The 56,968-nt window shown below is 72.9% G+C and carries 51 protein-coding genes (1 of these 51 only partly in view); 30 read left to right on the top strand and 21 right to left on the bottom strand.

The window, feature by feature from the left end; genetic code table 11:
* From ACTHM3_RS15095 to ACTHM3_RS15065, 7 genes are all read left to right on the top strand, one after another.
* Positions 1–6, top strand: the final stretch of a protein-coding gene (locus ACTHM3_RS15095; protein WP_440407187.1) for an FHA domain-containing protein. 1,209 nt of this gene lie to the left of the window's left edge; the window shows 6 of its 1,215 coding nt (coding positions 1,210–1,215); the start codon falls outside the window, past its left edge; the stop codon is at positions 4–6.
* Entirely contained in the window at positions 3–1,658 is a 1,656-nt protein-coding gene (locus ACTHM3_RS15090) for a serine/threonine-protein kinase (protein WP_440407185.1), read from the top strand. Before ACTHM3_RS15095 ends, ACTHM3_RS15090 begins: the two co-directional genes overlap by 4 nt.
* Positions 1,655–2,380, top strand: coding sequence for a hypothetical protein (locus ACTHM3_RS15085; protein ID WP_440407183.1), 726 nt, complete (start codon positions 1,655–1,657; stop codon positions 2,378–2,380). Before ACTHM3_RS15090 ends, ACTHM3_RS15085 begins: the two co-directional genes overlap by 4 nt.
* Before the next feature lie 107 nt (positions 2,381–2,487).
* Positions 2,488–8,049 (top strand): Ig-like domain-containing protein, encoded by a 5,562-nt coding sequence (locus ACTHM3_RS15080; RefSeq protein WP_440407181.1) that lies wholly within the window; start codon positions 2,488–2,490, stop codon positions 8,047–8,049.
* 39 nt (positions 8,050–8,088) lie between these two features.
* Positions 8,089–9,057, top strand: a complete 969-nt coding sequence (locus ACTHM3_RS15075; protein ID WP_440407180.1) for an AAA family ATPase — start codon at positions 8,089–8,091, stop codon at positions 9,055–9,057.
* Positions 9,054–10,367 carry a DUF58 domain-containing protein gene (locus tag ACTHM3_RS15070; protein ID WP_440407178.1) on the top strand — a complete coding sequence of 438 codons (1,314 nt, stop codon included), beginning with the start codon at positions 9,054–9,056 and terminating at the stop codon, positions 10,365–10,367. The genes ACTHM3_RS15075 and ACTHM3_RS15070 overlap by 4 nt, the downstream gene beginning before the upstream one ends.
* Entirely contained in the window at positions 10,364–12,880 is a 2,517-nt protein-coding gene (locus tag ACTHM3_RS15065) for a transglutaminase family protein (protein ID WP_440407176.1), read from the top strand. Before ACTHM3_RS15070 ends, ACTHM3_RS15065 begins: the two co-directional genes overlap by 4 nt.
* A gap of 9 nt (positions 12,881–12,889) precedes the next feature.
* Here ACTHM3_RS15065 and ACTHM3_RS15060 read toward each other — a convergent pair whose 3' ends face one another.
* The 7 genes from ACTHM3_RS15060 to ACTHM3_RS15030 all read right to left on the bottom strand — a co-directional run bounded on the left by ACTHM3_RS15060 (position 12,890) and on the right by ACTHM3_RS15030 (position 21,690).
* On the bottom strand, positions 12,890–13,690 hold the full coding sequence (locus tag ACTHM3_RS15060; RefSeq protein WP_440407175.1) for a hypothetical protein: 801 nt from the start codon (positions 13,688–13,690) through the stop codon (positions 12,890–12,892).
* Positions 13,691–13,751: 61 nt separating this feature from the next.
* Positions 13,752–14,384: a hypothetical protein gene (locus tag ACTHM3_RS15055; protein WP_440407173.1), complete on the bottom strand. Its 633-nt coding sequence runs from the start codon at positions 14,382–14,384 to the stop codon at positions 13,752–13,754.
* Entirely contained in the window at positions 14,384–14,986 is a 603-nt protein-coding gene (locus ACTHM3_RS15050) for a hypothetical protein (protein ID WP_440407171.1), read from the bottom strand. Before ACTHM3_RS15050 ends, ACTHM3_RS15055 begins: the two co-directional genes overlap by 1 nt.
* Before the next feature lie 17 nt (positions 14,987–15,003).
* The gene (locus ACTHM3_RS15045; protein ID WP_440407169.1) at positions 15,004–16,392 is read right to left on the bottom strand and encodes a putative T7SS-secreted protein; all 1,389 of its coding nucleotides are present in this window, start codon (positions 16,390–16,392) and stop codon (positions 15,004–15,006) included.
* A gap of 8 nt (positions 16,393–16,400) precedes the next feature.
* Entirely contained in the window at positions 16,401–16,712 is a 312-nt protein-coding gene (locus ACTHM3_RS15040) for a hypothetical protein (protein ID WP_440407167.1), read from the bottom strand.
* An 80-nt stretch (positions 16,713–16,792) separates the two neighbouring features.
* The gene (locus tag ACTHM3_RS15035) at positions 16,793–17,089 is read right to left on the bottom strand and encodes a WXG100 family type VII secretion target (protein ID WP_440407165.1); all 297 of its coding nucleotides are present in this window, start codon (positions 17,087–17,089) and stop codon (positions 16,793–16,795) included.
* Between the two features lie 128 nt (positions 17,090–17,217).
* On the bottom strand, positions 17,218–21,690 hold the full coding sequence (locus ACTHM3_RS15030) for an FtsK/SpoIIIE domain-containing protein (RefSeq protein ID WP_440407163.1): 4,473 nt from the start codon (positions 21,688–21,690) through the stop codon (positions 17,218–17,220).
* A 148-nt stretch (positions 21,691–21,838) separates the two neighbouring features.
* Between ACTHM3_RS15030 and ACTHM3_RS15025 the strand changes: the two genes are divergently transcribed.
* The 7 genes from ACTHM3_RS15025 (at position 21,839) to ACTHM3_RS14995 (ending at position 29,034) form a co-directional block, all read left to right on the top strand.
* Entirely contained in the window at positions 21,839–22,396 is a 558-nt protein-coding gene (locus ACTHM3_RS15025; RefSeq protein WP_440407161.1) for an FHA domain-containing protein, read from the top strand.
* 156 nt (positions 22,397–22,552) lie between these two features.
* Positions 22,553–23,980, top strand: coding sequence for a 3-isopropylmalate dehydratase large subunit (gene leuC, locus ACTHM3_RS15020; RefSeq protein WP_440407159.1), 1,428 nt, complete (start codon positions 22,553–22,555; stop codon positions 23,978–23,980).
* Entirely contained in the window at positions 23,980–24,588 is a 609-nt protein-coding gene (gene leuD / locus ACTHM3_RS15015; protein ID WP_440407157.1) for a 3-isopropylmalate dehydratase small subunit, read from the top strand. The genes leuC and leuD overlap by 1 nt, the downstream gene beginning before the upstream one ends.
* 128 nt (positions 24,589–24,716) lie before the next feature.
* Positions 24,717–26,033 carry a UDP-N-acetylglucosamine 1-carboxyvinyltransferase gene (murA, locus tag ACTHM3_RS15010; protein ID WP_440407204.1) on the top strand — a complete coding sequence of 439 codons (1,317 nt, stop codon included), beginning with the start codon at positions 24,717–24,719 and terminating at the stop codon, positions 26,031–26,033.
* 3 nt (positions 26,034–26,036) lie between these two features.
* Complete coding sequence (locus ACTHM3_RS15005; protein ID WP_440407155.1) at positions 26,037–26,780, top strand: lysophospholipid acyltransferase family protein; 744 nt, start codon at positions 26,037–26,039, stop codon at positions 26,778–26,780.
* 120 nt (positions 26,781–26,900) lie between these two features.
* A complete protein-coding gene (locus tag ACTHM3_RS15000) occupies positions 26,901–27,932 on the top strand; it encodes an NAD(P)H-dependent glycerol-3-phosphate dehydrogenase (RefSeq protein ID WP_440407203.1) in 1,032 nt (343 codons plus the stop codon).
* A 13-nt stretch (positions 27,933–27,945) separates the two neighbouring features.
* Positions 27,946–29,034 carry a D-alanine--D-alanine ligase family protein gene (locus ACTHM3_RS14995; protein ID WP_440407153.1) on the top strand — a complete coding sequence of 363 codons (1,089 nt, stop codon included), beginning with the start codon at positions 27,946–27,948 and terminating at the stop codon, positions 29,032–29,034.
* Between the two features lie 11 nt (positions 29,035–29,045).
* Here the strand turns inward: ACTHM3_RS14995 and ACTHM3_RS14990 are convergent, their stop codons facing one another.
* Positions 29,046–29,600, bottom strand: coding sequence for a DUF3515 family protein (locus ACTHM3_RS14990; protein WP_440407151.1), 555 nt, complete (start codon positions 29,598–29,600; stop codon positions 29,046–29,048).
* 27 nt (positions 29,601–29,627) lie between these two features.
* Between ACTHM3_RS14990 and ACTHM3_RS14985 the strand changes: the two genes are divergently transcribed.
* Together ACTHM3_RS14985 and thiL are read left to right on the top strand one after the other, a co-directional pair.
* Complete coding sequence (locus tag ACTHM3_RS14985) at positions 29,628–29,852, top strand: hypothetical protein (protein ID WP_440407149.1); 225 nt, start codon at positions 29,628–29,630, stop codon at positions 29,850–29,852.
* Positions 29,852–30,847 carry a thiamine-phosphate kinase gene (gene thiL / locus ACTHM3_RS14980; RefSeq protein WP_440407148.1) on the top strand — a complete coding sequence of 332 codons (996 nt, stop codon included), beginning with the start codon at positions 29,852–29,854 and terminating at the stop codon, positions 30,845–30,847. The genes ACTHM3_RS14985 and thiL overlap by 1 nt, the downstream gene beginning before the upstream one ends.
* Positions 30,848–30,862: 15 nt before the next feature.
* On the opposite strand, the gene rsmD is transcribed toward thiL, so the two are convergent.
* A complete protein-coding gene (gene rsmD / locus ACTHM3_RS14975) occupies positions 30,863–31,441 on the bottom strand; it encodes a 16S rRNA (guanine(966)-N(2))-methyltransferase RsmD (RefSeq protein WP_440407146.1) in 579 nt (192 codons plus the stop codon).
* Between the two features lie 41 nt (positions 31,442–31,482).
* On the opposite strand from rsmD, the gene ACTHM3_RS14970 reads away from it, so the two are divergent.
* Genes ACTHM3_RS14970 through ACTHM3_RS14950 form a run of 5 tightly spaced genes read left to right on the top strand, consistent with a single transcriptional unit; the run spans position 31,483 to position 36,480 of the window.
* Complete coding sequence (locus ACTHM3_RS14970) at positions 31,483–32,553, top strand: magnesium and cobalt transport protein CorA (RefSeq protein WP_440407144.1); 1,071 nt, start codon at positions 31,483–31,485, stop codon at positions 32,551–32,553.
* On the top strand, positions 32,544–34,733 hold the full coding sequence (locus tag ACTHM3_RS14965) for an ATP-dependent DNA helicase RecG (RefSeq protein WP_440407142.1): 2,190 nt from the start codon (positions 32,544–32,546) through the stop codon (positions 34,731–34,733). The genes ACTHM3_RS14970 and ACTHM3_RS14965 overlap by 10 nt, the downstream gene beginning before the upstream one ends.
* 51 nt (positions 34,734–34,784) lie before the next feature.
* Positions 34,785–35,273 carry a pantetheine-phosphate adenylyltransferase gene (gene coaD, locus ACTHM3_RS14960; RefSeq protein WP_440407140.1) on the top strand — a complete coding sequence of 163 codons (489 nt, stop codon included), beginning with the start codon at positions 34,785–34,787 and terminating at the stop codon, positions 35,271–35,273.
* Between the two features lie 5 nt (positions 35,274–35,278).
* Positions 35,279–35,485 carry a hypothetical protein gene (locus tag ACTHM3_RS14955; protein WP_440407138.1) on the top strand — a complete coding sequence of 69 codons (207 nt, stop codon included), beginning with the start codon at positions 35,279–35,281 and terminating at the stop codon, positions 35,483–35,485.
* Positions 35,482–36,480, top strand: a complete 999-nt coding sequence (locus ACTHM3_RS14950) for a TIGR03557 family F420-dependent LLM class oxidoreductase (protein WP_440407136.1) — start codon at positions 35,482–35,484, stop codon at positions 36,478–36,480. The genes ACTHM3_RS14955 and ACTHM3_RS14950 overlap by 4 nt, the downstream gene beginning before the upstream one ends.
* Before the next feature lie 71 nt (positions 36,481–36,551).
* Here ACTHM3_RS14950 and ACTHM3_RS14945 read toward each other — a convergent pair whose 3' ends face one another.
* Entirely contained in the window at positions 36,552–38,180 is a 1,629-nt protein-coding gene (locus ACTHM3_RS14945) for an ABC-F family ATP-binding cassette domain-containing protein (protein WP_440407134.1), read from the bottom strand.
* Between the two features lie 120 nt (positions 38,181–38,300).
* Between ACTHM3_RS14945 and cofE the strand changes: the two genes are divergently transcribed.
* Positions 38,301–39,074, top strand: a complete 774-nt coding sequence (gene cofE / locus ACTHM3_RS14940) for a coenzyme F420-0:L-glutamate ligase (RefSeq protein WP_440407132.1) — start codon at positions 38,301–38,303, stop codon at positions 39,072–39,074.
* A gap of 19 nt (positions 39,075–39,093) precedes the next feature.
* Here the strand turns inward: cofE and ACTHM3_RS14935 are convergent, their stop codons facing one another.
* Together ACTHM3_RS14935 and ACTHM3_RS14930 are read right to left on the bottom strand one after the other, a co-directional pair.
* Positions 39,094–40,536, bottom strand: a complete 1,443-nt coding sequence (locus ACTHM3_RS14935; protein WP_440407130.1) for an MATE family efflux transporter — start codon at positions 40,534–40,536, stop codon at positions 39,094–39,096.
* Positions 40,533–40,985: a MarR family winged helix-turn-helix transcriptional regulator gene (locus ACTHM3_RS14930; RefSeq protein WP_440407128.1), complete on the bottom strand. Its 453-nt coding sequence runs from the start codon at positions 40,983–40,985 to the stop codon at positions 40,533–40,535. Before ACTHM3_RS14930 ends, ACTHM3_RS14935 begins: the two co-directional genes overlap by 4 nt.
* A 218-nt stretch (positions 40,986–41,203) precedes the next feature.
* Between ACTHM3_RS14930 and ACTHM3_RS14925 the strand changes: the two genes are divergently transcribed.
* From ACTHM3_RS14925 to ACTHM3_RS14915, 3 genes are read left to right on the top strand one after another with little or no spacing between them, the layout of a single operon-like run.
* Positions 41,204–42,154: an AAA family ATPase gene (locus tag ACTHM3_RS14925; protein WP_440407201.1), complete on the top strand. Its 951-nt coding sequence runs from the start codon at positions 41,204–41,206 to the stop codon at positions 42,152–42,154.
* On the top strand, positions 42,154–43,467 hold the full coding sequence (locus tag ACTHM3_RS14920; protein ID WP_440407127.1) for a DUF58 domain-containing protein: 1,314 nt from the start codon (positions 42,154–42,156) through the stop codon (positions 43,465–43,467). Before ACTHM3_RS14925 ends, ACTHM3_RS14920 begins: the two co-directional genes overlap by 1 nt.
* Positions 43,454–45,715: a transglutaminase TgpA family protein gene (locus tag ACTHM3_RS14915; protein WP_440407126.1), complete on the top strand. Its 2,262-nt coding sequence runs from the start codon at positions 43,454–43,456 to the stop codon at positions 45,713–45,715. Before ACTHM3_RS14920 ends, ACTHM3_RS14915 begins: the two co-directional genes overlap by 14 nt.
* Before the next feature lie 13 nt (positions 45,716–45,728).
* Here ACTHM3_RS14915 and ACTHM3_RS14910 read toward each other — a convergent pair whose 3' ends face one another.
* Genes ACTHM3_RS14910 through ACTHM3_RS14900 form a run of 3 tightly spaced genes read right to left on the bottom strand, consistent with a single transcriptional unit; the run spans position 45,729 to position 48,501 of the window.
* Entirely contained in the window at positions 45,729–46,523 is a 795-nt protein-coding gene (locus ACTHM3_RS14910; protein WP_440407125.1) for an ABC transporter ATP-binding protein, read from the bottom strand.
* Positions 46,520–47,527: a putative F420-0 ABC transporter permease subunit gene (locus tag ACTHM3_RS14905; protein ID WP_440407123.1), complete on the bottom strand. Its 1,008-nt coding sequence runs from the start codon at positions 47,525–47,527 to the stop codon at positions 46,520–46,522. The genes ACTHM3_RS14910 and ACTHM3_RS14905 overlap by 4 nt, the downstream gene beginning before the upstream one ends.
* Positions 47,524–48,501, bottom strand: coding sequence for a putative F420-0 ABC transporter substrate-binding protein (locus ACTHM3_RS14900; RefSeq protein ID WP_440407121.1), 978 nt, complete (start codon positions 48,499–48,501; stop codon positions 47,524–47,526). The genes ACTHM3_RS14905 and ACTHM3_RS14900 overlap by 4 nt, the downstream gene beginning before the upstream one ends.
* Positions 48,502–48,651: 150 nt before the next feature.
* Between ACTHM3_RS14900 and cofC the strand changes: the two genes are divergently transcribed.
* Positions 48,652–49,230 carry a 2-phospho-L-lactate guanylyltransferase gene (gene cofC, locus ACTHM3_RS14895; protein WP_440407119.1) on the top strand — a complete coding sequence of 193 codons (579 nt, stop codon included), beginning with the start codon at positions 48,652–48,654 and terminating at the stop codon, positions 49,228–49,230.
* A gap of 17 nt (positions 49,231–49,247) precedes the next feature.
* On the opposite strand, the gene ACTHM3_RS14890 is transcribed toward cofC, so the two are convergent.
* Entirely contained in the window at positions 49,248–49,823 is a 576-nt protein-coding gene (locus tag ACTHM3_RS14890) for a GNAT family N-acetyltransferase (protein WP_440407118.1), read from the bottom strand.
* A complete protein-coding gene (gene cofD / locus ACTHM3_RS14885) occupies positions 49,820–50,806 on the bottom strand; it encodes a 2-phospho-L-lactate transferase (protein WP_440407116.1) in 987 nt (328 codons plus the stop codon). The genes ACTHM3_RS14890 and cofD overlap by 4 nt, the downstream gene beginning before the upstream one ends.
* Positions 50,807–50,825: 19 nt before the next feature.
* Between cofD and ACTHM3_RS14880 the strand changes: the two genes are divergently transcribed.
* The 4 genes from ACTHM3_RS14880 to mutM are packed head-to-tail and all read left to right on the top strand — an operon-like array spanning position 50,826 to position 53,232.
* Positions 50,826–51,347 carry a YceD family protein gene (locus tag ACTHM3_RS14880; RefSeq protein WP_440407114.1) on the top strand — a complete coding sequence of 174 codons (522 nt, stop codon included), beginning with the start codon at positions 50,826–50,828 and terminating at the stop codon, positions 51,345–51,347.
* Between the two features lie 54 nt (positions 51,348–51,401).
* Positions 51,402–51,605 carry a 50S ribosomal protein L32 gene (gene rpmF, locus ACTHM3_RS14875; RefSeq protein WP_440407113.1) on the top strand — a complete coding sequence of 68 codons (204 nt, stop codon included), beginning with the start codon at positions 51,402–51,404 and terminating at the stop codon, positions 51,603–51,605.
* A 46-nt stretch (positions 51,606–51,651) separates the two neighbouring features.
* Entirely contained in the window at positions 51,652–52,329 is a 678-nt protein-coding gene (gene rnc, locus ACTHM3_RS14870; RefSeq protein WP_440407199.1) for a ribonuclease III, read from the top strand.
* A gap of 6 nt (positions 52,330–52,335) precedes the next feature.
* Entirely contained in the window at positions 52,336–53,232 is an 897-nt protein-coding gene (gene mutM / locus ACTHM3_RS14865) for a bifunctional DNA-formamidopyrimidine glycosylase/DNA-(apurinic or apyrimidinic site) lyase (RefSeq protein WP_440407111.1), read from the top strand.
* A 6-nt stretch (positions 53,233–53,238) separates the two neighbouring features.
* On the opposite strand, the gene ACTHM3_RS14860 is transcribed toward mutM, so the two are convergent.
* From ACTHM3_RS14860 to ACTHM3_RS14845, 4 genes are read right to left on the bottom strand one after another with little or no spacing between them, the layout of a single operon-like run.
* Positions 53,239–54,078, bottom strand: a complete 840-nt coding sequence (locus tag ACTHM3_RS14860; protein WP_440407109.1) for a class I SAM-dependent methyltransferase — start codon at positions 54,076–54,078, stop codon at positions 53,239–53,241.
* Positions 54,075–55,139: a GNAT family N-acetyltransferase gene (locus ACTHM3_RS14855; RefSeq protein WP_440407107.1), complete on the bottom strand. Its 1,065-nt coding sequence runs from the start codon at positions 55,137–55,139 to the stop codon at positions 54,075–54,077. The genes ACTHM3_RS14860 and ACTHM3_RS14855 overlap by 4 nt, the downstream gene beginning before the upstream one ends.
* A 60-nt stretch (positions 55,140–55,199) precedes the next feature.
* Positions 55,200–55,820, bottom strand: coding sequence for a response regulator (locus ACTHM3_RS14850; protein WP_440407105.1), 621 nt, complete (start codon positions 55,818–55,820; stop codon positions 55,200–55,202).
* A complete protein-coding gene (locus ACTHM3_RS14845) occupies positions 55,817–56,935 on the bottom strand; it encodes a sensor histidine kinase (protein WP_440407104.1) in 1,119 nt (372 codons plus the stop codon). The genes ACTHM3_RS14850 and ACTHM3_RS14845 overlap by 4 nt, the downstream gene beginning before the upstream one ends.
* Positions 56,936–56,968: the final 33 nt, after the last annotated feature.

Here is a 56,968-nt window from a genome sequence, read left to right as displayed (position 1 = left end):
GCATGAGGCGGGTCGCCTCGCCGCCGCCGGAGCTGCCCGGCTACGAGTACCAGCGGCTGCTCGGCGCGGGCGGGTTCTCGGATGTCTTCCTCTACCGTCAGCATCTGCCGCGCCGCCAGGTCGCCGTCAAGGTGCTGCTGGCCGACGAGCTCACCCCGGCCGCGCGCCGCGCCTTCGTCGACGAGGCGAACCTCATGGCGCAGCTGTCGGCGCATCCGTTCATCGTCACGATCCACTCCGCCGACATCACGCCCGACGAGCGGCCCTACTTCGTCATGGAGTACTGCGCGGGCCCCAGCCTCAGCGAGCAGTACAAGAGGCAGCGCTTCTCGGTCGTCGACGCGCTCCGCACCGGGGTCCGGCTCTCGAGCGCGGTCGCGACGGCGCACGCGGCGGGGATCCTGCACCGCGACATCAAGCCGGCGAACGTGCTCACCAACGAGTACGGCTGGCCCGCACTCACCGATTTCGGGATCTCGTCCGCCGTCGACGAGCTGCCCGTGCACACGACCACGTCGGGCATGCTGCGCGGGGAGGAGACCGGCGCGACCGGTCAGTCGGTCGGCATGAGCGTGCCGTGGTCGCCGCCCGAGATGTTCGAGGACGATCCGGATCCCGACGTCCGCTCCGACGTGTTCTCGCTCGCCGCGACGATCTGGACGCTCCTCGCCGCTCGGACGCCGTTCGAGGTCCCGGGCCGGCCGAACGGCACGCTCGACCTCATCGGGCGCATCGAACGCGGCGCCATCACCCCGATGGATCGCGACGACGTGCCGGCCTCGCTCATCGCCGTGCTCACGCGCGGGATGGCCGTGCGCCGCGCCGACCGCTACCAGTCGGCGGTCGACTTCGCGCGAGCGCTCCAGCGGGTCGAGCTGGAGCTCGGCTACGCGCCGACCGGGATCGAGCTGCCCTCGGCGGGCGGCTCCGACGACGACGAGCCGGCGCCGCCGAGCGACGACGCGCCCGAGACGCGGCTCGGCGGGGTCAGCGTCATCGCGGCGCAGCCGATCGCCCCGCAGCCCGTCATCGTGCCGCCGGTCGCCGTGCCTCCCGCTGCGGGCGTCGCCGCCGACCTGCCGGAGACGCGCGTCCGCGGGGTGGCGACCGTCGCCGCCCAGCCCCCGGCCGCGTCGAGCGCGTCGGCCCCCGTCCTCGAGCAGACCGTGCTCCACCCACGACGCTCCGAGCCCGCCCCGTCATCCGCTCCCGCGGAGCCCGCCGCCGAGCCCGCGATGGATCCGGGATCACCGCGCCGCCGCCCGCGCCCGGCCGCCCTCATCGCCGTTGGTGGGCTCGTGGTCGTCGCGGTCGCCGTGGCCGTGTCGATCGGCGTGACCGCCGGCCGGCCGCAGCCGCAGCCGAGCCCCACCGGATCCGGGTCGAGCGCCGTCATCGGAGGCGCCCCGCAGGCGCCGAAGTTCCTCAGCGCCCAACCGAGCGCCGACGGCACCTCCGTGACCTTCACGTTCGCGCCGGTGCCCAACGCGGCCGGCTACCAGTGGGCGCCGGCCGAGGACCCGGAATCGCGCACCGGGGTGAAGGATCCGGTTGTTGTCCGCACGGGCGTCACCCCCGGTCAGCGCGTCTGCGTGCGCCTCAACACGATCGCGCCCGACGGGCGCACGTCCGAGCCGACGACGGGATGCTCCGCATGACCGACGCCCCCGCCCTCGGCACGCTCACCGTCGACTTCGTCGGCGAGGAGTACGTCGTCCAGCCGGGCGAGGAGTTCACGGTCGGGCGCGAGGCCGACCTCAGCATCGACGACAACCCCTACCTGCACCGGCACTTCCTCGCGCTGCGGGTCGAGTACGAGATGTGGTGGCTCGCCAACGTCGGCAGTCTCCTGTCCGCCACGGTCAGCGACGGGACCGGCCAGGTGCAGGCCTGGCTCGCGCCGGGGGCGAAGCTGCCCATCGTGTTCCCGACGATGCACGTCATGTTCAGCGCCGGCTCCACGACCTACGACTTCACGATCCGCACCGAGGCGGACTTCTTCAACACCAGTACCTCGGCGACCCCCCACTCCAGCGCGACGACGATCATGCCCGTGACCCTCACCCGCTCGCAACGGCAGCTCGTGCTCGCTCTCGCGGAGGGCGTGCTCACCCAATCGGTACCGGGCCGCGGCGCCATCCCCGCCTCCGCCGACGCGGCGAAGCGGCTCGGCTGGTCGATGACGACCTTCAACCGCAAGCTCGACAACGTCTGCGAGAAGCTCGACAAGCTCGGCGTGCCGGGACTCCGCGGCGGACCGGGCCGGATCGCGACCGGACGTCGGGCGCGGCTCGTCGAGTACGCCGTCGCCAGCCACCTCGTCTCGGTCGCCGACCTGCCGCTCCTCGACGAGGCAGCCCGGGAGACTGCTGAGGACTGACGCGATGGGGAGTCCTCCCCATTCGAGCACGGAGAGGCCCCGTGTTACCGTCGAGCGTCGTTCGACATGCGACGAATCCGACGTCTGATCCGCTGCGGGGGTGCCGAATGCTGCGCTGGCTGCGCGGATGGTCGCGCGGCCGCAAGACGGTCGCCTCGGGCACCGTCATCGCGGTCGCGGCGGGCGTTCCGCTGACCGTCGCGGCGCTCTACCACGGCTTCCCGGTCACCGACGTCGACCTCACCCAGCGCGACGTCTGGGTCACGAACTCGCACCTCGAGCTCGGCGGCCGACTCAACCGGCAGATCGACGAGCTCGACGCCTCCGTGCAGGCGACGACGGCGTCGATGGACGTCGTGCAGCAGGGCAAGGACGTCTTCCTGATCAACCGCACGGCGAACACGATCGAGCGGATCGATCCCGCGTTCACCACGCTCGAGCAGCGCGCCGACCTGCCGAAGGGCGCGGAGGTGACGCTCGGGGGATCCACCCTCGCCATCGTCGACCCCGCGAACGGCCGCCTCTGGTCGGTCGACGTCACCAATCAGCTGAGCTTCGACCCGCACACCCGCCACCCCGACATCACGCTCGGCGCGGGCGCTCACGCGACGGTCACACCGGACGGGGTCGTCATCGCGACGGCGCCGAAGACCGGGCGGATCGTGCAGATCGACCGGCCGGGATCGCGGCCCACCTCGACGGGGGCCGACATCCCGCGCGACAACGAGATCACGTCGGTGGGGGACACGGCGGTCGTCCTCGAACCGGGGTCGAAGAAGCTCACGGTGGTCGGCGGTCCGACCGTCAACCTGCCGGCCCCGGGGCTGAAGCTGCAGCAGGCGGGGGCCCGGAACGGCTACGTCGTCGTGGCCGGGCGCGCGGAGCTCATGGAGGTGCCGCTCGGCGGCGGATCCGTCACCCGGATCGCGGCGGACATCCCGGACTCCGCCTCCGGCAACGGCGCCATCGCGCCGGTCTGGGTCGACGGGTGCGCGCACGGCGCGTGGGGCTCCTCCCAGCGGTACGTCCTCGCGTGCGACGGCAAGAAGCCGATCCGGGAGACGATCGAGCAGAACACCTCGGGCGACGAGCTCGCCTTCCGCGTCAACGGGCACGTGGTGGCCCTCAACAACCTCGACACCGGCAACGTCTGGGTCATGGCCGACTCGCTCCACCTCGTCGACAACTGGTCCGAGGTCACGCCGCCCAAGGAGCAGCAGAACGACCAGGTCGACAAGACCAAGTCGAGCGTGGAGTCGTTCGAGGACACCCTGGCGAAGCGGACCGCGGTCAACCACCCGCCGACCGCCAACCCCGACACCTTCGGCGTCCGGGCCGGCCGCACCACCATCCTCCCGGTGCTCGACAACGACACCGACCCCGACGGCGACGTGCTCGTCATCACCGACTTCACCGCCATTCCGGAGTCGCTCGGCCACCTCGACCCGATCGACGGCGGCCGTGCTCTGCAGTTCACGCCCGCGGCCGATGCGGCCGGCAGCGCCTCCTTCCGCTACACGATCAGCGACGGCCGGCCGAACGGCACGGCCGAGACGACGGTCGACGTGCACGTCGTCCCGCCGGACCAGAACTCCGCACCCGTGTCGCACCGCAAGGCCGCGGTGAGCGTCGAGGACGGGCAGACCATCACGTACAACGTGCTGCGCGACTTCCAGGATCCGGACGGCGACGACATCCTGCTGCAGAACGCGACGGCGGCCTCCGGCGACCAGGTGCGGTACACCCCGGACGGCACGGTCACCTTCCAGGCGACGAGCGGTCAGGTCGGGGTCAAGACCGTCAACTTCATCGTCTCGGACGGCCGCGCCCAGGCGCCCGGCGAGCTCACCGTCGACGTGAAGCCGGCGGGATCGCTGGACCCCGTCGGCACCCCGGACTTCGGGCAGGGCTTCGTGGGCGACACGGTCACGATCTCCCCGCTGCAGAACGACACCTCGCCGAACGGGCAGGCGCTGCAGCTGCTCGGGGTCAAGGACGTGCCGGGGGGCGCCACGGTCACGCCGAATCTGGACGCGGGGACGATCGACGTGACGTCGTCGTCCGCGGGCGCCGTGTACTTCCAGTACGCGCTCGGCGCCGGTCCGAGCACCTCGACGGGTCTCGTGCGCGTCGACTTCGATCCGCGCCCCGAGAAGGCGATCCCGCCCGTCGCGGTGACCGACACCGCGTACCTGCGCCAGGGGCAGTCGACCGAGGTGCACGTGCTCGACAACGACGTGTCGCCGTCCGGCGCCGTGCTCGCCATCCAGTCGGTCGACACCTCGGCGCTCGACCCGGGTGTCAAGGTCGAGACGCTCGGCAACACCGTCATCCGCATCAGCGACTCCGCCGCGCTGAACCGGCAGACCCAGTTCACCTACACGGTGTCGGACGGCATCGCGACCGCCGTCGCGGGCGTCACGATCGTGCCCGTCCCGCCCGTGGTCGACCGGCAGCCGCCGATCGCCGTCGACGACCACGTCACGGTGCGCGCCGGCGACATCGCGACCGTGAACGTGCTCGCCAACGACACGAGCCCGGATCAGGCGCAGCTGAGCGTGGCGCCGCAGCTCGTCGACACCCGCGGCGCCGGCGACGGGGTCGTGTTCGTCTCCGGCGACACCGTGCGGTACCAGGCGCCCAAGAAGGCGGGCGTGTACTCCGCCGTCTACCGCACCGTCGACCAGTACGGCGAGGCCGCCGACGCGACCGTCACCTTCACCGTGACGGCGATGGACCCCAAGACCGACCGTCCGCCGGAACCGAGCCCGCAGACCGCCCGCACCTTCTCGGGGTCGAAGGTGAGCATCGACGTGCCGCTCAACGGCATCGACCCGGACGGCGACTCGGTCACGCTCGTCGGCGTCACGACCCCGCCGCAGCTCGGCCGGATCGTCGCGACGGCGAGCGACCACTTCACCTACGAGGCCTACGTCAAGTCGAGCGGCACCGACACGTTCCGCTACGCGGTGGAGGACACCCTCGGCAAGACGGTCATCGGCGAGGTGCGGATCGGCGTCATCCCGCGCGCCGCCGAGTCGCAGCCGCCGAACGCGGTCGACGACACCGTCTCCGTGCGGCCGGGCAAGACGATCGCGGTGCAGCCGCTGCTGAACGACTCGGACCCCAACGGCTACGCGATCACGCTCGACAAGAAGCTCACGCTCGTCGACAAGCGCCTGACCGCGAAGGTCGAGGGCAGTCGCGTGATCATCGGGGCGCCGAAGACCGAGGGCTCGTACAACGTCGGCTACCGGATCTCGAACGGGCAGGGCGGCCAGGACGACGCGTTCATCATCGTGCGCGTCGACAAGAACGCGCGGATCATGCCGCCGACCGCCGAGGACGAGTACATCTCGCCGGACGACCTCGTGAACCGCTCGAGCTACACGGTCGACGTGGCGAAGCTCATCCAGAACCCCAACGGCGAGAACTCCGCGCTCAAGATCGCCACCAGCGGCCCGAACGGCGACCTCGGCGACGTGAGCGGGCAGAAGATCACCGTGCACGCGCAGGACCAGCGGGTCGCGATCGCGTACAAGGTGACCGACCCCACCGATCCCTCGCTGAGCGCTCAGGCGTTCATCATCGTGCCGCCGCGTGCCGGGTCGGAGTACTCGCCGCCGCCGTACCTCAAGCCGGGGACGCATCCCGTCATCCCGCAGAACGGCGAGGAGCAGTGGAAGCTCAAGGACATCCTCGTGGTGCCCTCAGGGCGGCCGGCGATCATCAGCGACCCGCAGCTCGTCAACGCGCCGGGCAGCGACGGAACGTCGCTCGTGGTCGACAAGAACACCATCCGCTTCGCCGCGCAGAAGGGGTTCCGCGGCGAGACCGCGATCACCTTCCAGGTCACCGACGGCGACTCCGCCGCCGATCCGACGGGGCGCAAGGCCCTCATCACGATGCCGCTCACGGTCGGCAACCCCGACCAGTCGGACGTCGCGCCGTCGTTCACGACGATGACGGTGCAGATCGAGGCGGGGGAGCCGGCGAAGCAGGTCGACCTGCGGGCCGCGACCGCGCATCCGAACCGCAACGTCATCTCGCAGTTCCAGTACGGCGACCTGACCGGCACGACCGACTTCGTCTCCGGTTCGCTGAACGGCGGCACGCTCAGCGTCTCGTCACCGCAGGGCACGCGCGTCGGCACGACCGCCGATCTGAAGTTCCAGATCCGCTACCGCGACTACACCGTGCCCGGCACCGTGCACGTCGTCACCGTGCCCTCGACCCGCCCGCGGGCGCAGGCGATCGAGGACGATGTGAAGGCGCAGCGCGCCAAGCCCGTCACCGTGAACGTGCTGCAGAACGACTACAACCCGTTCAGCGACCAGGGCAAGCCGCTGCAGCTGACCGCCGCCAAGGTCGACAACTCGGCCCAGACCTCCGCGAGCGTGAGCTTCACCTCGTCGGGCGACGTGACCGTGCGCCCCGACGCCTCGTTCATCGGCGTCGTCAGCATCACGTACACCGTGCGCGACGCGACCGAGGACCCGAGCCGCGACGTGACCGGACGTCTGCTCGTGACCGTGCGCGACGTTCCGGCGCAGATCCAGCCGGCACCCACGATCGTGCAGGAGAGCGACCGCGCGGTGACGATCTCGTGGAAGATCCCCGCGAGCAACGGCGAGCCGATCCTGGACTATCACGTCATCGGCGGTCCGCAGGAGGTGACGGTCGGCGCCGACACGAGCCAGACCACCATCACGGGCCTCACGAACGGCAAGACCTACAACTTCTCGGTGTTCGCGCGGAACGTCCTGGGCAACGGCCAGGCGTCGCCGGCGAGCAACGGGGCGGTGCCCTTCGGGCACCCGTCGCCGCCGTCCTCCGTGTCCGCTTCGGGTACCCAAGACGGCTCGGGCGACATCGCTCTGTCGTGGGGCGGCGCCAACGGCAACGGGCGCGCCATCGACCACTACACGTGGCGCGCCAACACGGGTCTGACGGGACAGGTGTCCGGGACCAGTGCGACGGCCAACCTGCCGCTGGGCAAGGCCTACACGTTCACCGTCACCGCGACCAACGCAGGTGGGCTCACCAGCGGTGCGAGCTCCGCGTCGAACAGCGCCACCTCGACCCCCGGCGCTCCGCCGAACGCACGTCTGAGCAAGGGAGCCGACGGCGACCGCACCGTCACGATGAGCTGGAGCGCCGCCAAGTCCAACGTCGCAGTCAGCTACCAGGTCTCCATCAACGGTGGCGGATGGACGGCGCACAACTCGGGCGACACCTTCCAGGGCGACTTCGGGACGCAGTACACGATGCGCGTCCGGGCCGTCGGCAATGGCACCGCGGGCCCGGTATCGACGTCCAACTCGGTCACGCCGCAGAACGTGCAGCCCCCCGCCAAGAGCGGCAACGTCTACAAGGGCGCCTCCGTCAACTACTGCAGCGGCTGCCACTACGTCGGCATCTCGTACCAGAACTTCGCCGCGGGCACCTACGACGTCGTGACCACGATCAACGGTGACGCGGGCGGCTTCTACGTCACGCACACGACGCTGAGCGGAAGCGGCAACCTCACGCTGCAGAACGGCCTCGGCACCCGCAACAGCGACAACATCCAGGTGCGGGTGACCAATTCGGCCACCGGCACGGTCTACTACACGACCCCGAACTTCACCGGCTGGGACTCCCTGCCCGACACCGGCCGAACGCCCTAGCCCGACATCCGACCACCAGCCGCAGGAGACCCCACGACAATGCCCGTCACCCAGGAGCAGGCGACCTGGTTCGCCGACGCGTTCGGCAAGCTCGTCGACAACATCGACCAGGCGATCCTCGGCAAGCGGCAGGTGATCCGGCTGGTGCTCACGGCGCTCCTGAGCGACGGGCACGTGCTCCTCGAGGACTACCCCGGCACGGGCAAGACCGTGCTCGCCAAGTCGCTCGCCAACACGATCGACGGCACCCACTCGCGCATCCAGTTCACGCCCGACCTGCTGCCCTCGGACGTGACGGGCGTCACGATCTACGACCAGTCGAAGGGCGTGTTCGAGTTCCACAAGGGCCCGGTCTTCGCGTCGATCGTGCTCGCCGACGAGATCAACCGCGCCTCGCCGAAGACGCAGTCCTCCCTCCTCGAGGTCATGGAGGAGGGAGTCGTCACGGTCGACGGCGTCGGCTACCCGGTGGGGTCGCCGTTCATGGTCATCGCGACGCAGAACCCCATCGAGCAGGCCGGGACGTACACGCTGCCGGAGGCGCAGCTCGACCGGTTCCTCATCAAGACCTCGCTCGGCTACCCCGACGACGCGACCGCGCTCTCGCTGCTGCTCGACCCGTCCGACCGCGCGCGCGCGAACCTCGTCAAGCCGATCATCGCCGCGAGCTCCGTCTCGAGCATGAGCCAGCTCGTCGGCGACGTGCACGTCGAGCCGAGCGTCATGGAGTACGTCAACGCGATCGTCTCGGCGACCCGCTCGCGCGACGACGTCACGCTCGGCGTCTCGATGCGCGGCGCCATGGCCCTCGCCCGCGCCACGAAGGGATGGGCGCTGTCCAACGGCCGCCCCTACGTCATCCCGGACGACGTGCGCGAGCTCGCCGTGCCGGTGCTCGCGCACCGCGTCATCGTCGACCCGGAGGCCGAGTTCGCCGGCACCACCGGCATCGACGTGATCACCCGCATCCTCTCCGACATCGAGCCCCCGGCCACCCGCGCCGCATGACCGCCGCCGCCGCGCCCGGCCCGCGGCCGTCGTCCCCGCGCCCGACGTCACCGCGGTCGTCGGCGTGGGCCGAGCGCGCCCGCGACGCCGGCGACCGGCTGCGGACGCTGTGGCGGATCGTCGCCTACCTCGTGCGCCGGGTCGCGGCCGTGCTGGGCCCGCGCCTCGCGATCGTCAGCACGATGGGCTGGCTCGTGATCGCCGCGGCCGTCGGCAGCGCGATCATCGGCTTCGTGCTCGGCTGGCAGGAGTTCGTCTACCTCGCGATCACGCTCGTCGCGGGGCTCCTCGTGGCCGTCGCCTTCGTGTTCGGCCGGGGCAGCTACGACGTCCTCATCGAGCTCACGCCGCGCCGGGTCACCGCGGGCGATCGCGCCCTCGGGCGGATGGTGGTCGCGAACATCGGGCAGAAGCGGTCCGCGCCCTCGCGCATGGAGCTCCCGGTCGGGGCGGGCCTCGCGGAGTTCGTGATCGGCCCCCTGCAGCCCGGCGCCGAGCACGAGGAGCTGTTCGCGATCCCGACGAACCGGCGTGCGGTCATCGTCGCCGGGCCGGCCGTCTCGGTGCGCGGCGACCAGCTGGGCCTGCTGCGGCGGGCGCTGCGGTGGAGCGAGCCGGTCGAGCTCTTCGTGCACCCGCTCACGGCGCCGCTCGCCCCCTCCGCGGCCGGCCTCATCCGCGACCTCGAGGGCGAGACGACGAAGACGATCGTCAACAGCGACATCTCGTTCCACGCGCTGCGCACCTACCAGCCGGGCGACCCGCTGCGGAACGTGCACTGGCGCACCTCCGCCCGCACCGGCCAGCTCATGGTGCGCCAGTTCGAGGAGACCCGGCGCTCGCAGCTCACGATCGTCTTCGACGACCACCGAGGCCACTGGGGAGGCGACGACGAGTTCGAGCTCGGCGTCTCGGTCATGGCGTCGCTCGCGCAGCAGGTGCTCCGCGACGGCAACAAGCTGAGCGTCGTGGCGGAGTCGCGGCAGCTGCGCACCCGCACGATCACGACGATGCTCGACGACAGCTGCCGGCTCGAGCCGGTGTCGAGCGCGTTCCGCAGCCTCCGCGACATGGCCCGCGACACCACGGCGCAGCTGCCCGACCCGAGCGTCGTGATCGTGGTCGGCGGATCCCGGACCCCGGTCGGCGGCATCCGCGGCGTCCAGCGCCTGTTCGGCTCCGAGGTGCGGACGGTCGGATTCCGCGCCGAGCTCGGCGTGCCCACGCGGCTCGACGTCGTCCGCGGCCTGCGGATCGGCACCGTCGGCGAGCTGGACGACCTGTCCCGCCTGGTGCGGAGGGTCTCGTGACCGCCGCGACGGAGGCGACGGCCGCCGCGTCCGCGCCCGGCCGTGTTGCGCGCGCCGGCGCCGTCGCCCCGCGCACGATCGCCGGACGCGCCTGGGCCGACATGGGCGTCGTCGCCGTCCTGACCCTCATCGGGCTCCTCGGCTTCGGTCCGGCCTTCCGCGACCTCGGCTACCTGCTCGCCGGCGTGGGCGGCCTCCTGGTCGGCGGCGGGGTCGCGGTCGTCGCCGCGCGCTATCGGCTCGGCGCCCTCGTCACGACGGCGACGGCGATCGTCGCCTACTTCCTGCTCGGCTCGGCGTTCTCGATGCCGACCGCCGCCCTCGGATTCGTGCTCCCGACGCTGCAGACGCTCGCGGGCCTCGCCGTCGGCGCGGTGTTCGGCTGGGCGGATATCGTCACGCTCCGGCCGCCGGTGAGCCTGCCGTACTACATCGACGTGGTCGCGTTCGTGGCGACCTGGCTCGTCATGCTCGTCGGCGCGACGCTGGCGACCCGCTGGCTGCCCGGCCGGCGCCGCACGGTGTGGCGACTCGGGCTCCTCCTCGTGGGTCCGGTCGTCGTCTACGCCGCCGGCGTTCTGCTCGGCACGGACGAGCCCTACTTCGCGGCGGTGCGCGGCGTCGCCTTCGCCGCGATCGCCCTCATCTGGCTGGGCTGGCGGCGGCCCCTGGGCGGCGGCATCGCGGTCGCGGGCGGGCGGATGCTGCTGCGGCGCAAGCTGATCGGCACCGCGATCCTGGTTCTCGGCGCGATCGCGGTCGGCGCGGTCGGCGGTGCGCTCCTCGCCCCGAGCTCCTCCCATCGGTTCGTGCTGCGCCAGGAGGTCCAGCCCCCGTTCGAGCCGCTCGACTACCCGGCGCCCCTCGCGGGCTTCCGGCACTACACGAAGGACCTGCACGACACCGACCTCTTCAGGGTGGGCGGCCTGAAGAGCGACGAGAAGCTGCGGATCGCGACCATGGACGCCTACGACGGCGTCGTCTGGGGCGTGGCCGGAGCGCAGCAGTCGACCGACGCGTCGGGCGAGTTCCGGCTCGTCGGGCGCGACTTCCCGAAGCCCGGCGTCGGTGTGGAGTCGTCGGGCTCGACGTCCATCGACGTGTCGGTGCTGGGCTACCAGGACGTCTGGGTGCCGTCGACCGGGTACGCGACGACGTTGGACTTCGGGGGAGGGCCCCGCGCCGACCTCGCGAACGTGCGCTACAACGGCGCCACCGGCACCACCGTGCTGACGACGGGTCTGCAGAAGGGCCAGCAGTACCGGCTCGCGGCGACCGACCAGAAGCTCCCGCCGGACCAGTCGCTCCAGCAGACGCCCGTCGCGACCCTGCAGCAGCCGCCGATCACCGACATCCCCGACACCGTGCGGGCCAAGGCGGCCGACATCACGAAGGACGAGCGCTCGCCGATCGACAAGCTGCGCGCCGTCGAGAAGTACCTGAAGACCAACGGGTTCCTGAGCCACGGCACGGCCTCCGACCAGTCGCCGTCGCGCGCCGGCGAGGGCGCCGACCGCATGGCCGAGATGGTGACGTCGGCGCATATGGTCGGCGACCAGGAGCAGTACTCCTCGCTCATGGCGCTCATGGCCCGGAGCCTGAACGCGCCCGCCCGCGTCGTCATGGGCTTCGCGCCCAAGGTGCCGGACGGCGGCGGCACCGTCACGGTGACCGGCAACGACGTGACCGCCTGGGTGGAGGTCGACTTCCAGGGGGTGGGCTGGATCCCGTTCTTCCCGACCCCGACCGACACCGATGTCCCGCAGCAGCAGCAGCCGAAGCCGCAGTCGGTGCCGCAGCCGCAGGTGCGTCAGCCTCCGCGCACGCAGAACAACAACGACGACCTCGTGACGCCGGTGCAGATCACCGACTCCGACAAGAAGGACGATTCCCCGTTCCTGCTGCCGGGCTGGGTCGTCGCGCTCGCTCTCGCCGTGCTCATCCCGGCCGCTCTCATCCTGCTGCCGGCCTTCATCGTCTGGCTGCTGAAGCGGCGCCGGGCGCGGCGACGACGGGCGCCCGGGGGCGACCTCGCGGCGGGCGGAGCGTGGGACGAACTCGTCGACCGCCTGAGCGAGCTCGGCTACCCGCAGCCCGCTCCGCGCACGACGCGGCGGATGGCCGCGGGCGAGCTCGCGCCGGTGACATCGCCGGCCGTGACGGGACTGGCCGAGCGCACCGACGGTGCGGTCTTCGCGGGGGCCGAGGTCCCCGACGAGGAGGTCGAGGCGCTATGGAACGAGGTCGACGAGGTGCTCGGCGAGGCGGCGGCCTCCGCAGGGCGCAGGCGTCGGCTGCTGAGCCGCTACCGGGTGGCGGCGGTGCGCCGCTGGGGCAGCCGCGTGGCGCGCACGGCCACCGACGCGATCCCGCCGGCGGTCACGGAGCAGGTGTCCCAGGCCGGTCGTCAGGCCGCCGAGGCGAGCCGCCGCATCGGTCGTCGCGTCGCCGACGGCGCCCAGGATGTGGCGAGCCGGGCCGCCCGGCGGAGGTCGGAGACGCCCGGCGCCTGACCGCCGGCATCAGGACAGGCTCTCGCCCGATCCCAGCGACTCGCCCGCGCGCCAGAACTGCGTGGCCGCCAGGACGCCGAGCACGATCAGCACGACGCCGGAGGCGACCAGCGCGGCGAGCAGCGCTCCCGAGCCGGCCTCGCCCGCGAGGACCGGCGGCAGTGCCGTGACGGAGAAGGCGACGAGCGTGCCGCCGATCCCGGTGGCCCAGAGGTCGAAGCGCCAGCGGTAGTCGACGACGCGCCAGAACGCGCGTCCCGACCCGCCCTGCAGGCGCTCCGGGTGCCGTGCGACGGTGGACAGCCACGTCGTCTTCTTGATCACCGACGCGATCCCCGCACAGGTCATGCCGAATCCGAGGGCGCCGTAGATGATCCACCCGCCCGTGAAGTCGTCGCCGCTGGTCGAGGCGTGCGGCCAGGCGCCGGTGACGTAGGACAGCGCGGGGATCGCGACCAGCGCGATGCAGACGATCGCGCCGAGGGCGACCCACAGGACGTGCCAGCCCAGCGGCAGGAGCCGGAAGCGGCTGACGTTGGTCGCGGTCGGCAGGCGGGTGTCGGGCGGCGCGGGATTCGGCCCCCACTCGCCGCGTCGGAACTGCTCGCCCACGATCAGCAGGATCATGGCGAGCAGCAACAGGATGCCGGGCACGATGATGAGCGCGGTCGACGCGGCCGTGCGGAGCGCCTCCAGGGTGTCGACCGGCGCCCCGGCCCGGCGGGCGCGCGCCCCGGCATCGAGCACCAGCCCACCGCCCACGAGGCTCGCGAGCGCGAGCGTCGCGGCGACGACGCCCACGACCGACATGCGGGCGCCGCTTCGGCGCCGCGCCGCGATGTTCCGTGCCCGCCGCTCGGCGAGCTCGGCCTCAGACGGTCGGCGCGGCATTCGCCGTCTCGCGGGCAGCACGGGACCAGGTCATCGAGTCGATGATCTCGTCGAACAGCGCCGCCCACAAATCGGCATCGACCATCATCGGCGTCGAGACCGTGAACTCGAGCAGTCGCGACGCGTCCGGATACGGGATCCTGAACTGCGCCCGCATGGTCGGCGTCGTCTGCGCGCCCACCTCCTGCGTCCCGAACTCGACCGAGCGCGCGGCCGGCCCCATGCGGTGCGGCACGATGTCGCTGCCGGGGAAGCCCGTCGCGAGCGCCTCCTCGACCCCGCCGGCGGGGTCGGTGGCGATCGGGGGCCAGTCGATCTCACCGGCCAGGATCGCCGCCGGGAAGGGGATGCCGGGCAGGATCTCGAGCGCCATGTACATCGCGGAGCAGCCGGCCTCCCGCGCGCGCCGCGCCGTCTCCAGCATCTCGGCGGTCACCTCGCGCCGCTGGCGGGCCAGGCGGTCGGCGCGGCCGAGCTGCTTGCGGACGAGAGCCGTCACGCGGCGCTTCACGTCGTCCTGATCGCGCAGCGCGAATGCCACCCACGCCCCGGGCAGGATGAGCGAGTAGTCGCCACCGCCCGGCGCCGCCACGGAGCGGGTCACGTCGGCCATCAGCCCTCCAGCGCCACGCTGAGCCCGGCCGCGATGGCCTGGGTCTGCTCCGGCATGTTCTCGAACGACCCGAGGCCCTGGGCTGAGAAGACGAACTGCACCGCCTGGGCCGAGCCCGGCGGGTAGACCGCGATCACGGTCCGCTCTTCGAGCAGGGACCCCTCGGCCGCGTCGGCACCGGGGTGAGCGATCAGGTTGTGCGAGCCGACGACCTCGCCGGCGGGGACCGCGGATCGCCAGGTGCTGACCGAGTAGTAGAAGTCCTCGCTGACGGTCGTGCCGGCGTAGGAGGCGAGGAACCGCTCGTACTCGCCGGGCTCGCCGGCCTCCTCCACATCGGCCATGGCGAAGACCATCGCCGCATCGGCGTGGCCCGTGTCCGGCTCGCCGACCCAGACCGCCGCCCGCACGAGGGGGTCGTTCATCGCGGCGAACGCGCGGCGCGCCGACTCGAGCTCGCCCGTGAGCCGCAGGCGTGCCTCGGGGTCGTCGGTCAGCTCGGCCGCGAGGCCGGTCGCCCACGCGTCGTCCTCGATCGACATGGGGTACCACTCATCAGGCAGTCCGAGCCGGAAGTCGGCGATGTCGTGCACGCGTGCCATGATCCCCTGTCCCGGCGTCACTTGAAGTCGTCGACCAGGTCACGGACGCTGCCGATGACCTCCGGGCCCTTGTCGTAGCTGCCGCCCGCGAAGCCGAGGCCGTCCTTCGCCAGGTCGATCGGATCCTGCCCGGTGATGTCCTTGCCGAGCCCGGCGATCTTCTGCTCGGTCGTGTACATCTGGAAACCCGTCAGCGCCACCGCCTTGACCTTCATGCCGGTCGACACGATGACCCGGGAGTCCTTGGCCATGTTCGCGGCCGCGAGCAGGTCCTTGTTGATGCCGAGGGCGCCCTTCCAGTCGAACTCCGGCTTGGGGAATGCCGACTTGAAGGCCTTGGTGAGCGCCTCGGGACCGGTCAGCTCACCGCTCTTGAACTTGCTCATGAGGGCGAAGTCGGCCTCCGAGCGCCGGAACGGGGCCTTGAAGGCCGAGGTCAGCGGCTTCCGCAGCGTCTTCTGCGCGGCCTTGAAGCTCATGAACTCCTTGCTGCCCTTGCTGACGCCCTGCAGCTCGCGCAGCGCCTTCGAGCCCTTGACGCCGGTCGACACGATCGCGGCCGCCTTGAGCTGCTTCGCGGCGAGGGCGAAGAGCTTGCCGCCGAAGATCGTGAGGACCGCCATGCCGGCGGCCATGAAGATGTCGCCCCACGAGCCGTCACCCTGGACCTTGGCCACGATCGCGGAGACGAGGTCGATGAGGGCGCCCAACGCAGCCAGGAGGAGAAGCGCCTGACCCAGGAACGGGACCCAGGCGAGGAAGATCGAGAGCACCCCGGCGATGTCGCAGATGAACTTGACGACGCTGAGGAGCTTGCTGCCCCAGTTGTCCCACCAGGAGTCCTCGAGGCCGTGCTTCTTCGAGCCGGAGACCACCTCGTTGATGAGGCCGATCGCCTTGTCGGCGGCCTGGTTCTTCGCGTTCTCGGCGTCGTGCCACTTGCTCTGCGCCGCACGGAGCTCCGAGTCGGCGGTGTCGGCCGCGTCCGCGGCCTTCGTCGCGGCGGTGGCCTTGTCGGACTTGTCGGCGTCGGTGGCGGAGTCCGCGTCCTGCTGAGCGGTCGTCGCGGCCGTGTGCGCGTGCTGGGCGGCCGTCTGCTTGGCCTCGATGTCGGTGATGGCGCGAGCGGCGTCGTCCTGGGCGGTCCGCAGCGACGACGAGTACTCGAGGAGGGCGGTGGCGGTCTGCTGGTACCGGTCGTGCGCCTTGTCGATGTCGCCCGCGACGTCGTCGGCGGAGCTGCGGACCGCGTCCACCGCCTTGCTCTTCATGGAGTCGGTGTCGTGGATCTTGCGGAGGGTGATCACCGAGCGGGCGATCGCCTCGCCGATGTTCTGATAGTGCGTCGCCTTGGTCTTCAGCAGGTCGGGGTCGCCCTGCAGCGGCTGGTACTCGGTATCGCTCATCGTCCGTCTCAGATCTTCTGCTTCTGCTGCTCGACGTGCGCGTCCTCGAGCGCCTTGGCGAGCTGGTCGTCGACCTTCGTGAACCCGTCGGTGATGGCGGCGATCTGCTTCTGCAGCGCCTCGACGTTCTCGGTCATCTTCTTGCGCTTGTCGTTCCACTTGTGCGCGAAGTCGCGGACGTGGTCGTGGAGGCCGTCATGGCCGGTCGCGTTGGCGACGTCGTCGCTGAAGTCGTCGGCGTCCTTGAACTCCTTGACGATGGCGTCGAGGTCGTCGCGCAGCTGCCCGAGCAGCTGCAGGTCGAGGGTGAGGTCGGCCACGAGACCCGTCCTTTCTGGCGGAAGCGGTGGATGGGAGGAGGGGGTCCGGGGACGCCGGCGTCGGCGTCCCCGGGGCGGGCTCAGCCGCCGATGCCCTTGGCGAGCTCCTGGTCGACGTTCTGCAGCGCGTCGGCCGCCTTCGTCAGGAACTGGCTCATCCCGTCGAGGCCGTTGACCGCGTCGGTCGTGCCCTTGGTGAACTGCTCGTACGACGAGTGGAACGCGCCGGACGCCGAGTCCGTGACGAAGCCGCCGTTGACGAGGTTGTTGACAAGGCTCTGCAGCTCGTGCAGCTTCGCCGTGATGTCGTCCTTGCCGGAGATGAGGCGGTTGGCCGCGTCGGTCATCTCTCCGTAGGTGACGTTCATGTTCGCCATGAGGTGTATCCCTTTCGGTTTCGAGGTCCTACGCGGGTCGACCGCGTCTGATGCGACGACGCTAACCCGTGTCGAGAAGGGCTCGGAATGGGGAGCACTCCCCATGGGGCGTCGCTCACAGGGCGTCCTCAGGAAGGAAGCGGCAGCTGCACGCGGGCGAACTTGCCGCGCGCGATGTACATGCCGCGCCCCGGCGGGAACTCGCTCTTCTGCAACCGGGGCAGCGGCGTCTTGAGCAACAGGTCGCCGTCGACCGAGTCCGGCTGGAGCAGCAGACCCCGCCGCCCGTTCTTGAACTCGCCCATGAGGGGCCACGAGGAGCCCCAGGCGGAACTCTCCGCCTCCGCCATCACCAGATGCTCCGACCGCTTGGCGGCCTTCGCGAGCTCGACGATCGGGCCGTCGGCGGCGGATTGCAGGAAGTCGCCCAGGGATTCGATCACCACGGCGATCCGACCCTCCGTGTCCTCGTCGAGCATCGCGGCCGAGAGGCTGCGGGCCAGCGCCGCCGCCTCCTCGGGCGTGGTCGCCCGCTCGACCCAGTCGAGCGCCGACGCGACGGGAGACCGCTTCGATCCGATGTAGTACAGCCGCAGATCGGCGTCCGACCGCTCCAACGACTGGGCGATCGAGATCAGGGCGCTCGTGCGGCCCGAGGCGGGCGGTCCCGCCAGGAGCAGCGTCCCGGACGGATCGAATCCGAACGGCCCGAGGTCGGCCTCGCTGACGCCGAGCACCGGGGTTCCGTCCAGCGACGGCGGCAGGTCGTCGGCGGTGTACTCCGTCGGCAGGGACCCGATGGCGGGCGCCGACGGGACGCCCGCGCGACGCATGGCGTCCCCGAGGCTGCGCAGCGCGGCCGCCTGTTCGGCCACGACCGGGTCGCCGCCGAACACGGCGATCTGCGTCTCCTCGCGGTCGACGATCGCGCGTCCCGGAGGGGAGGAGGCCGAGAGGATGTCGCTGGGGACGTCGAGCATCCCGTAGCTGTCGTCGGCCAGCCGCAGGACGACACGACGCTGGATGCTGGAGGAGATCGACGCCGGCACGGCTCCCGGCCGGTCGGCGGTCAGGGCGACGTGAATCCCGAGCTGCCGGCCCTCGCCGAGGATGTCCCGGAACACGTCGTACCACTGGGACCTGCCCGCCGGGATCTCGAAGTCCTCCCGGAAGCTGGGGAAGCCGTCGATGAGCAGCAGGATGCGAGCCCGCTGGGCGTCGCCGGAGTTGCGACGGTACTCGGCGATGCCGGAGGCGTTGTGAGCCGCGAAGAGCGGTCCACGAGCCTCGAGCTCGTCCTTGAGCATGCGGAAGAGCCGCACGATCCGCTCCGCGTCCTCGCCTGCGATGACGGCGCCGACGTGGGGGAGGGTCTCCAGCATCCGGAGGCTGCCGGAGCCGAAGTCGAGGGCGTAGACCTGGACGGGGCCGCCTCGCGGAGTGATCGCGGCGGCCGCGGCGAGGCTGCGCAGCACCGTCGACTTCCCCGATCCGCCCGTGCCGTAGATGGCGAGATGGCCGTCGACGTCCGGGGTGAAGTAGACCGGCCGCTGCTCCTGCGACTGCGGGAGGTCGGTGACGCCCATCACGAGCTCCTGGTCGGTGCGCTGATGGAGCTTCGCGAGGTCGTACACTGTCGCCAGCTGATCGAGCCACGGGCGGCGCGGGGCCGGGATGCCGGCGTCGCCCGCCGCGTGAATCATCTGCGCGACGAGGCGCTGCTGGTCGGTCGGGCCGAGGTCGCGCTCGGGCTCCGGCGTCCCGCTCCGCGGCTCCTCCCAGCGCACCTCGCCGCCGAAGCGCAGCTCGATGACCTCGACGTTGGAGCGCTCCGGCTCGCGGCTCGTCCAGCCCCCCGCGTAGCCGGACTGGAACATCGTGAGGCGGCCCGGTCCCGTCTTGGCGAGACCGCGACCCGGGATGCCGGGATCGAATCCCCCCGCGTCCTTGACACCGACGACGTCGTCGCTGTCCGACTCGTCGGCCATGCGCAGCGCGACGCGCATGTTGGTGTTCGCCCGCAGGTTGTCCTTGATGACGCCCGCGGGCCGCTGCGTCGCCATGATCAGGTGGATGCCGAGCGAGCGCCCGCGCTGCGCGATGTCGACGACGCCGTCGACGAACTCGGGCACCTCGCCGGCGAGGGCGGCGAACTCGTCGATGACGAGCACGAGCGCGGGCGGGCTGTCGGGGTCGCCGCGCCGCTCGAGCTCGAGCAGGTCCTTCGCCTTCTTGCGGTTCAGCAGGTGCTCGCGGTGGTGGAGCTCGGCCCGGAGACTCGTCAGCGCCCGGCGCACCAGGTGCGGGCTGAGGTCGGTGACGAGACCGACACAGTGCGGCAGGCTGACGCAGTCGGCGAACGCGGAGCCGCCCTTGTAGTCGACGAACAGGAACGTGACCCGGTCGGGGCTGTACTCGGCGGCCATGCCGAGCACCCAGGCCTGCAGGAACTCCGACTTGCCGGCGCCGGTCGTGCCGCCGACGAGCGCGTGCGGGCCCTGCGTGCGCAGGTCGAGGTGCATCGCGTCGACTCCCGACGAGCCGATGATCGCGCGCAGCTTGCCCGGTCGGCGCTTGCGCGGCGCGACGCCGGGCGTCCGGTCATGGATCGACTCGTTCTGCCGCCAGCGATCGATGACGGCCTCGCTCGACTCCACGAGATCGTGACCGAGGAGCGTGACGAGCGAGACGGTGCGGGGAAGGTCGCTGGAATCGGCGACCACCGCGCCCGCGTCGATGACGGGCGCGAGGCGTCGGGCGTAGTCGAGCGCGGCTCCGGCGGTCACCCGCTCGACGGCCACGGGGTCGACGGTCTCGCCGAGACGCACGAGCCCGACGCGCCCGGCGCCGTCGGCGTCGAGCTCCACGAAGGTGCGGCACACCGCGGGCAGCGAGGCCACGTCGCGGGCCAGCCAGATGGGGAAGACGCCGGCGTCGGCGGCGAGCTCGGCGAGCTGCACCAGCCGGCCGCGGTCGACCGGCACGTCATCCGAGATCAGCAGGATGACGGCGGGGATCGGGGAGGCCGTCCCGTCGGCGTGGTCGCGTCCGACGTTCGCACCCCGCTCCAGCGCGAGGGCCTCCTGCTCGGCGGCGCCGCGACGCTGCGCGTCGCGTTTGGCCAGGCGCGAGGCGACGAGACCCTCGATCGCCGAGACGAGCTGCGCGGCGCTCGCCGGGCTGTCGGCCAGCTGCACGCCCTCGATCGGGCTCTGCGGGGAGGCGGCGTGGGGCAGCCACTTGATCCAGTCCAGGTGCTCCGACCACGCCGGGGTGATCGCGGCGGCGAGGACGACCTCAGCCGGGGAGTGCAGGCCGGTCAGCTGGACGAGGAGGGCGTTCGCGGCCTCCGCGGCGGTCGCATCGGGCCCCGCGAGACCGAGGGCGCCGGCGTCATGGAGGTTGTCGACGATCGGCACTCCCTCCACCTCGCGGTTGGCGGCGAGCACCTCGTCGAAGCGCGCCTGGTAGTCGGGCAGGCTCGTCGGCTTCCGGTCCTCCTGGATCGTGTTGCGCGAGCGCATCGTGCCGAGGCCGAGGCGCACGTTCAGAAACGACCAGTGCTCCGGGCGACGGGTCCAGAGCAGGGGCGCCCGACGCACCGAGGCGTCGAGCACCTCGGTGGTGGCGGGCGCCTCGCGCAGCCGCAGTTCGTGCTCGCGGACCCGCTCCGCGTCCATGTCGGCGGTGAGCCGCGTCAGATGCTCGTCGAACCGCTTCTTGGCGCGCTTCTGCTGTCCGCGGCGCGCGATCAGCTGGCTCACCCAGTTGCCCGCCATCAGCAGCGGCGACAGGGCGACGAAGATGAGCGACGACAGGGCGCGCGGCTGGAGCGTGAACATGACCGCGCCCATCCCGAGCGGCGCGAACATCGCGACGTAGGGGAAGGGCGGGTTGATGACCTCCTGCGGCACCTCCGGCCCCGTGAACTGCTGGCCGGCGTACCGCGGCTCGATGCGCGGCGAGCGGTTGAAGAACACCGGGCCGGCCGTCGGCGGTGCCTCGCCCTCGCCGATGCGGGTGACCTCGAGCCGGGTGTCGCCGATGACGACCTCGACCCGATCCTCGACGCGGAACCGCCCCACGAGACCGCCGTCGACGAGGACCCCGTTGGCCGAGCCGAGATCGACGATCTCGATCGAGGACTCGACGTCGACGCGCGCGTGGCGCTTCGAGACCATCGGATCGTCGGCCAGCACGACGTCGCAGCCGGGATCCCGACCGATCATGATGCTGCCGGCCGACAGCTCCCAGCTGCGGCCGCTCTGCGCGCCGCTCAGGATGCGCAGGCGCGCCACCGGCGGGCGACCGGCGGCGTGCGAGCCCGGTCGGAACCGGGCGGCGTCGACGAGCTCGACCGTGGCTCCCGATCCGATCCACGCCTCGCCGATCGCGGCGTCGGGTGGCAGCATGACGGGGCTGCCGGCCCCGGGCAGGGCGGCGCGGAGCGTCTGCGGGCCGGTGGCGGGGGAGCCGGCCGACCGCGGGTCGACCCGCTCCAGCGCCCCCGCGACCTCGGCGATGCTCGCTCCGGCGTCGGTCGTGACGACGATGTCGGAGTCGGATCCGTCGTCGCGTCGGAGGGTCAGTTTGAGTCGCACACGTCCTCCTGCAGTCGCGGCCCGGAGCGGATCGATCCTCGCATGTGCGGCGCACCGGCCTCTCATCCCAGCCCGGGGGTGGCGCCGACGTCCATGGGGAGCGCTCCCCATTGTCCCCTAGGCTGACGGGGGTGGAAGGGGGACGCCGATGACCGACGAGGGATTCCTGGTCCCGCCGCCCGGTCTGCTCCCGCCGCCGCGCGATCCCGCTCCTGAGACCGCACCGGTGAGCACCGGCTCGCAGACCGTCCGCGTGCGCGCACCCGGTGTGCCGGTCCCCGCGCCCACCGCGCTGCCCATCCCGGCCGGTTCCCCGCGTCCGGGCGCCGCGCCGCCGCCGGCGCCCGAGCCGCCCGCGCCCGAGCCGCCCGCCGGGGCCTGGTTCCTCCGGCTGGCCGACGGCGCGGAGCACGAGCTGGACGCCGCCGGCCTCGTGCTGGGGCGCAATCCGACCGCGCCCGCGACCCATCCGGACGCGCGCCCGGTGCGCGTCGACGACCCCGCGAAGTCGGTGTCGAAGACGCACGCGCTGCTCCTGCCGGAGGAGGGAAGGCTCCGCGTGCTCGACCTCCGCTCGACGAACGGCGTCGCCGTGACCCCGCCGACCGGTGAGGCGACCGTGGTGCCGGAGGACGGGATCCTCGCCGCCGAGGGCGCGGTCGTCGCGCTCGGCGACTACGCGATCGCCGTCGGTCGGCGCCGCTGACCCGGGCGGAGACCCCCTCCGTCGCGGTGCTACGCTCGCACCATGCTCCGGGCGCTCCTCCTCCTTCGTCGCCGCGACGAGGCCTAGTCACCCGGCCTCCCTCGTCGCGGAGTCGTCGCATTGGCCGACCCGGGATCGACAAGCGGAGAAGAAGCAATGAGCGGCAGGACCCTGGCCGAGAAGGTCTGGTCGGACCACCTGGTCAAGCAGGGCGAGAACGGCGAACCGGACCTCGTCTACATCGACCTCCACCTCGTGCACGAGGTGACGAGCCCGCAGGCGTTCGACGGCCTGCGCGCGGAGGGGCGGCCGGTGCGGCGCCCCGACCTCACGATCGCGACCGAGGACCACAACACGCCGACCCTCGCGATCGACAAGCCGATCGCCGACCTGACGAGCCGCACCCAGATCGAGACGCTGCGGCGCAACGCCGAGGAGTTCGGCATCCGCCTGCACCCGCTCGGCGACATCGAGCAGGGCATCGTGCACGTCGTCGGCCCGCAGCTCGGTCTCACGATGCCGGGGATCACGGTGGTCTGCGGCGACTCGCACACCTCGACGCACGGTGCGTTCGGCGCGATGGCGTTCGGCATCGGCACGAGCGAGGTCGAGCACGTGCTCGCCACGCAGACCCTGCCGCTGAAGCCCTTCAAGACGATGGCGATCACGGTCGAGGGCGAGCTGAAGCCGGGCGTCACGGCGAAGGACATCATCCTCGCCGTGATCGCGAAGATCGGCACCGGCGGCGGGCAGGGCTACGTGCTCGAGTACCGCGGCAGCGCGATCCGCTCCCTCTCGATGGACGGCCGCATGACGATCTGCAACATGTCGATCGAGGCGGGCGCCCGCGCCGGCATGGTCGCGCCCGACCAGACGACGTACGACTACCTGAAGGGCCGCCCGCACGCGCCGCAGGGCGAGGACTGGGATGCGGCGGTCGCCTACTGGGAGACCCTGCGCACCGACGACGACGCCGTGTTCGACGCCGAGGTGTTCCTCGACGCGGACGAGCTCGAGCCGTTCGTCACCTGGGGCACCAATCCGGGCCAGGGTGTGCCGCTGAACGGCATCGTGCCGTCGCCGGACGACTACAGCGACCCCAACGACCGCGCCGCGGCGGAGCGGGCGCTCGAGTACATGGACCTCGAGGCCGGCACGCCGATGAAGGACATCCGGGTCGACGCGGTGTTCATGGGCTCCTGCACCAACAGCCGGCTCGACGACCTGCGCACCTTCGCCTCCCTCATCAAGGGGCGGAAGAAGGCGGACCACGTGCGCGTCATGGTCGTGCCGGGCTCGGCCCGCGTGCGGCTCGAGGCCGAGGCCGAGGGCATCGACAAGATCGTCGAGGAGTTCGGCGGCGAGTGGCGCTTCGCCGGCTGCTCGATGTGCCTGGGCATGAACCCCGACCAGCTCGCCCCCGGTGAGCGCTGCGCGTCGACGAGCAACCGCAACTTCGAGGGCCGGCAGGGCAAGGGCGGTCGCACCCACCTGGTGTCGCCGGTCGTCGCGGCGGCCACCGCGATCCGCGGCACGCTGTCGAGCCCCTCCGATCTGTCGGCCGAGGCGGAGGTGATGGCGTGATGGAGAAGGTCACGCGGATCACCGGCGTCGCGGTCCCGCTGCGTCGCAGCAACGTCGACACCGACCAGATCATCCCGGCCGTCTACCTCAAGCGGGTCACGAAGACCGGGTACGAGGACGCCCTGTTCGTCAACTGGCGGCAGGACCCGGAGTTCGTCCTCAACCGGCCCGAGTACGCGAGCCCCGGCAACCCGCCCCGCATCCTCGTCGCCGGTCCGGACTTCGGCATCGGCTCGAGCCGCGAGCACGCCGTGTGGGCGCTGCGCGACTTCGGATTCCGCGCCGTCATCGCGCCGCGCTTCGGCGACATCTTCCGCGGCAACTCCGGCAAGCAGGGGCTGCTCGTCGGCACGGTCGCGGAGGAGGAGGTCGAGCTGATCTGGGCCGCCCTCGAGGCGGAGCCCGGTCGCGAGGCGACCGTGGACCTCGAGGCGCGAACGGTGTCGCTCGGCGACCTCGTGATCCCGTTCGAGGTCGACGACTACACGCGCTGGCGCCTCCTGGAGGGTCTCGACGACATCGGCCTCACCCTCCGCGACGAGGACGCGATCACGGCGTTCGAGGCGCGTCGCGAGGCGTGGCGTCCGAGGACGCTCCCGGTCCGCTGACCCGCGCCGGCGGTGCGGCGGGCGTCGCACGGCGCGCGCAGCACCCCCCGGTCTACACTCACGGAGTGGATACGGTGGCACTCAATCTCGCGACGGACGCGCAGAAGGCGGGAGCTCGCGTGGGCCCCATGGCGGACACCATCGTGATCGAGGGCGGCAAGCCCCTGCGCGGCCGCATCGAGGTGCGCGGCGCCAAGAATCTCGCCACCAAGGCGATGGTCGCGGCCCTCCTCGGCGACACCCCGAGCCTCCTGCAGGACGTCCCCGACATCAGCGACGTCACGATCGTCACCCGCATGCTCAACGCCTACGGCGTCGCCGTCTCGAGCCCGGCGGAGGGCGAGCTGCTGCTCGACCCGGTGAACGTCGCACGCACCCACTTCGACACCATCGACGCACTCGCGGGCTCGAGCCGGGTGCCGATCCTGTTCTGCGGACCGCTCCTGCACCGGCTCGGCGAGGCCCTCATCCCGGACCTCGGCGGCTGCCGCATCGGCGACCGGCCGATCGATTTCCACATGGACGCGCTGCGCGCGTTCGGAGCGATCGTCGACAAGTCGTACGAGGGCATCCGGATCACCGCCCCGAACGGCCTGCACGGGGCGAACATCGAGCTGCCGTTCCCGAGCGTCGGCGCCACGGAGCAGGTGCTGCTCACCGCCGTGCGCGCGCAGGGCGTCACCGAGCTGAAGAACGCCGCGATCGAGCCCGAGATCATGGACCTCATCGCGGTCCTCCAGAAGATGGGCGCCATCATCTGGACCGAGGCCAACCGCACGATCTTCATCGAGGGCGTCGACCAGCTCTCCGGCTACACCCACCGCGCGATCTCGGACCGCAACGAGGCCGCATCGTGGGCCGCCGCGGCGCTCGTCACGCAGGGTGACATCTTCGTCGGCGGCGCGAAGCAGCAGGACCTGCTGACCTTCCTCAACGTGTTCCGCAAGGTCGGGGGCGCGTTCGAGGTCCATGAGGACGGGATCCGGTTCTGGCATCCGGGCGGTCCGCTCAAGCCGGTGCAGGTCGAGACGGATGTCCACCCCGGCTTCATGACCGACTGGCAGCAGCCCCTCATCGTGGCGCTCACCCAGGCCGAGGGCGTCTCGATCGTGCACGAGACCGTGTACGAGAACCGTTTCGGGTTCACCGACGCCCTCCACCAGATGGGCGCCGACATCGTCGTGCACAAGGACGGCCTGGAGTCGGTGACCCGGCGCGTGCCGCGGCGCAAGCTCGAGCAGGCGGCCGTGATCACCGGGCCGACGCCGCTCCACGGCGCCGAGGTCGAGGTGCCGGATCTGCGCGGCGGCTTCAGCTACCTCATCGCGGCGCTGGCCGCGGACGGCGTGTCGCGGGTCACCAACCTCGGTCCGATCGCGCGCGGGTACGAGCACTTCGTCGAGAAGCTCGAGGCGCTGGGAGCGGACTTCACGCTCGAGGCCTGACCCGTGGGCGACCGGCGCACCGCCGCGTGGCGGCTGACGGAGTTCCTCGTCATCCCGCTCGCCCGGCTGCTCGTGGGCACGCGGCTGCACCGGGCCGACCGGGTGCCGCGGAGCGGCGCGTTCATCCTCGCGCCGAACCACACCTCCGACATCGACCCGGTCGTGGTCGGGCTGGCGCTCTACCGGGCGGGCCGGCTGCCGCGGTTCCTCGCGAAGGCGAGCATGTTCCGCGCCCCGGTTCTCGGCGGCTTCATGCGTTCGACGGGGATGATCCCCGTCGAACGGGGCGTCGTGGGCGGGGCGGGGCGCGGCGGGGATCCGATCGCGGCCGCGCGGCGCCTGGTCGACGCCGGCTCGGCCGTGATCATCTACCCCGAGGGCACGCTCACCCGCGATCCCGAACTGTGGCCGATGCGCGGCAAGAACGGCGCCGCGCGCCTCGCGCTCGCGGCCGGCGTCCCCGTCGTCCCCGCTGCTCACTGGGGCGAGCAGCGGATCCTGCCGCGCTACGCGAAGCGCCCCCGCTTCCTGCCGCGCACCACGGTCGACGTGCTGTTCGGGGAACCGGTCGACCTCTCGGCCTTCGCGGGCCGCCCGCTCGACGACGCCACACTCTCGGCGGCGACCCTCGCGATCATGCAGGCCGTCACGGGCCTCGTGGAGGAGCTCCGCGGCGAGACGGCGCCGTCCGAGCGCTGGGATCCCGCGGCGCACGGTCAGACCGAGTTCGGCCGCCCCACCGACTGAGCGGGTCGAGGAGCGCCGTCGGCGCGTATCGAGACCTCGTCTCCGCGTCCGACGGCCTCGATACGCCGCTGCGCGGCTACTCGACCCGCGAGTCGGGGTTGGCATGATGAACCCGTGACGATGACGCAGCCGCTCCAGCTGCCGCCGCCCGGGATGCGTCGCGTCGCGGTGCTCGGGGCGGGCTCCTGGGGCACGACCTTCGCCAAGATCCTCTCCGACGGGGGCTCGAGCGTCGCGCTCTGGGCCCGGCGCCCGGAGCTGGCCCGCGAGATCCGCGAGTCGCGGCGCAACTCCGACTACCTGCCGGGCATCAACCTCCCGCGGCACGTCAACGCGAGCCCGCGGCTGGACGAGGTGCTGTTCGGCGCCGAACAGGTGTACCTCAGCGTGCCGAGCCAGACGCTCCGCGAGAACCTGCGGGCTCTCCGCGACCAGATCCCGGCCGACGCGCTCGTCGTCTCGCTCATGAAGGGCGTCGAGAAGGACACCCGGTACCGGATGAGCGAGGTGATCCTGCAGGAGCTGGGCGGCGATCCGGGGCGCATCGCGGTCGTCTCGGGGCCGAACCTCGCTCTCGAGATCGCGAAGGAGCAGCCGACGGCGGCGGTGGTCGCCTCGTCGAACCTCGAGACCGCGGAGGAGGTGGCCCGCGCCGCGACCAATCCCTACTTCCGCAGCTTCGTCAACACCGACGTCACGGGCACCGAGTTCGGCGGCGTGCTGAAGAACCTCATCGCGGTGGCGATCGGCATCGTCGACGGGGTCGGCTACGGCGAGAACACGAAGGCGTCGATCATCACGCGCGGGCTCGTCGAGATGACGGACTTCGCGGTCGCGCACGGCGCGCTCGCCGAGACGATGACCGGGCTCGCGGGTCTCGGCGACCTCATCGCGACCTGCGAGTCGCCCCTCTCGCGCAACAACACCGCAGGGCGGCTGCTCGGGCAGGGGTACGCGTTCCGCGAGGTCATCCAGCAGATGAACCAGACCGCGGAGGGGCTGTCGTCGGTCGGGCCGGTGCTCGAGCTCGCGGAGGCGATGGGCGTCGAGATGCCGATCGTGCGCCAGGTCGCGGAGGTGCTCGCGGGTACGCTGAATCCGCGCGACATCGCGCCGCATCTCACCACCGACGACACGCCGCAGGGCGAGTAGCGAGGAGCCTGCCGTGGCCGATCGGATCCGCGTCGCGCTGTTCTTCGGCGGGCGCTCCAGCGAGCACGCGATCAGCTGCGCCACCGCCGGCGGGGTCCTCGGGGCCATGGATCCGGAGCGCTACGACGTCGTGCTCGTGGGGATCACGCGCGCGGGCGCCATGACCCTGCGGAGCCGCGACGAGGTCCTCGGGTTCGGGCTCGACGATCTGCCGGAGCTCGACGACAACGGCACGCGGGTGCGACTCCCGGAGTCGGCGGCGACGGGGGAGATGGTCGTCGAGGAGGCGGGCGGCCTGCGCTCGCTCGGCGAGGTCGACGTCGCGTTCCCGATCCTGCACGGCCCGTTCGGCGAGGACGGCACGATTCAGGGCGCCTTCGAGCTCGTGGGCTTGCCCTACGTCGGCAACGGGGTGCTCGCCTCGGCGCTCGGCATGGACAAGCACTTCACGAAGAGCATCCTCGAGGGCGCAGGCATCGAGGTCGCGCCCTGGGTGACCGTAACCCGCGGCGACCTCGACCGGCTCCCCGACCTCTGGCGCCGCCGGATCGAGGGGCTCGGCCTCCCGGTGTTCGTGAAGCCCGCCCGGGCGGGATCGAGCGTCGGCGTGAGCAAGGTGAGCGACTGGGGCGCGCTCGACGCCGCCCTCGACCTCGCCTTCGCCGAGGACAGCCGCGTGCTCGTCGAGCAGGCGGTGACCGGGCGTGAGCTCGAGTGCGCGGTGCTCTCCGGCCGCGACGGCGGAGCGCCCCGGGTGAGCGTCGCGGGCGAGATCGCGATCACCGGCCGCGACTTCTACGACTTCGACGCCAAGTACCGCGGGGCGGACGGGGTGGAGCTGGTGTGCCCGGCGCCGCTGCACGAGCAGGAGCTCGAGCGGATGCAGGCGATCGCCGCGCGCGCGTTCGAGGCCATCGGCGGCTCCGGGCTCGCCCGCGTCGACTTCTTCTTCACCGGCACCGACTTCGTGGTCAATGAGATCAACACGATGCCGGGGTTCACGCCGATCTCGATGTTCCCGACGTGCTGGCTCGCGTCGGGCGTGAGCTACCCGGAGCTCGTGGACGAGCTCATCGCGCTGGGGCGCGCCGCCGTCCGCTGACCGTTCCCCCGCTACTCGACCCGCGACGTCGGAGTCGGCGTGGGCGGCCCCGGGTCTGGCGGCAGCGACTCGCCCGTCACGGTGTCCTCCGTCGACGAGCACTCGTGCCCGTCCTTCGGCAGGAAGTCGATCTCCGTGTTCAGCTGGTCGAGCACGACGCCCGGCGACAGCGTGGTCGAGATGGCGAGCTGGATGGCGGGGTCGCGCCCGAAGGTCGTGAACCGCCAGACCTTCTGCGCGTCGTCCTTCTCGCGCAGCCAGTAGATCGCGTTGTCGATCTGGATGCAGGGGAGGGTCGTGGCGCCGGGCACCGGCACCCCGCAGCGCAGGATCACCGAGGTCGGGTCGCCCCAGGCGGCGGTGGACTGCGCGTCGGTGTCGCGTCGAGCGAGCAGGCCCGACTGCGAGTCGAGCTGATCCGGCAGACGCACGATGACGTCGGCGCACGCCGGGTCGTTGGCGTGCGGCGGGGCCGGATGGAGCGCGACCGTCGGAGCGCATCCGGCGAGGAGCAGGGAGACCCCCGCGACGGCGGCGATCACCGCGGAGCGCACGCCGGTTCTCATGACGCGATCAGGCTAGCGTGGGGCGACATGGAGCATCCTGGGCCCCGGCTCGACGAGGACGGCATCGCCGAGCTGTTCGACGGCCGGGAGCAGGAGCAGCGCGTCCCGCGCCCGCTGCTGATGGTGCTCGTGGCCGTGGTGGGGACGGCGGTCGTTCTCGCGCTCATCGCCGTGCTGCTCGTGCAGGTGCTGCCGCCGCTCGCCGAGTTCGTGCGCACCCTGGTCGAGCTGTCGCGCCCCGCGGGCGCCTGATGGCCGACACGCTCGGCGAGGTCGGCGAGGGCGCGACCCTGGCGCGGATCTTCCCGCGGCTGCCGGATGCCGCGGCGGCGATCGTCGGTCCGGGCGACGACGCCGCGGTGCTGCGCGCCCCCGACGGCCGCTTCGTGGTCACGACCGACACGATGGTGCACGGCCCGGACTTCCGCCGGGCGTGGTCGCGGCCCGTCGAGCTCGGCTGGAAGGCGGCGGCGACCAACCTGTCGGACGTGGCCGCGATGGGGGCCGTGCCGACGGCGCTCGTGGTGGCGCTCGTCGCCCCCGCCGACACCCCCGTCGCCGACCTGGAGTCGCTGGCCGACGGCCTGCGGCGGGCGTGCGACGCGCTCGCGCCGGGCTGCGGCGTCGTCGGCGGTGACCTCTCCGTCTCGGAGACCCTGACCATCGCGGTGACGGCGTTCGGCGACCTCGAGGGCCGGGCGCCCGTCCTCCGCTCGGGCGCGCGCCCCGGCGATGCGGTCGCCGTCGCGGGACGCCTCGGCCTCGCGGCGACGGGGCTCCGCCTGCTCTTCGCCGAGGGCGTCGATGCGGCCGGCCACCCCGACGCGGCGGCCGCCGAGCGGCTGCGCACCGCGCATCCCGAGCCGCTCGCCGCCCAGCTCTCCCCGGTGCCACCGATCGCGCTCGGCCCCGTCGCCGCGCGGGGCGGCGCCACCGCGATGCTCGACGTGAGCGACGGGCTCGCGATCGACGCGCGCCGCATCGCGTCCGCGTCGGGCATCGCGATCGACCTCGACGCCGCCGCGATCGCTCGCGTCGCCGGAGACGGCGTCGACCCGCGCGCGGCGCTCACCGGCGGGGAGGACCACGCGCTCCTCGCGACGTTCCCGGCCGACGCGGCGGTGCCCGACGGCTTCGTCGTCATCGGGAAGGCCGCCGCGGGCGCGGGACTGCTCGTCGACGGGCGCGCCGTCGACGAGCGCGGGGGATGGGATCCCTACGCCGACTGGGACGGGCGCGCCGGCTAGAACCTCGCGGCCGGCTCAGCCGGCGGGTTCGTCGCGCACGAGCCAGTACAGCGCGGTCTCGCCATAGTCGCGGCGGCGCTCCAGCAGGAGGCCGTCGGGCCAGTCCGGAGCCCGGTCGCGGGCGGAGCGCTCGACGATCACGAGACCGTCCGGCGCGAGCCGCGGCACCAGCGCCTCGAGCACGTGGCGCAGCTCCGCCCCCGCGAGCTCGTATGGCGGGTCGACGAACACCACGTCCCAGGTCGCCCCGGATGCTCCGACGAACGACTGCACGGGCTGGGTCGAGACGACGACGTCGGGCGCCGCACCGCGCGGCGCGGCCCGCCGAACCCGGGCCGTGTTCTCGCGCACCGTGCGCGTGGCGGCCTCCGCCCGATCGACGAGCGTGACGTGCGCGGCGCCGCGCGAGGCCGCCTCGAGCCCGAGCGCCCCCGATCCCGCGTAGAGGTCGAGCACCCGCGCCCCGTCGAGCGCGTCCCGCGCCTCGAGCGCCGAGAAGATCGCCTCGCGCACCCGATCCGTCGTCGGCCGCGTCCCGAACCGCGGCACGACGAGCGCGAGCGAGCCCGCGAACCCCCCGATGATGCGCGCCACGGTGCCACGGTACCGTCGGGTCCGAGGGCTAGCATCGCCACGTGACGACGACGGACGCGGCGACGGACCCGGCGACGGCTCCCGCACGGCGGTCGAGCGTCGTCAACAACGTCGTCTACCAGGACGGCCGGCGCCTGGCGGCCCCCGCATCGCTGCACGAGACGTTCGACCTGCTCTCGAAGAACCCCACTGCACTCGCCTGGATCGGGCTCTACCGGCCCGACACGGATGAGCTCGGCGAGCTGCAGCGCGAGTTCGGGCTGCACGAGCTCGCGATCGAGGATGCGGCCCTCGGTCACCAGCGCCCCAAGCTCGAGCGCTACGGCGACACGCTCTTCATGGTCCTCCGCGCCGCGAAGTACGACGACGCCGACGAGGAGGTCGACTTCGGCGAGCTGCACATCTTCGCCGGCACCAACTTCCTCATCACGGTGCGGCACAGCGAGGGCCCCGACCTCTCGGTGGTGCGCCGGCGGATGGAGAAGTCGCCCGACGCGCTCCGGGAGGGCGCCGAGGCGGTGCTCTACGGCATCCTCGATGCGGTCGTCGACGGCTACGGCCCGGTCGTCGCGGGGCTCGCCAACGACATCGACGAGATCGAGGTGCAGGTCTTCGACGGCGACCCCAAGGTGTCGAAGCGCATCTACCTGCTGAACCGCGAGGTCATCGACTTCGAGCGCGCCGTCACGCCGCTCACCCAGATCATCAAGACACTCGCGGCCGGCTACGCCGACGGGTACGTGGGCGAGGTCCTCGAGCAGTACCTGCGCGACGTCGACGACCACGTCACCCAGATCAAGGAGCGGGTCGAGGAGTTCCGCGCGCTGCTGCGTGACATCCTCCAGGTGAACGCGACCCTGGTCGCCCAGCGGCAGGCCGAGGAGGCGCAGTCGCTCAACGAGCAGAACACCCGGCAGGCGATCATGTCGCGCCGCATCGCCGCGTGGGCGGCCATCCTGTTCGCCCCGTCGATCGTGACCGGCATCTACGGGATGAACTTCCGCAACATGCCCGAGCTCGGCTGGACCTACGGCTACCCGATCGCGCTCGGGGTCATGGTGCTGCTCGTGATCATCCTCTATCTCGTGTTCAAGCGGCGGGGATGGCTGTAGCGGCACCCGGCCCGGGCGTCCCCGCCCCGCTCGATGCGAAGCTCGCGACCGTGCTCGGCGGTCGGACGGCGCAGGCGGTGCAGAAGGCGTTCGGCTACACGACGGTGGGCGAACTCCTCGCGCACTACCCGCGCCGCTACGCCCGGCGGGGGGAGCTGACGGCGCTCGACGAGCTGACCCTCGACGAGGCGGTGACGATCGTGGCGGAGGTCCGCTCCGTGTCGGAGCGGCCGATGCGCAACCGGCGCGGCTCGCTGCTGGAGGTGTCGATCAGCGACGGCCGCGGCATCCTCACCCTCACGTTCTTCAACCAGGCCTGGCGCAAGAACGACCTGCGCCCCGGGGTCCGCGGCATCTTCGTGGGCAAGGTCGGCGCCTACCGCGGCGCGCGGCAGCTCGCGCACCCCGACTACGAGCTGTTCGGCGACGGCGAGGGCGGCGACGCGGGCGCCGCGATCGACCGGGCGGCGGGCTGGGCCGAGACGCCGATCCCGATCTACCCGGCGACGTCCACGCTCGCGAGCTGGCAGCTCGCGAAGGCGATCGGTGTCGCGCTCGACACGCTGCCCGCGGAGCTCGATGATCCGGTGCCCGCCTCGGCAGGCGCGGGGCGCGGTCTCCTCCCGTTCCGGCGGGCGCTGGAGCTCGTGCACCGCCCCGAGCACGACCGCGACTGGCACGCGGCGCAGCACGCGCTCCGGTTCCAGGAGGCGTTCGTGCTGCAGGCGGCCCTTCTGCGGGATCGGGCGGCGCGGCGCGCGGAGTCCACGGCCGTGCGGGCGCCGGGGGCGCGGTCCGCCGAGCTCCTCGATCGGCTGCCCTTCGCGCTCACCGGCGACCAGCGCGCGGTCGGCAACGAGATCGAGCGCGACCTGGCCTCCGGGGTCCCGATGAACCGGCTCGTCCAAGGCGAGGTCGGCTCGGGCAAGACGCTCGTCGCGCTGCGCGCGATGCTCGCCGTCGCCGATTCGGGCGGTCAGTCGGCGTTCCTCGCCCCGACCGAGGTGCTCGCGGGGCAGCACCTGCGCTCGCTCGTCGCCTCGCTCGGGCCGGACCTCGCGGCGCGTCTCCGCCCGACGCTCCTCACCGGCTCGATGCCGGTCGCCGATCGTCGGCGGGCGCTGCTCGCCGCGGCGAGCGGCGGAGCCGCGATCGTCGTCGGGACCCACGCGCTCCTCGGCGATCAGGTGCAGTTCGCCGACCTCGGCCTCGTCGTCGTCGACGAGCAGCACCGGTTCGGCGTCGACCAGCGCGAGGCGCTGCGGCTCAAGGGGCAGTCCCCGCACGTGCTCGTGCTCACCGCCACCCCGATCCCGCGCACCGTCGCCATGACGGTGTTCGGCGACCTCGACGTCTCGACCATCCGCGAGCTGCCCGCCGGCCGCGCGCCGATCGAGTCGTTCGTCGTGCCGCTCGCCGACCACCCGGGCTGGGAGGCGCGGATCTGGCAGCGGCTCGCGGAGGAGCTCGCGCAGGGCCGGCAGGGCTTCGTCGTCGTCCCGGCGATCGACGCCAAGGCGGTGGAGGAGGGCGACGAGACGCCCGAGGCCGAGGAGGCGCCCCGGCCGCCCGCGAACGTCACCGACACCCTCGCCCTGCTGCGGCGGCATCCCGCACTCGACGGCCGCCGCATCGAGCCGCTGCACGGCCGGATGAGCGCCGAGGAGAAGGACGCGACGATGCGCGCCTTCGCGGCCGGCGACATCGACGTGCTCGTCGCGACCACCGTCATCGAGGTGGGCGTCGACGTGCCGAACGCGTCGACCATGGTCGTCCTCGACGCCGACCGCTTCGGCGTCGCCCAGCTCCATCAGCTGCGCGGCCGCGTCGGCCGCGGCGGGATCCCGGGCCTCGCGCTCTTCGTGACCGAGGCGGAGCCGCTCTCCCCGGCCCGCGAACGCGTCGACGCCGTCGCGGCCACGCTCGACGGCTTCGAGCTCGCGCAGGCCGACCTCGACCTCCGCCGGGAGGGCGACGTGCTCGGCCGCTCGCAGTCCGGCGGCCGCTCCTCGCTCCAGCTGCTGCGCGTGGCCCGCGACGGCGACCTCATCGCCGACGCGCGGGCCGCGGCGGCCGAGATCCTCGACGACGACCCGGGCCTCACGGCGCATCCCGCGCTGCGCGCCGCGCTGGCACGCCGCCTCGACGAGGCGGAGCGCGCCTTCCTCGCCAAGGGCTGACCGCCTCCGGCTCCGAGCCGTCGCCCGGTCAGGCGTCGATAGGCTGGACGCATGACGCGCATCGCGGTCGTCCCCGGCTCGTTCGACCCCGTCACCCTCGGGCACCTCGACGTCATCGAGCGCGCCGCGCGCATCTTCGACGAGATCCACGTGCTCGTCGTGCACAACCCGGGCAAGACGGCGCTCCTGCCGATCGCCAAGCGGGTGTCGCTCATCCAGGACGCGCTCGGCGAGGCGCGGGTGCCGGGCAACGTCGTCGTGACGAGCTGGAGCGTCGGCCTCCTCGTCGACTATGCGACCGACGTCGGCGCGACCGTGCTCGTGAAGGGGATCCGCTCGCAGGTCGACGTCGCGTACGAGACGCCGATGGCGATCGTCAACCGCAACCTCGCGGGTGTCGAGACCGTCTTCATGCTGCCGGATCCGGCGCACGCCCACGTCTCGAGTTCGCTCGTGCGCCAGGTCGCCTCGCTCGGCGGCGACGTGGCGCCGTACGTGCCGCGCGCCGTGGCCGACTACCTCGAGTCCACGCGGGGCTGAGCGGGATGGCGGCCCGACGCGACGACGACCCGGAGGCGCTCATCGAGCAGCTGACCCGGCGCGCCGGCGAGGTCGAGCCGCCGCCGATGGGGCGGCCGATCGTGTCGCCGCCGTACGGGGTGCCGATCCCGTTCGGCGCCCCGCCGCCGGAGCCGATCCAGCTCGCGCCCGACGAGATCCCGTGGGAGCTGCGGGAGGACGGCGACTCGTGACGACGCCCGCGATCGGCTTCGCGGCGATGCTCGAGCAGTTCCACCCGACCGAGGCGATCGCGCTCGCGCAGCACGCCGAGGCGCAGGGCTTCACGGGCGTCATGGCTGCCGACCGCTTCCAGCCGTGGACCCCGCAGCAGGGGCAGGCGTCGTTCGTCTGGAACGTGCTCTCGGCGCTCGGCCAGGTGACCGCGGGCGACCTCGGCACCGGCGTCACGGCGCCGACCTTCCGTTGGCATCCCGCGGTCGTCGCGCAGGCCTCGGCGACGCTCGCGGCCATGTACCCGGGGCGGCACTGGCTGGGGATCGGCAGCGGTGAGGCGCTCAACGAGCACGTCGTCGGCCGCTACTGGCCGGAGGCTCCGGAGCGCATCAACCGGATGTTCGAGGCCGTCGACGTCATCAAGAAGCTGTTCGCGGCGTCGTTGGCCGGCAAGGACGTCAAGCACGAGGGCGCGTTCTATCGGATGGAGTCGACCCGGCTCTGGACGATGCCCGAGGAGGCTCCGCCGATCCTCATCGGCACGGCCGGCCCGGTCACGGCCCGGCGCGCGGGGCGCACCGTCGACGGCATCGTGACGGAGGAGGCGCCGCGCGAGCGGCTCGCGGCGCTGCTGCAGCGCTTCGACGAGGGGCGGCGGGAGTCGGGCCGCCGCGGATCCGGCACCAAGGTGCTGCGGCTCCACCTCAGTTGGGCGCCGACCGACGAGGAGGCGACCGCGAACGCGATGCGGGAGTGGCCGACCGCCGCGATGCCGTTCGGCAAGTCCGACATCCGCTCGCCCTTCGAGTTCGAACAGCTCGCGCGCATGGTGCGGCCGGACGACTTCGCCGGGAGGCTGCTCATCTCCTCGGACCCCGAGGCGCACCGCGCCCACATCCAGTCGTTCCTCGACCTCGGTTTCGACCGCGTCTACCTGCACAACGTCGGCCGCAACCAGCGCGAGTTCCTCGAGCTCTTCGGCCGCTCCGTGCTCCCCGCACTGCGCGCGTAGGCGCGTCGAGCAGCCGCGGAGGGGCGTCTCGGGGCCCTGCTCGGAGGAGGTCTCGATACGCGCCTCCGGCGCTACTCGACCCGCTCGGCGAGGTCGCCCTGCGCGTCGAGGGCGATGGTCGCGGTGAGGTCGAGTCGCGACAGGAACGCGTCGTCGTGGGAGACCACGAGGAGCGCCCCGCGGTAGCTCCGCAGCGCGGAGACGAGCTGCTCGACGCTCGGCAGGTCGAGGTTGTTGGTCGGCTCGTCGAGCACGAGCAGCTGCGGCGGGGGATCGGCGAGCAGGAGCCGCGCGAGGGCGACGCGGAACCGCTCGCCGCCCGAGAGGGTCCCCACCCGACGCGCGACGGCGTCCCCCCGGAGGAGGAACCGCGCGAGCCGGTTGCGGATCTCGCCGGGCGGCGCGGACGGGGCCGCCGACCGGACCGCGTCGAGCACGGTCGCGTCGTCGTCGAGGCCGTCGAGGCGCTGCGGGAGGTAGCCGACGCGATCGGTGAGGAGCGTGCCGGTGGCGCCGCCGGTCGAGCCTGACGCAACCGCGCCTCCGCCCGCCCCGACGTGCTCGACCAGCATGCGCTCGAGCAGGGTCGTCTTCCCGATGCCGTTCGGCCCGACGAGCGCCACGCGTTCGGGCCCCTGGATCACGATCGTGCGGTTCCGGCCCGCCAGCTCCGCGATCCGCCGACCGCGGGCGACGCCCGGGTCGGGCAGGTCGACGCGGATGCCGTCGTCGTCGCGCATCCGTTCCTCCGCCGCGTCGAGCGCGACGCGGGCCGACTCCTCGAGGGCCTCCATCTCGCCGCGGAGCCGCCCGGCGGAGACCTGCGCCTCCATCCGTCGGCCGTGCGCGACGATCTTCGGGACGCGCTTCTCGCGCTCCGCCTTCTTGGCCGTGCGCTCCCGGTGCTGCAGCTTCGTCTGCGCGTCGATCCGCTGCCGCTTCTCGGCGCGGAGCACCTGCTCGGCCGAGCGCGCCGCCTGCGCGGCCGCCGCCTGCTCCCGGTCGAGCGCCTCCCGCCACGCCGAGTACGGTCCGCCGAACGTCGTCAGCGTGGTGCGGTACAGCTCGGCGGTGTCGTCCATGAGCTCGAGGAGCGCGGTGTCGTGGCTGACGACGACGAGCGCGCCGGACCACGACCGCACGAGGTCGGCGACGCGGGCCCGGGCGTCGCGATCGAGGTTGTTGGTCGGCTCGTCGAGCAGGGTGATCGGAGCGCGGCGGAGCCGGAGGCCGGCGATCGCGACGAGCATGGCCTCGCCACCCGACAGCTCCGCGACGCGCCGGTCGAGGGCGTCGATCGGGAGACCGACCTCGGCGAGGACGGCCTCGGCGCGCGCCTCGACGTCCCAGTCGTCGCCGACCGCGTCGAAGTGCCGCTCGTCGACGTCGCCCGCCTCGATGGCGCGGACGGCCGCGAGCTGCGGGGCGACGCCGAGGAGTTCGGCCACCGGCGCGCCGGTGCGGAGGGTGAGCGTCTGCGGCAGCGCGACCACGTCGCCGACCGTCGTGACGGTGCCGGAGGTGGGGCGCAGCTCGCCGGCGACGAGACGCAGCAGGGTCGACTTGCCGGCGCCGTTCGCGCCGACGAGACCGGTCCGGCCGGCGCCGATGGCACCGGACACGTCGTCGAGGGCGACCGCGCCGTCGGGCCAGGTGAGGCCGACGTGCGACAGCGTGATGACGGGCTGACGGGAGGGCATGGGTTCTCCGGGGTCTCGAGGCGGAAGGCCGAGACCGAGGACCCGAGGGGTCGCGAAGCGTCTCAGCGCGTGGGCGAGACGGAGAACATCACGTCGAGGATGCTACGCCAGACTGGAGCGATGCTCCAGGTCCTCGGCATCGACGGCATCTCCGAGATCGTCCCGGGCGACGATCTGCCGGCGCTCATCGCCGCGGCGACCGACGGGCTCCTCCAGGACGGCGACGTGCTCGCCGTCACGAGCAAGATCGTCAGCAAGGCCGAGGGTCGGCTCGTCGCCGCCGCCGACCGGGAGGCGGCGATCACCGGCCAGACCGTCCGCGAGGTGGCGAGCCGCACGACGCCCGACGGGCACGTGACCCGCATCGTCGAGAACCCGCTCGGGCTCGTGATGGCGGCCGCGGGCGTCGACGCGAGCAACGTGCCGGACGGCCACGTGCTCCTCCTCCCGGAGGACCCGGACGCGTCGGCCCGCGCGATCGCCGCGGCCGTGCGCGAGCGGTCGGGGCTCGCGATCGGCGTGGTCGTGAGCGACACCTTCGGGAGGCCGTGGCGGTTCGGGCAGACCGACCTCGCGATCGGCGCGGCCGGGGTGCGGGTGGTCGAGGACCTCCGCGGCGGCACCGACGACAACGGCCGCGACCTGCGCGTGACGGCGGCGGCCACGGCCGACGAGATCGCCTCCGCCGCGGACCTCGTGAAGGGCAAGACGAGCCGGATGCCGGTCGCGATCGTGCGGGGCCTCGGCCACCTCGTCGGCCCGCTCGATCTGCCGGGTGCGCGCTCGATCGTGCGGCTCGGGCCCTCGGACATGTTCCGCGTCGGCTCCGAGGAGGCCTGGCGCGAGGGCTACGAGGCCGGCCTCCGCGCGGCCGCAAGCCGGATTGTCGAGTAGCGGCGCTCTCTCCTCGAGGTCAGGCCTCGACCATCGCGAGGGCCTGCGACGCCTCGTCGTCGCTCGCGATCCGTCGCGTCGGTCGCTCGATCGACCACAGCACGAGCCCGACGACCAGCACGATCGCCTCGGTCACCGCCATCGCCCAGATCAGGCCGGTCATGCCGAACACCAGATTCGCCCCGATGACGATCGGGATGAAGAGCAGACCCTGCGCGAACGACATGATCGTCGTCGCGCGACCGGCGCCGATGCCCTGGAAGACCGCGATGATCAGGCCGGTGAAGCCGTTGAAGATCGTCGAGACGAGCTGCGCGGTGAGGATGAGCACCCCGACCCGCAGGACCTCAGCGTCGGAGCTGAACAACCCGAACACCTCTCCGCGGAGCAGGAACACCGCCCCGGAGAACACCAGCGTGAAGGCCGCGACCGTGATCGCAGCGGCGCGGACACCGCGGCGCAGGCGCTCCCGATTGCGCGCTCCGAAGCTGTAGGCGATCAGCGGCAGCACACCGAGAGTCACCCCCATGCACAGGAACTCGGGCAGCTGCACGATGCGCTGGGAGACGCCGAACGCGGCGATCACGCTGTCGGAGTACGCGACGGCGAGGTGGTTGAGCAGGAGCGACGACACCAGCAGGAACGAGCTCATGACGAGCTCCGAGGAGCCGATCGCGAAGACCTCCCGGACGATCGAGGCGCGCAGCGAGAACCAGCGCGGGGCCAGGCTGATGCCGTTGCCGCTCCGGCGCTGGAGGAAGCGCGCGTAATAGGCGACCGCGACGGCGTTCGAGAGCACGAGCGCGAGTCCGGCGCCGAAGACGCCCATTCCCAACACGAGGATGAAGAGCACGTCGAAGACGAGATTCGCGACGGTCGACCAGATGAGGCCGAACATCGAGGCGCGAGTGGCTCCCTCGGCCCGCACGACCTGCTCGATCGCGAAGGCGACGACGAGGATCGGCGCACCGGCGAACTGGATGCCGATGTAGGCGGAGGTCGCTCCGGTGGCGGAGGCGTCGGCGCCGAGCGCGGCGGTGATCGGGCCGAGCAAGAGCAGGCACACGACGCCGATGACCACGCCGGCACCGACGGCGCCCCACACGGTGAAGGCGGCGTAGCGGCGGATGTCGTCACGGATCCGGTCGGACGTCGCGGAGTCCGCGCCGTCCAGGGACCCCATGAGCCGCGAGATCGCCGTGCTGCCGCCGACTCCGAACACGCCGCCGACGGCCATGATGAGGGCGAAGACGGGCACGCCGAAGGTGATGGCGCTCAGCAGCGCGGTCGAGTGCAGGGCGCCGATGAATCCGGCGTTGATCACGCTGTAGACGCCGCCGACCGTCACGGCGGCGATCATGGGCAGGGCGAGGTGCGCGAGCGCGCGCCAGATGCCCGCCGTCGCGAGGTACCAGCGGTCGCTCCGCGCCTCCGGCGCGGAGGGCTCGGTCAGGGCGGTCATGCGTTCCTCTTCTCGTTCTCGAGGGTGTCGAGGTGGTCGTCGACGGCGGTCAGCAGACGAACGAGAGTCGCGCGGTCCTCCGAGGTGAGGGGGGCGGTCATCTGGCGCTTGAACTCGTCCAGCACCTCGTCGAAGCCGCTCGTGAGGCCGCGGCCCTTCGGCAGCACGCGCAGCAGCTTCGACCGCGCGTCGGCGGGGTCGGCGGTGCGCTCGAGGTAACCTCCGCGCTCGAGCCCGCCGATGAGGCTCGACACGCTCGCCGGGGTGGTCCCGAAGGTCTCGGCGATCTGTCGCGCGGTGATGCCCTCGTGCTCGTGGGCCTCGATGTATCCGAGCGTTCGTGCCTGCGGTCCGGTGAGCCCGGTGTTCCGGATCAGTCGCTCCGTGGCGGTGCGGGACCTGCCGAGGATCCGGAACATGAGCGCCCAGACGTCGTCGCTGTCATTCATAGTTTGAAACCTAACTATCAAGTGTCTAATAGTCAAGAACCTAACTAATGGACGCCCGCGCCCTGCTCCGCCCGTTTTCGTCCCATGACCCAGCCGACCGGCACGGCCCCGTGGCAGAATCCCTCGGAATGGACGCGATGGATGCGCACGATCTGACGGCGACGGAGCCGGAGGACGACACCGGGGCGCCGCGCGCGCTCGCCCCCGCCGAGTTCCTGATGGATGCGCGGGCGGTCATGGCCGCGATCGAGACCGTCATCGACGGCAAGCGCGAGGCCGTCGAGGTCGCGACCACGGTCCTCCTCGCCGAGGGCCACCTGCTCGTGGAGGACGTGCCGGGCGTCGGCAAGACGATGCTCGCCCGGGCGCTCGCCCGCTCGGTCGACTGCACCGTCTCGCGCGTGCAGTTCACGCCCGACCTGCTGCCGGCCGACATCACGGGGGTGAGCGTCTACGACCAGGGCGAGCGCCACTTCGAGTTCAAGCCCGGCCCGGTGTTCGCGAACATCGTGATCGGCGACGAGATCAACCGGGCGTCGCCGAAGACGCAGTCCGCGCTCCTCGAGTCGATGGAGGAGCGCCAGGTCTCGGTCGACGGCCGGAGCTACCGGCTGCCCGATCCGTTCACGGTCGTCGCGACGCAGAACCCGGTCGAGATGGAGGGCACCTACGCCCTGCCCGAGGCGCAGCGCGACCGGTTCATGGCCCGCATCTCGATGGGCTACCCCGACCCGGCAAACGAGGTCGCGATGCTGCGCACCCGCGAGTCGGGCAGCCCGATCGACCGGCTCCAGCCCGTCGTCTCGCACGACCGGCTGCGGCGGATGATCGAGACCGTCCGGCAGGTCTTCGTGAGCCCCGCGGTGGAGCAGTACGCGGTCGCGATCGCCTCGGCGACCCGGACGGATCGCGAGCTGCGGCTCGGCGCGAGCCCGCGGGCGACGCTCCAACTCGTCCGCGCCGCCAAGGCGCGCGCGGCCCTCGACGGCCGCGACTTCGTGCTGCCCGACGACCTCGACGCGCTCGCCGTCGCCGTGCTGGCGCATCGCATGATGCCGGCGCGCGCCTCCGTCGGATCCGGCGCGTTCGGCGCCGGGCACGTCGCCGACATCACCGCCCGCATCGTGGCCGCGACCCCGGTGCCCCTCGGAGCCGCCGGGACCGCCTGATGGCTCGACGCGATCCGGACGACGCCGACGCGCCCGCGCCCCGCGGGCTGCGGCGCACCGCCCGGATGCGCTTCACCGGCCGCGGCTGGGTGACGCTCGCGCTGGGCGTCGTCATCGCGGTGCTGGCCTACCCGCTCGGCCGACCCGAGTTCCTCGTCGCCGGGGTCGCCGGCATCCTGCTCCCGCTCGTCGGTCGGTTCGTCGCCCGGGTGCGCCGCCCGCGCTTCGAGGTCCTCCGGGTGTTCTCGCCGCCGGTGGTCGCCGCGGGCGGCACCGTGCGGGTCGGGATCCGGATCCGCAACGCGGGCGCGACGACCAGCACGGACCTGGTCTGGAACGACGCGATCCCGTGGCCCGCCTCCGCGCCGCCCCATCGCCTGGGACCCATCCCGGCGACCGGGACCGCGGCCCGGATCGTGACGGCCGAGTACGAGCTCGCCCCGCCGCGTCGCGGCGTCTATGGGATCGGGCCCCTCGTCGTCGAGAACCAGGATCCGTTCGGGATGGCGGCGTCGGTGGCGGCCGTGGGGGTGCAGGACCGGCTCGTCGTCATCCCTGCCGTCGGCGATCTCCCGTCGGGCGGCCCGGTGCTCGCCGACGGTGAGGGCGCCGCGCAGCTCGTGCAGCGGCGCGCGACGGGCAACGACGACGATCTGACGACTCGCGAGTACCGCCCGGGAGATGCGCTGCGCCGTGTGCACTGGCGGGCCTCCGCGCGGCACGGCGAGCTCATGGTGCGCCAGGAGGAGCATCGCAGCCACCCCGACGCCCGGCTCGTCGTCGACACGCGGCTCGGCGGCTATCCGGATGCGCGCCCGGACGCCGGGGAGACCTGGGACTCGTCGAGCAGCTCCGAGGCGTTCGAGTGGGTCGTGCGGATGACCGCCTCGCTCGGCATGCACCTGGAGGCGAACGGGTTCCAGGTCACGGTCGAGGAGACCGCGCTGCCGCAGATCGACGCGCTCGGCGAGCGCTGGGAGGGCGGGCGCCGGGCCGAGGGCTTCCTGACGAGTCTCGCGGCGGTCCGGCTGCTCGAGCGTCCGGTCGCCGAGCTCGCCGGCGCCGTCCCCGACACGAGCGGCCCGCTGTTCGCCCTCGTCGGCGACCCGGAGGATGCCACGATCGAGTGGCTGCTGCGCCGTCGCCGTGGCGCCGACCTCGCGGTCGCGTTCACGGTCGACGCCCGCGAGGAGGTGCTCGATCGCCTCGCCGACGCCGGGTGGACGGTCGTGCCCGTCGCCGCGGGCGCGGAGCCGGGCGATGCGTGGCGCGCGATCTCGGCCGTGACGGAGGCGACGCATGGCGCTCACTGAGACCCGGCGGCCGCTCTCCGATCCGAGGCGCGCCCCGACGCAGCGCCGCCGTCGTCCCGCGCGCCCCCGCGGCGAGCTCACCGCGACCGTCCTGTTCGGGCTCGCGCTCCTGAGCGCCTACGCCGGGCTCCACCCCCTCCTGCAGGACCTGTCGTGGTTCGCGGCCGGGGCGGTGTTCGTGGTGCTCGTGCTCGCCAGCGCGACGATCACCCGGAGGATCGCGCGCCCCGCCTGGCTGCCGACGGTCGTCGCCGCGGCGGTCGCGCTGCTCGGCCTCACCGCCGGATACGCGGCCGACAAGGCGCTGCTCGGCGTCATCCCGACCCCGGACGTCATCGGCCGGTTCGGCCGACTCGCCGACCTGGCCTGGCTGTCGATCGCCGAGCAGGCGCTGCCCGCGACACCGGAGCTCGGGATCGTCTTCCTGCTCGCGCTCCTCGTCGCGGGGTGCGCACTGTTCGGCGACCTCGTGCTGCGACGCGCCCCGGCGCTCACCGCGATCCCGCTCCTCGCGCTCCTCGCGGTGCCCGTCGCGGTGCGGGCCGGCGTCGCCGACGCGCTCTGGTACGTCGTGACCGCCGTGCTCTACCTCGCGCTGATCCGGCGGGGGAGCCGGATCGCGGCGCTGCCCTCGACGCTCGCGACCGCCGCGGCCGTCGTGCTCGGATCCCTCGTGATCCCCAGCCTGCTGCCCGCGGTGACCCCCGCGGAGCAGACCGGCGGAACCGGCATCGACGGCGCCATCAACCCGCTCGTCAACCTCGGCGACGATCTGCGGCGCGGGACGGCGGTGACCGCGCTCACCTACTCCACCAGCTCGGGCGAGGCGGTGTACCTGCGGCTCGCGACGCTCGACCGCTTCGACGGGCGGCAGTGGTCGCCCTCCGACGTCGCGCCGCCGCGACAGAACACGGTGAACCGGTTCCCGGCCCCGGCGGGGCTGCTCCCGGTCGTCGAGCGCACCTCGCTCACCGCCGACGTGCGGGTGGGGGGCGTGACCGGCCGATGGCTGCCGGTGCCGTACCCCGCCTCCCGGGTCAGCGGGCTCCAGGGCGACTGGCGCTACGTCGACGGCGGCCTGTCGGTGCGCAGCCAGGACACGAGCGCCGGCGGCCAGAAGTACCGCGTCGGCTTCGTCGACGTGCAGCCCGACCTCACGCAGCTGCGCGCCTCCGACCTGGCCGAGGCGCAGCGGGTCGGCGACCTCTCCCTGCCGCCCGGCATGCCGGCTGTGATCGCGCAGACCGCCACGGAGGTGACCTCGGGCGCGACGACGGAGTACGACAAGGCGCTCGCGCTGCAGAACTGGTTCCAGAGCACCGGAGGCTTCACCTACTCGGAGACCGCGCCGGTCGAGCAGGGCTACGACGGCACCGGGGCGCAGATCATCGCCGAGTTCCTCCGCAAGAAGGAGGGCTACTGCGTGCACTTCGCCTCGTCGATGGCGGTCATGGCGCGCACGCTCGGCATCCCGGCGCGCATGGTGGTCGGATTCCAGCCCGGCTCGCCGACGACCGTCGACGGCAAGTCCGTCTACACGGTGAGTTCGCACGACCTGCACGCGTGGCCGGAGCTCTACTTCTCCGGCATCGGGTGGCTGCGTTTCGAGCCGACGCCCGGCCGGGGGGAGCTGCCCGTCTACTCGCAGCCCGCGGCGGTCGACGATGCGATCGCCCAGGGCGCGACGGGCGGCGAGCAGACCACCGCGCCGAACCCGACCGCGAGCACGGGCGGCAAGGAGCTCAACGACCCGACCTCGGTGGCCTCCGGCGCGGCGACCGCGGGCGACGCCTCCGCGGCGCGGGGTGCCGGCCCGGCCCCCTGGATCGGGCTCGGCGTCCTCGTCGTCATCGTCGCGCTGGTGCTCGGCCCGTTCACGACCCGTCGCCTGGTCCGCGCGCGACGCGAGCGGGCCATCGCCCGGGGGCGGGATCCGGCCGCGAACGCGTGGGCGGAGGTGCGCGACACCGCGCGCGACCACGGCTGGATGGCCCCGGAGTCGGAGACCGCGCGCGACTTCGCGGAGCGGCTCGTGACCGTGCTGCCCGCGTCGCGCGACGCGATCGGCGAGCTCTGCGGCCATGTCGAGCAGAGCGCGTACGCCCGGACGCCCCGCCCGATCTCCCTGGACGAGCTGCGCGCCGTGCGCCGCTCGATCGCGGCGACGAGCCGCGGGCGCGACGCCGTGCGCGCCGTCCTGCTGCCGGCCTCGCTGTTCGCGCGGCTTCCCGGTCACTCCGACGAGTGAGAACGGGCTCGACTCAGGCCCGGCGCCCCAGGACCAGCATCGGCCGCCCGGTCACCGGGTTCTCGGTCCACCTGGCCGTGACCCTGTAGACCTCGCGGATCAGCTCCGAGGTCAGGGTCTCGCGGGCCGGGCCGTTCGCGACGACCCGGCCGCTCGCGATGACGACCACGGCATCCGCCTGATCGGCCGCGAGGGTGAGATCGTGCAGCGCCGTCACGACGGTCATGCCCCGATCGGCATGTTCGCGGAGGAGCGCGAGCAGTTCGAACTGTGCGGCCACGTCGAGGTGGTTGGTCGGCTCGTCGAGGAGCAGGAGCCGCGGTTGCTGCGCCAGCGCCCGAGCGAGCATGACGCGCTGCCGCTCGCCGCCCGAGAGCGAGGCGAACCGGCGCTCGGCGAACGCCTCGACGCGCGCCGCGGCGAGCGCCCCGTCGATCGCCGTCGCGGCGTTCGGGTCGCGCCCGCCCCAGCGCGGCTCGTACGGGGTACGGCCGAGGGAGACCACGTCGTGCACGTCGAGCGGGAGGTCGGTGGTCGCGTCCTGCTCCACGAACGCGACGCGCTGCGCCCGCTCGCGGCGACCGAGCGATCGCAGGTCGTCGCCCCGGAACCGGATCGCGCCGGCGGACGGCTTCTCCACTCCCGCGATCGCACGGAGGATCGTCGACTTGCCGGCGCCGTTCGGCCCGAGGATCGCGGTGACCGCCGCCCGCGGTGCGCTGAACGCGGCCCCGTGCACGAGCTCGTGCCGCCCCGCCCGCACGACGAGCCCCTCGACCTCGAGACCGGTCGCCGACCCGCCCGTCACGACTGCGCCTTCCGCCGCGCCAGCAGGATCGCGAACACCGGCGCCCCGATGAGCGCCGTCACGATGCCGACGGGCAGCTCCCGGGGGGCGAGCACGGTGCGCGCGGCCGTGTCGGCCCAGACCAGGTAGATCGCCCCGACGAGCGCGGAGAGCGGCAGGAGCACGCGGTGCCGCGGTCCGGCGATGAGGCGCACGGCGTGGGGGAGCACGAGTCCGACGAAGCCGATCGAGCCGCTCACGCTCACCAGGACGCCGGTCAGCACGGCCGTCGAGCCGAGCAGCCCCCAGCGTGCGCCCGTCACGTTCACGCCGAGCGACGCGGCCATCCGGTCGCCGAACGCGAACGCGTCGAGCACCCGGCCGGTCGTCATGAGCGGGATGCCGATGACGACGATCCCGCCGACCGCGATCGCGACCTGCGGCCAGCGCGCCCCGGCGAGCGAGCCGAGCAGCCAGTTGAGCACGTCCTGGTAGGCGTCGCCGCGCGCGGTCCAGAAGACGACGAAGCTCGTGAGCGCGCTCCCGAGCGCGGAGACCGCGACCCCCGCCAGCACGGTCCGGCTCGGCGTGAGCCGGCCGAGCGCGCCCGCCAGCCCGAGGGTGATGGCGAGGGCCGCCAGGGCGCCGAGGAACGCCGCGAGCGGCAGCAGGAGCGACACCCCGAGCAGCAGCACGCTCACCGCGCCGAACGACGCCCCCGACGACAGGCCGAGCAGGTACGGGTCGGCGAGCTGGTTGGCGGTGAGGGCCTGCATGATCGCGCCGACGAGCGCCAGACCGGCGCCGACCGCCGCGGCCGTCAGCACGCGGGGGAGACGGAGCTGCCACACGATCCCGTCGTCGAGCGCGCCGAGGGGGCTGCGCCCGATCCCGAGATGCGCGAGCACGGAGCGCGCGACCTCGCCGATCGCGAGCCCCGACGAGCCGATCGTCGTCGCGACCGCGATCGACGCCAGCAGCAGCGCGCCGAGCACCACCGCCGCGACGACCGCGCGTGCGCTCACTTCGCGAGGTTCAGCTTCTGCAGCTGCGCCGCGACGGAGGCGGCGGCGTCGACACTGCGGACGCCCGCCTCGCCCTCGGGGAACGGGATCGTGATGTACCGGTGGTTCTTCACCGCGGGCAGCGCGGCGGTCGCCGGGTCGCTCTCGAGCTTGGCGATCTTGGCGGCCGCGGTGTTCCAGTCGGCGTCGACGAGGACGATCACGTCCGGGTCGTCGGCGACCACCGACTCCCAGCCGAGCGTGGTCCAGGTCTGCTTCTGATCGGCCGCCACGTTGCGCAGGCCCGCCGTCTCGAGCACGAGCTCGGGGGCGCCGGTGCCGCCGCCGACGTAGGGCGTGTCGTCGCCGGAGGAGTACCAGAGCGCCGTGAGGCCGCGGGAGTCGCGCGGGATCGCGGCGAGCTCGGCCCGCTGCCGCGCGACGAGACGATCGGCGGTCGACTCGACGCCGAAGATGCGGCCCGCCTCGCGGATCTCGCGGAATACCTCGGAGAAGCTCAGCTTCGCGACCGGCGTGGAGCGGCACGCGGCCGGCTGCACGTAGCTGGCCACGCCGAGGCCCGCCAGCTCGGAGCGCGTGCCGGCCTGGTCGGCGGAGAACGCCGACTCCCACCCGGAGTAGACGAGGTCGGGCTTCTTCGCGAGCACCGATTCCTCGCTCGGCATGAAGTCGGAGAGCGAGGGCACCGTCTTCATGGCGGCGGACCATCGCGCCGGCACCGGACCGTCCTGGTAGGCGGTGCCGACGATCCGGTCGCCGACGCCGAGCGCGAGCATCATCTCCGTCGAGGTCGACTTGATCGCGACGACCCGCTGCGGGGGGTGGTCGAACGTCACGGTGGTATCGCAGTTGGTGAGGCTCAGGTGCTCGGCGCTCGCCGAGGCGGTGGGCGGCGCGGCGGCCGCGCTCGAGCAGCCGGCGAGGAGGCCGACCGCGGCGACGGCGGCGAGGAGGGGCAGCGGACGGATGCGCATGGGTCTCCGGGTGACGAGATGCGGACGCGGACCGCGCGAGACGCGGGAGGGCCGGACCGGGGCAGAGCGCCCCCGTGCACCCGGCGAGACCCGCCGGAGGACCGGCTCCAGCGTAGCGAGCCGCGCCGCCGAGTGCGTACGCTCGTGCGCGTGTGGACCCTCATCGTCCCGGTGAAGCCCGCCGACATCGGCAAGTCGCGACTCGGCGCGGAGCCGGGCCTCGTCCGCGCGATCGCGCTCGACACGATCGACGCCGCGCTCGCGACGCCCCGCGTCGGCCGCGTGCTCGTCGTCACCTCGGATCGCACCCTCGCGACGGAGGCCGAGATCGTCGCCGAGGTCGCCCCGCGCGGACTGCGCGCCGCGATCGCCACAGGGCTCGCGACGGCCGGCCACGACGCGCCCCGCGCGGTGCTGCTGGGCGACCTGCCGGCGCTCCGCCCCGAGGACCTCGAGGAGGCCCTGCGTCGCGCCGCAGCGGTCCCGACCGGGTTCGTCGCCGACCGCGAGGGCACCGGCACGACGCTCGTGACCGCGCAGGCGGGCATCGAGCTGCGGCACGCGTTCGGCCCGGAGTCCGCCCGCCGGCACCGGGAGCTCGCGCTCGCCGAGCTCGTGCTGCCGGCGGGCAGCACCGTGCCCCTCGACGTCGACACCCCCGAGCAGCTCGCCGCGACCGCCGGCCTCGGCCCGCGGACGGCGGCGGAGCTGGCGGCGGCCGCCGCGTAGACCGCCGGCCGGGTCTCTCAGCGCTCGAGCGTCACCCAGCGCTCGTCGAGCGCGTAGCCGCAGCGCTCGTTCATGCGGATGCTCGCCTCGTTCAGCGCGGATCCCCCGGTGCCGAGGCGGACGGCACCGTCGTCGATCGCCGCCAGCATGGCCGCGGCCTTGACCGCGACCGCGAGCCCGCGTCGCCGCCGGTCCGGCGCGACGGCGGTGAACTCGGTCTCGGCCGCGTCGCCGAGCCGTCGCATCGCCGTCATCGCGACGACGCGGTCGCCCTCGGTCGCCCCGGTGATGCGGACACCGCGGACCCGCAGGGAGGCGATGGCCGCTCGGTGGATGGCCGGGTGCGGCGTCGCCGCCGACTGCGGGTAGTCGCCACGGGTGATCTCGTCGAGCGCCGCGATCGCGTCGTCGTGCTGCCGGCCGAGCTCGTCGATCGCCGCGGTCGAGGCGCTCAGGAGCGCACGGAGCCGCTCGACGAGCGCGCCGTCCACGACGGCGTGCGCGCCCCACGAGCGCGCGACCACCCGCCAGCCGTGGGCGAGCAGATCCGTCGTCCGCGGGTCGTCCTCCCGGAGCACGACCGGGTCCGTCATCCTCGGGTCGACCCGCTCGCCGCCAGTCCCAGGGCCGCGCGGACGATCGCGACCGACGACGCATCGTCGCGCATCCGCAGGGGGAGCGCCCGGGTGCGGATGCCGTCCGCCTCGAGCCCGGCGGCCGACGCCGCGTCCACCTCGTCGACGAGCCAGCCGTCGAGGAGCCCGCCGGCCGAGCGCGGGCCGTAGTGCCGGGCCACCGCCGCCGCGTCGGTCGCGACGCCGATCGCGCTGAGGCAGGCGTCGGCCATGCCGCGCACGACCGCGCCGCCGATGATCCCGGCGACGCCGATCACGGGCGCAGGGGTCGTCGCCACCGCGTCGCGGATGCCGGGGATGCCGAGGATCGTGCCGATCGAGACGACCGGGTTCGACGGGGCGAGCAGCACGACGTCCGCGTCGCGGATCGCCTCCAGCACGCCGGGCGCCGGCCGCGACGCCTCGACGCCGGTCTGCACGAACGCGCGCGCCGGCGCCGCGGCGCGGAGCCGCGTCCACCACTCCTCGAAGTGCAGCTCGCCGTCGTCGGTCACGACGTGGGTCTCGACCTCGTCGTCGGTCGCCGGCAGCAGCTCGATCGACGCGGCGCCGGCCCCGAGCGGCCAGCGGGCGGTGATCCGCCGCGTCGCCTCGCTGAGCGGCAGGCCGTCGTGGAGGAACGCCGTGCGGGCGATGTGGGTGCCGAGGTCCAGGTCGCCGAGGGTGAACCACGGCCAGCCGACGCCGAACGCCGCCAGCTCCTCGGAGACCCGCATCGTCTCCCCGGCCCGGCCCCAGCCGCGCTCCTCGTCGTTCACGCCCGCGAGCGCGTAGGCGATCGTGTCGAGGTCCGGCGCAATCCGCAGGCCCGCCAGCCACATGTCGTCGCCGGTGTTCACGACGGCCGTGATCTCCGACGGCTCGCCGTCGCGCAGCGCCGCGCGCACGCCCTTCAGGAACCTCGAACCGCCGACTCCGCCCGCCAGCACCGTCACCCTCACCCGAGTACCCTTGCACGACGTGTCCGCCCGCAACCCGTACGACCTCGCCGTCCACGACCTCGTGCACCGGCCGGGGGAGATGCGCGAGCGCACGCTCTCCTTCCCGGCGCCCGAACAGCTGGGCGAGGGCGCGGCCCACGTCGACGCCGGCACCCCGCTCGAGATCGACGTCCGCCTCGAGGGTCTGCACGAGGGGATCCTCGTGACGGCCGACGTGCACACGACCGCGAGCGGCGAGTGCGTGCGGTGCCTCGACCCCGTCTCGCTCCCCGTCGAAGTCGATTTCCAGGAGCTTTTCGCGTATTCTCCTGACGAAGCTGTCGACTTCGCGGTTCGAGACGACCACGTGGATCTCGAACCCGTCGTGCGGGATGCGGTGGTGCTGTCGCTGCCGTTCCAGCCGGTCTGCCGGCCGGACTGCCCGGGTCTCGACCCCGCCACGGGGGAGAAGCTCGCGAGTCCGGCGGAGGACCAGCCGCCCGCGCCCGACCCGCGCTGGGCGGCGCTCGAGGGCTTCCGCACGGACCACCCGGGCGAGTAGCACCAGGACCCCAGCCTTCCGGCCGCCGAGGCCGAGCACAGAGAAGAGATCACCATGGCCGTTCCCAAGCGCAAGCAGTCGCGCTCGAACACCCGCTCGCGCCGCTCGCAGTGGAAGGCCGAGCTCCCGAAGCTCGTCAAGTCGGTCGAGAACGGCCGGACCGTCTACAGCCTCCCGCACCGCGCCAAGGTCGTCGAGGACTCCGCCGGCACGCCCCTGTACCTGGAGTACAAGGGCCGCAAGGTCGCCGACGTCTAGTCCCGAGACCACGGGGGCGGCGACCGCGGTCGACGCGCACCGGGGCCTGCTGGACCAGCTGCGGGTCGAGATCGCTCCCGACCTGCTCGAGCTCGCGCTCACGCACCGATCGTTCGCGTACGAGAACGGCGGCATCGGGCACAACGAGCGCCTCGAGTTCCTCGGCGACGCGATCCTCGGGCAGGCCGTGACGGTCAAGCTGTACCGCGACAACCCCGAGCTCGACGAGGGCGACCTCGCGAAGCGCCGGGCGTCGCTCGTGTCGTCGGTCGCGCTCGCCGACATCGCCGGCCGGATCGGGCTCGGCGCGCACATCCGCCTCGGCAAGGGCGAGGAGATGACCGGGGGCCGCGAGAAGGCGTCGATCCTCGCCGATGCGCTCGAGGCCGTGATCGGCGCCGCCTACCTGTCGGCCGGGGGCGACGATGCGACGGGTCTCGTGCTGCGTCTCGTGGAGCCGCTGCTGCAGGAGCCGGAGCGCTTCGGCGCGGCGATGGATCCGAAGACGAGCCTGCAGGAGCTGGCCGCCCGCATGGGCCGCGGTCTCCCCGTCTACACGGTGACCGACTCCGGCCCGGACCACTCGAAGCGCTTCCACGCCGACGTCGCGCTCGGCACCGGGCCGACGATCGCCGGCGGCGAGGGCACGAGCAAGAAGACGGCGGAGATGCAGGCCGCGCTCGCCGCGTGGGGCCTGCTGCAGAGCCGGTCGAAGAAGGCCTAGACCCGCGTGCCCGAGCTCCCCGAGGTCGAGGTCGTCCGCGCGGGCCTCGAACCCGCCGTCACGGGCGCGACCGTGCGACGCGTCGAGGTGCTCGACGCGCGTTCGCTCCGGCGCCACGACGGGCCGTCCGAGGACTTCGTCCAGCGGCTGACCGGCGCGCGTCTCGCCGCCCCGAAGCGTCGCGGCAAGTTCCTCTGGGTACCGCTCGACGGCTCCGACGAGGTGCTCGGCGTGCACCTCGGGATGTCGGGGCAGGTCCTGCTGCGTTCGCCCGACCACGCGCGTGACCGCCTCACGCGCGTCGTGCTCGACCTCGACTCCCCGCTCGGCACCGGTGACGGCCGGCCCGGCCCGCTGCGCGTCGACTTCGTCGACCAGCGCATCTTCGGCTCCATGGTGATCGACGGCCTCGTGCCGGCGCCCGACCGCCCGGAGCAGCGCATCCCGTCGCAGGTCGCCCACATCGCCCGTGATCCGCTCGATCCGCTGTTCGACGATCGCCGCTTCCTCGACGCCCTGCGCCGCAAGCGCACCACCATCAAGCGGGCTCTGCTCGACCAGACGCTGATCAGCGGCATCGGCAACATCTACGCCGACGAGGCGCTGTGGGCGGCGCGCCTCCACTACGACCAGCCGACCGAGACGCTGTCGCGCCCGCGCGCGGCGACCCTGCTCGCCGAGGTGCGCCTCGTGCTCGGCAAGGCGCTCCGCGAGGGCGGCACGAGCTTCGACGCGCAGTACGTCAACGTCAACGGGGCGTCGGGATACTTCTCCCACTCGCTGAACGCCTACGGGCAGCAGGGGGAGCCGTGCCCGCGCTGCGGGACGCCGATCGTGCGGGAGACGTTCATGAACCGCGGGTCGCACTTCTGCCCGCGCTGCCAGCGCATCCGCGCGCGCTGATCGAGGTCACGGGGCGGCGGGCTTCACCGCCTGCAGCGTGAAGCTCAGCGGCAGCCGCTCCGGCCGCTCCCGCAGACGCCACTCGCCGGGCGCGTCGTCCGGCTCCATGAGCTCGGGGATCGCGCACCACGGTGCGCTCCGGTGCTCCACGAGGCCGGTCGGCGTCATCCCGCTCGCCAGCACCGCTGTCACGATCTCGCCGAGACCGTGGTTCCACTCGGCGGTGCGGGTGGCGGTCAGCGGGCGATCGGCATCGACGTAGGTGCCGTCCTGGTCCCACACCATCGGCTCCGGCATCTCGAAGTAGGGGTACTCGAGCTCGAGCCGCTCGGGGTGCTCCTCGCCGACCGCCAGGAGCACGGGATGCCCGTCGCGGATGAACAGGCGTCCGCCCGGCCGGAGCAGGGCCGCGACCGTCGCCGCCCACCGTGCGACCGAGGGCAGCCAGCAGATCGCGCCGACGCTGACGTAGACGAGGTCGAACCGCCCGGCGCCGAGCGCGTCCACCGCGCCGTACACGTCGGACTCGACGTAGGGGATGTCCGCTCCGGCCGACGCCGCGAGCTCGCGCGCGACCCGCAGCGAGGTCGGCGACAGGTCGAGCCCCGTCATCCGCGCCCCGAGCCGCGCGAGCGAGAGCGTGTCGGTGCCGATGTGGCACTGCAGGTGCACCGCGTCGAGCCCGGCGACGTCGCCGAGGAGCGGACGGTCGAAGGAGACGACGTCCGAGATCGCGCGCGGATCGTCGCGATAGCGTGCCAGGTCGTACCCCGCGGAGGCGGCGTGGACCTCGGCGCGGTCGTCCCAGTTGGCGCGGTTGAGCGCGAGGTAGTCGACGTCGGTCACGTCAGGTCCTTCCGCCAGGCGCCCTCGTATCCGATCGGGACGAAGCCGAGGGCCTCGTTGACGTCGAGCATGTGCCGGTTCTCCTCGGCGTTCCAGGTGATGACCGACGGGCGGCCCGGCATCCGCTCCTCGAGCGCCTGGAGATTGACGATCTTGAGGAGCATGCCGAGCCGGTGGCCGCGGTCCTCGCGACGGACGATGGTGTCCCACTGGAACGCCGGCCGGGTCGGGTCGTCGTGCACACGCAGCCGGGTCATCCCGGCGAGCCGGCCGGTCGCCACGTGCTCGACGGCGCTCGTCAGCATGGTGGTGGGGGAGTCGGCCAGGCGTCGGTCGTTGTCCAGGATGCGGTCGGCGTCCCAGCTCTCGGCGGGCTCCTCGAGGCCCGCGCTCGGGGCGTCGGTCGTCATCCGCTCCATGAGCTGCGCCATCCCACCGCGCAGCGGCTCCGGCGTGAAGCCCGTCCAGGTGTGGATCCGGTAGCCGTCCGATCGCGTCTCGGCGTCGGCGCGGAGACGGGCGAGGCGATCGGCGTCCGCGGGGAGGGCGAAGCGGCTGCAGCGCTCCACCTGCTCGAGGCGCCACCCGCGGTCGAGCAGGAAGCGCGTCCCGCGGGCGTCGCGGGGGACGGAGCCGAAGCCGGTCGGCGGGGCGAGGCGCTCGCCGGGCGCCTCCGAGGCCGCCGCCCAGGTCACCGCACGCGACCAGCCCTGTCGCGTCGCCAGCTCGAGGAGCCGCGCGTGCAGCAGGGAGCCGATGCCGCGGCCCTGCGCCGCGGGCAGCACCTGCACGAAGCTGCTCGCCTTGTCGGGCGCCTCGTTCGGCGTCCAGGCGGCGAGCCGACCGACGACGCGCCCGCCGTCGACGGCGGCGAACAGGTGCTTGACCTGCTCCGGGTCGTGCCAGTGGGGCAGGACCTCCTCGGCCGATTCGGCGAGCTCCGGCGTGCCGTAGGCGGCCACCTCCACGGCCGAGCTCACCTCGCAGACGGCGGCGAACAGCTCCCATCCCTCGGCGCCCGGGGCGGCCGGGATCGGCACCTCGACGATCCGGACGGGCATCGTCCGTCTCCTTCCGCCGCCCTCGCACGGCGCGGGGCAGCCGGCCAGCCTAGCCCGGGGTCAGCCGAGGAGCCAGCCGTTCTCCGCCGCGATGCGGACGGCCTCGGCGGCATTGCGCGCGTTCGTCTTGCCGATCGCGGAGGAGACGTGGTTGCGGACGGTGCCCTCGGAGAGGTGCAGGCGCCGGGCGACCTCCGTCGCCGTGCCGTCGTCGCGGAGGGCGAGCAGCACGTCGGTCTCCCGCCGGCTGAGCGGCGAGGGGCCGGAGGCGAGCGACTCGGCCGCGAGGGCGGGGTCCACGACGCGGAGCCCGGCCGCGACCCGGCGGACGGCCGCCGCCAGCTCGTCGGACGGGGTGTCCTTGACGACGAACCCGGCGGCGCCGGCCTCGAGCGCGAGGCGCAGGTAACCGGGACGTCCGAACGTCGTCACGATGAGGGCGCGGCAGGCGGGATACCCGGCCGCGAGCGCGCGGGCGGCCGCGATCCCGTCCAGCCCCGGCATCTCGACGTCGAGGAGCGCGACGTCGGCGCGTCGGTCGCGGGCGGCGCCCACGACCTCGTCGCCGCGGCCGACCTCCGCCACGACCTCGATGTCGTCCTCGAGGTTCAGCAGCGACGCGAGCGCGCCCCGGACGAGCGCCTGATCGTCGGCGACGAGAACGCGGATCGGGTCGCTCATGCCGCGACCTCGAGGGCGAATCCGCCGTCGGCGCGCGGGCCGCTGCGGAGTCGCGCCCCGGCCGCCTCGGCGCGCTCGCGGAGGTTGCGCAGCCCGTTGCCGCCCGTGCCGGTCGAGAGGGCCGACCCGTCGTCGCGCACCATGACCCGCTTGGCGCTCAGCTCGATCCAGCACTCCCGCGCGGCGGAGTGCCGGATGACGTTCGTGACCCCCTCGCGCACGACCCAGCCGAAGAGCGGGCGCAGCTCATGGCGCACGACCGCGGCGTCGTCGGGGAGGTGCGCCGCGATCCCGGCCGCCGCGAGCGCCGTGCGCGCGGATGCCAGCTCGGCCTCGAGGTCGACGTCGCGGTAGCCGGCGACGGCGGCCCGCAGATCGGCGAGCCCCTCGCGCGCGAGCCGCTCGATGTCGGCGATCTCGGCCTCCGCCTTCTCCGGGTCGCGGCCGACGAGCTTGCGGGCCAGCTCCGACTTGACCGTCACGACCGTCAGCGAATGCCCGAGCGAATCGTGGAGGTCGCGGGCGAGGCGGGCGCGCTCCTCGCTGACCGCGAGGCGGGCGACCTCCTCCTGCGCCTCGCGCAGCTGGGCGTTGCGCTGCACCAGCCGGCCGAAGCCGATCATGCCGATGCCGACGGTGAGCGTCACGTAGGGGGCGACGGCGACCGAGTCGGCCCAACCGGTGCTCCACGCGATGAGCAGCTGCGCGCCGACGATCGCGGCGAGCAGCACGAACGAGGCGACCCGCGGGATCCAGGTGAACCCGATCATGACGACGATGAGCGTCCAGATCCAGATCGCGGTCGGCCCGAGGACCGGGAACTCGACGCAGGTGAGCGCCCAGTAGGCGACGATCCCGGCGACGCGGATCGGAGCGCGCTCGTGCCAGAGGACCGGCGGCAGGACGACGTAGAGGGCGTACAGCACGACGAGCACCGCCGTCGCCAGCACGCGGAATCCGACCGACCCCGCGGGCGCGAACCAGATGCTGCCGACCTCGAGGGTCTGGTAGATCAGGCCGAAGATCGAGCCCCCGTACCAGCGACGGGCGCCGGGTGATGACAGCCGGGCGACGAGCCCCGGCCGCGCGGCGGGCGCGGCCGGGGTGATCGTCATGGTGCTCAAGGCTAGGGCTCCGTGCGGCGCCGG

The organism is Pseudolysinimonas sp. (assembly GCF_051954455.1).
GTDB lineage: Bacteria > Actinomycetota > Actinomycetes > Actinomycetales > Microbacteriaceae > Pseudolysinimonas.
This window is presented reverse-complemented; position numbering and strand designations above follow the sequence as displayed.

Excerpts from the sequence above, each read along its gene's own strand:
- ACTHM3_RS14945 (WP_440407134.1), bottom strand. The coding sequence starts at position 38,180 with ATGCCCTCCCGTCAGCCCGTCATCACGCTGTCGCACGTCGGCCTCACC.
- ACTHM3_RS15070 (WP_440407178.1), top strand. The coding sequence starts at position 9,054 with ATGACCGCCGCCGCCGCGCCCGGCCCGCGGCCGTCGTCCCCGCGCCCG.
- ACTHM3_RS15075 (WP_440407180.1), top strand. The coding sequence starts at position 8,089 with ATGCCCGTCACCCAGGAGCAGGCGACCTGGTTCGCCGACGCGTTCGGC.
- ACTHM3_RS14855 (WP_440407107.1), bottom strand. The coding sequence starts at position 55,139 with ATGCCCGTCCGGATCGTCGAGGTGCCGATCCCGGCCGCCCCGGGCGCC.
- murA (WP_440407204.1), top strand. The coding sequence starts at position 24,717 with ATGGCGGACACCATCGTGATCGAGGGCGGCAAGCCCCTGCGCGGCCGC.
- ACTHM3_RS15000 (WP_440407203.1), top strand. The coding sequence starts at position 26,901 with ATGACGCAGCCGCTCCAGCTGCCGCCGCCCGGGATGCGTCGCGTCGCG.
- ACTHM3_RS15090 (WP_440407185.1), top strand. The coding sequence starts at position 3 with ATGAGGCGGGTCGCCTCGCCGCCGCCGGAGCTGCCCGGCTACGAGTAC.
- ACTHM3_RS14850 (WP_440407105.1), bottom strand. The coding sequence starts at position 55,820 with ATGAGCGACCCGATCCGCGTTCTCGTCGCCGACGATCAGGCGCTCGTC.
- ACTHM3_RS14890 (WP_440407118.1), bottom strand. The coding sequence starts at position 49,823 with ATGACGGACCCGGTCGTGCTCCGGGAGGACGACCCGCGGACGACGGAT.
- ACTHM3_RS15050 (WP_440407171.1), bottom strand. The coding sequence starts at position 14,986 with ATGGCACGCGTGCACGACATCGCCGACTTCCGGCTCGGACTGCCTGAT.
- ACTHM3_RS14920 (WP_440407127.1), top strand. The coding sequence starts at position 42,154 with ATGGCTCGACGCGATCCGGACGACGCCGACGCGCCCGCGCCCCGCGGG.
- ACTHM3_RS15055 (WP_440407173.1), bottom strand. The coding sequence starts at position 14,384 with ATGGCCGACGTGACCCGCTCCGTGGCGGCGCCGGGCGGTGGCGACTAC.
- ACTHM3_RS14965 (WP_440407142.1), top strand. The coding sequence starts at position 32,544 with ATGGCTGTAGCGGCACCCGGCCCGGGCGTCCCCGCCCCGCTCGATGCG.
- ACTHM3_RS15085 (WP_440407183.1), top strand. The coding sequence starts at position 1,655 with ATGACCGACGCCCCCGCCCTCGGCACGCTCACCGTCGACTTCGTCGGC.
- ACTHM3_RS14935 (WP_440407130.1), bottom strand. The coding sequence starts at position 40,536 with ATGACCGCCCTGACCGAGCCCTCCGCGCCGGAGGCGCGGAGCGACCGC.
- ACTHM3_RS14925 (WP_440407201.1), top strand. The coding sequence starts at position 41,204 with ATGGATGCGCGGGCGGTCATGGCCGCGATCGAGACCGTCATCGACGGC.
- ACTHM3_RS14955 (WP_440407138.1), top strand. The coding sequence starts at position 35,279 with ATGGCGGCCCGACGCGACGACGACCCGGAGGCGCTCATCGAGCAGCTG.
- ACTHM3_RS14915 (WP_440407126.1), top strand. The coding sequence starts at position 43,454 with ATGGCGCTCACTGAGACCCGGCGGCCGCTCTCCGATCCGAGGCGCGCC.
- thiL (WP_440407148.1), top strand. The coding sequence starts at position 29,852 with ATGGCCGACACGCTCGGCGAGGTCGGCGAGGGCGCGACCCTGGCGCGG.
- cofE (WP_440407132.1), top strand. The coding sequence starts at position 38,301 with ATGCTCCAGGTCCTCGGCATCGACGGCATCTCCGAGATCGTCCCGGGC.
- ACTHM3_RS14930 (WP_440407128.1), bottom strand. The coding sequence starts at position 40,985 with ATGAATGACAGCGACGACGTCTGGGCGCTCATGTTCCGGATCCTCGGC.
- ACTHM3_RS15060 (WP_440407175.1), bottom strand. The coding sequence starts at position 13,690 with ATGTCGGTCGTGGGCGTCGTCGCCGCGACGCTCGCGCTCGCGAGCCTC.
- ACTHM3_RS15035 (WP_440407165.1), bottom strand. The coding sequence starts at position 17,089 with ATGGCGAACATGAACGTCACCTACGGAGAGATGACCGACGCGGCCAAC.
- ACTHM3_RS15045 (WP_440407169.1), bottom strand. The coding sequence starts at position 16,392 with ATGAGCGATACCGAGTACCAGCCGCTGCAGGGCGACCCCGACCTGCTG.
- ACTHM3_RS14900 (WP_440407121.1), bottom strand. The coding sequence starts at position 48,501 with ATGCGCATCCGTCCGCTGCCCCTCCTCGCCGCCGTCGCCGCGGTCGGC.
- ACTHM3_RS14990 (WP_440407151.1), bottom strand. The coding sequence starts at position 29,600 with ATGAGAACCGGCGTGCGCTCCGCGGTGATCGCCGCCGTCGCGGGGGTC.
- leuD (WP_440407157.1), top strand. The coding sequence starts at position 23,980 with ATGGAGAAGGTCACGCGGATCACCGGCGTCGCGGTCCCGCTGCGTCGC.
- coaD (WP_440407140.1), top strand. The coding sequence starts at position 34,785 with ATGACGCGCATCGCGGTCGTCCCCGGCTCGTTCGACCCCGTCACCCTC.
- leuC (WP_440407159.1), top strand. The coding sequence starts at position 22,553 with ATGAGCGGCAGGACCCTGGCCGAGAAGGTCTGGTCGGACCACCTGGTC.
- ACTHM3_RS14845 (WP_440407104.1), bottom strand. The coding sequence starts at position 56,935 with ATGACGATCACCCCGGCCGCGCCCGCCGCGCGGCCGGGGCTCGTCGCC.
- ACTHM3_RS15025 (WP_440407161.1), top strand. The coding sequence starts at position 21,839 with ATGACCGACGAGGGATTCCTGGTCCCGCCGCCCGGTCTGCTCCCGCCG.
- ACTHM3_RS14985 (WP_440407149.1), top strand. The coding sequence starts at position 29,628 with ATGGAGCATCCTGGGCCCCGGCTCGACGAGGACGGCATCGCCGAGCTG.
- rpmF (WP_440407113.1), top strand. The coding sequence starts at position 51,402 with ATGGCCGTTCCCAAGCGCAAGCAGTCGCGCTCGAACACCCGCTCGCGC.
- ACTHM3_RS15080 (WP_440407181.1), top strand. The coding sequence starts at position 2,488 with ATGCTGCGCTGGCTGCGCGGATGGTCGCGCGGCCGCAAGACGGTCGCC.